This is a genomic window from Massilimicrobiota sp. An142 (assembly GCF_002160725.1).
In the GTDB taxonomy this organism is placed as follows: domain Bacteria; phylum Bacillota_I; class Bacilli_A; order Erysipelotrichales; family Coprobacillaceae; genus Allocoprobacillus; species Allocoprobacillus merdigallinarum.
The window spans coordinates 1-57671 of the sequence record NZ_NFLD01000009.1; the positions used below are offsets into that span (position 1 = coordinate 1).

The window sequence follows — 57671 nt, forward strand, 5'->3', positions numbered from 1 at the left end:
CACATATTTCAATTTTACATATAAACCTAAACGTCATCAACTACGTATTAATAAAGTTGATAGAAAGGAGAAGGTATATTTTAATGACTGATAAATGAGTCAATTATAATATACCAGGACATTATAGTGAGTGAAAAATTAATGGAAACAAACTTTATCATATATAAAAGTGAAGATGGTAATGTGAATGTTGATGTTATACTAAAAGATGATACTATTTGGCTTACTCAAAAGGGAATGGCAGAGTTATTTGATTGTTCTAGTGATAACATCGGATTACATTTAAAAAATATTTATTTAGATGAAGAATTACTAAAAGAAGCAACTACCGAGAAATTCTCGGTAGTTCGAAAAGAGGGAAATAGACAAGTAAAAAGATTGTTAGAGTTTTATAATTTAGATGCTATTATTGCTGTTGGATATCGTGTGAATTCAAAAAAAGCTACACAGTTTAGAATGTGGGCAACTAAGACTTTAAAAGAGTACATGATAAAAGGGTTTGTAATAGATAAAGAAAAAATGAAAAATGGACCAAAGTTTGGTAAAGATTATTTTGATGAATTACTAGAAATAATTAAAGAAATTCGTTTGAGTGAAAGAAGACAGTATCAAAAAATAACAGATATATTTGAATCTACTAGCGCAGATTATAATGCAAAATCAGAGGAGGCATATACATTTTTCAAAATCGTACAAAATAAATTACACTATGCCATTACAGGTAAAACAGCTGCAGAACTCATTTATGAAAGAGTAGATGCTAATGTTTTACATATGGGCTTAACAAATTGGAAGAACTCTCCTGATGGAAAAATTTACAAATATGATATAGGAATTGAAAAAAATTATCTTAATGAAGAAGAAATGAAAGGTTTAGAACGATTAACAATATCATTTCTAGATTATGCAGAAGATATGGCCTATGAACATAAAGTCATGACAATGAAGGATTGGATTGAAGTCACTGATGACTTGTTGAAGTTTAGAAAAAAACAGGTATTAGTTGATTCAGGAAGAATATCTCATAAACAAGCTATTTCTAAAGCAAACGAAGAGTATGAAAAATATCGAATAAAACAAGATCAAGAATATGTTTCTTCTATGGATGAACTGTATAAAAAATATTTAGAAGAAAAATAGAGAATCAAAAATTGTAATATTAAATCTCATATGATATATTTTATCTAGATATGGGGTTCTGATCGTTTGAGGTTAGATGTGTAGAAAGATGCGAGCCCATATCTTTTTTTATGTAAATAAAAAGCCATGATTTTCATCATGACTTTGTTTTATAGTTTGCTTAATTATTTACAAGCTTCTTCGATTGCTACAGCAACAGCAACAGTTGCTCCAACCATTGGGTTGTTACCCATACCAATTAATCCCATCATTTCTACGTGAGCAGGAACTGAAGAAGAACCAGCAAATTGAGCATCACTGTGCATACGTCCCATAGTATCAGTCATACCATAAGAAGCAGGACCAGCAGCCATATTATCAGGATGTAATGTACGTCCTGTTCCTCCACCAGAAGCTACTGAGAAATATTTTTTACCTTGTTCAACACATTCTTTTTTATAAGTACCAGCTACTGGATGTTGGAAACGAGTAGGGTTAGTAGAGTTACCAGTAATAGAAACGTCTACACCTTCTTTGTGCATAATTGCAACACCTTCACGAACATCGTCAGCACCATAGCAGTTTACTTTTGCTCTTGGCCCATCAGAATAAGCTGTTCTTGAAATTTCTTTCACTTCTCCAGTGAAATAATCAAATTGAGTTTCTACATAAGTGAAACCATTGATTCTTGAAATGATTTTAGCAGCATCTTTTCCTAAACCGTTTAAGATAACTCTTAATGGTTTATTTCTAACTTTATTTGCTTTTTCAGCAATTTTGATAGCTCCTTCAGCAGCAGCAAATGATTCATGTCCAGCTAAGAAAGCGAAACATTCAGTTTTTTCATCTAATAACATAGATCCTAAGTTACCATGACCTAAACCAACTTTACGATCATCAGCAACTGATCCTGGAATACAGAATGATTGTAAACCAACACCGATTGTTTTAGCAGCGTCAACAGCTTTTGTATCCCCATTTTTGATTGCCATTGCAGCACCTACTGTATAAGCCCAGCAAGCATTTTCAAAACAAATTGGTTGAGTTGATTTTACGATGTTATAAACATCAATACCTTTTTCATCACAAATTGCTTTAGCTTCTTCAATTGATTTAATATCATATTTAGCTAATGCAGCGTTAATCTGATCGATTCTACGTTCATAATTTTCAAATAATGCCATTTTCGTACCTCCATTATTCCTTTCTTGGGTCGATGTATTTTGCAGCACTATCGAATCTACCATAAGTACCAGTAGCTTCTTTAACTGCTTCATTAGCATCTTTTCCAGATTTAATCATATCCATCATTCTTCCAAGATTAATGAATTCATAACCGATGATTTCATTATTTTCATCTAAAGCAAGTCTGTTAATGTAACCTTCAGTTAATTCAAGATATCTAGGTCCTTTTAATTTTGTAGAATAAGCAGTACCAAGCATACTTCTTAATCCTTTACCTAAATCTTCAAGACCTGAACCGATAGTAAGTCCTCCTTCAGAGAAAGCAGATTGGCTACGTCCATAAACGATTTGTAAGAATAATTCTCTCATTGCTGTATTGATAGCATCACATACTAAGTCAGTATTTAAACCTTCTAATAAAGTTTTACCAACTAATGCTTCACTAGCCATAGCAGCAGAGTGAGTCATACCAGAGCATCCAAGTGTTTCGATTAATGCTTCTTCGATAATTCCTTCTTTAACGTTTAAAGTTAATTTACATGCACCTTGTTGAGGAGCACACCAACCAACACCGTGTGTTAATCCAGAAATATCTTTGATTTCTCTTGAATATACCCATTTTCCTTCTTCAGGAATTGGAGCACATCCATGACTTGCACCGCATTTAACAGTGCACATTTCTTCTACTTCTTTTGTATAAATCATTTTTTTACTCCTTTCATCTTCAAAATGATTAGCCAGACAAATCAGAAAATTGTGCTTCTTTTTCTGATTGCGGTGAAGGAATTTCACCTACTGTGATTATAAGTCAAATAGCCTTTAAAGTCAATGTAGACCGTACTTTCAATGTGAAAAAAATGTCTAAATAGCCCGAATGAATAAATTTGCTTATTGCAAATAAAAATGAGCTATAGTATAATGGGTTTGCTAGTAGTAAATAAAAAAAGAATAGCATGTTACTATTCTTTTAAATCTCTCATTTTTTCAATAATTCTGATTGAAGATTGAATGCTTTCCATTAAAATTTCACGTTCTTTATGGGAAAGACTTCTCATAAAATGAATGACCTTTGCTTCATCTTTTCCCTGAATTAATAAATCCATATTTTCATGATTTTGTAAATTCAAAAGGTGATTCAAATCAATATCTAAAATCTGACAAATTTCAACTAAAATATCTAAACGTGGAAAGTTTGTATCTGTAACATATGCTGAAAAAGCACCAGGTGAAATATTAAGCATTTTAGCAATATCTTTTTGTGTCATATTCTTTTCTTCCAATTTCGCAGCTAAAACTTTACCAATTTTTAACATATACCTCACCTCATTTTTTTACATTATAGCGAAGAGTTATAAAAATCTGTAAAATATTCATTAATAATAGATTTATATTTGATAACTATTTAAACTATTGATATAATAAAGTGACAAATAGATAAAAAAGTAACTATATAAGATAAGGAGATGCCTATATGTATATAGATGATTTTTTTCATTCTCTCACTTTATTACAGCCCACATATCAATTTATTAATGAAGATTTTTTTCGAGATAAAAAATATATTCAAATTCTTTCAAATGATCAAATGCCTTTAGATATTCATATCAAAACTCCAGCTCAGAATTATTTGATTTATAGTGATCTTCATGATTTGAAACATCTTTATGCTTATGAATTGGATTCTCTTTATCATTATATAAATGAAATTTCACAATTTAAAATCACAATACCTTCTACACAGGCCATCTATTTAGAAGCGGGTATTTTAGAAGCTATTTATTTATATGATCATCTTTTTAAAACTTCTTTTAAACATTATTCAAGCTTATTATTACCATTATTTCATCTCTATCATATTTTAATAGGTCATCCATATAAAAATAAGGAAGCATACCCTCATACATATGCATTGCCATTCCTTCATCAATTATATGTCACAAGATTTTATTATTTTATTATTCAATATTGTTATTTTCGTTTTCAATGTCAACAGTCTCATTCTTTAACGCATCCTTATCATTTCGAATTACTGGTGGAAAACAAACTGTCACAGTATTTACAATTATCACCTATTCATCATATTGCTGATCTAACATATTTAAACAATCAACAGCTTGATGATTATATAGGTCAAATGCTAAATGCTTCTTAGGAAGCATTTTTTTAGAAAAAAATAAAAATTTGTGCAATAATATGTTCAACAATATCATTAGTATAGTGAAAGGGGGAAAAATTAAAATGAATCAAAAAGAAATTGATTATCTTATTCTTCAGATTCCCCAAATGGATAATGCTTTTGATGAATTATATGAAAAAACCAAGACAAGTGTTTTTGCTTATATCATGAGCATTATTAAAAATTACGATGATAGTCGTGACATTTTTCAGGAAGTTTATGTGAAACTTTATTTAGCAGCTAAAAATTATCAATCACAGAAAAAACCATTAGCATGGATTTATACAATTGCTAGAAATGAATGTTATCTTTATTTAAGAAGACAAAATTTAACACAGGAATATCAGGATTATCTTTATTGTCCACCAGAAACGGACATGCATACAAAAATGATTTTAGAACAGTTATTTGAAAGTTTAAATGATCAGGAAAGAGAAGTGATTATTATGCATGCACTGTGGGGATTAAAGCATCATGAAATTGCGGGCTTATTAGATATTCCTCTAGCAACATCTTTATCCAGCTATCATCGAGGTATGAAAAAAATGAAAAAGATAGGAGCGAAGAGTTATGAATGAAATCAAAGAAGCTTTTACAAAGATTACACCAGATCGCTTAGATGATATTAAAGAAGAATTAAAAACGAGAGATGAAAATATCGTGATCGAAACAAAGAAGAAGAAAAAACGTTATCTTTTGACTCTACCTATTGTGGCAGTCTGTGCAGCGATGGTTTTCATGTTATGGCCTGCGACTCACTCCATTCAGACGGTTGTTGGTTTAGATGTCAATCCAAGTGTTGAATTGAATTTAGATGATGATTATAAAATTGTCGAAGTGAAAACGAACAACGAAGATGGGAAAAAAATTGTCGGCAATATGGATTTAAAAGGTAGCGATATTGAAGTTGGTGTGAATGCGTTGATTGGTGCTATGTTAAAGGAAGGATATATAGACGAACTTAAAAATTCATTACTGATATCAGTAACAGGGGAAAATGAACAAGAAAATGAAAAACTAAGACAACAGCTTTCATTAAATATTGATGAATTATTAAAAGCAAGTGATATTAATGGCTCTATTGTATCACAGACAATTAATGATCAAAATGTTGAAAATCTGGCGAAACAATATCAGATTTCAGTGGGAAAAGCTGAAATTATTCAACAGCTTGTTTCAAAGAATCCACTATATACATTTGATTCTTTAAAGAACTTATCTATTCATGAATTGAATCTGTTATTACAAAGCAATCAGGTTGAACAAGTTTCAATTACAGGTCATGCCAGTGAAAGTGGATATATAGGAAAAGACAAGGCTCAAAGTATTGCTTTTAATGATGCTCAAGTATCTCAACCAACAGTTCAAAAAGTAGAAATGGATTATGATGATGGTGTGATGGTTTATGAAGTTGAATTTTATAAAGATCAGGTTGAATATGATTACGAAATTAATGCTTTGAATGGTGAAATTATAAAAAGTGAAAAAGATGGTGAGAGAACTTCTCAATCAGCTTCATCATCAAATCAGTCTTCAAACCAAAATTCATCAAACAGTTCTCAGACATCAACTCAGCAGATATCACAGGATCAGGCAAAATCAATTGCTAAAAAACATGCTGGTGTTCAATCAGTATCACAAGAAAAAATTCATAAAGATTATGATGATGGTGTTTACAAATTTGAATATGAATTTGTAAGTGGTGATTATAAGTATGAATACGAAATTAATGCTATGACAAGTACTGTGATGAAACATGAAAAAGAATATGTTGGAACAGTCAAATTAACACAAAATGAAGCCAAACAAAAAGCTTTCAGTCATGCCAATGTTTCTTCATCAAATGCCTATGATGTAGAAGTAGAATTAGACCATCAATATTATGAAGTTTCCTTTAAATCAGGACAATATGAATATGAATATAAGATCAATGCATCAGATGGCTCTATTGTGGCGCATGAAAAAGATTATGATGATTAGAAGAAGTTTTATGACTTCTTCTTTTTTCTTAATAAATTCTTAAAACTTTCACATTTTTTATGTAATATAATGATGAAAGGGGTGGGATTATGAATATTTTGGTTGTAGATGATGAAAAAGAAATTGCCGATTTAGTAGAATTGTATTTAAAAAATGAAGGCTTTCAAGTTTTTAAATTTTATAATGGTTGTGATGCTTTACGTTGTGTGGAAACACAGGATATTGATTTGGCTGTTTTAGATATCATGTTACCAGATATAGATGGCTTAAAAATTTGTTCCAAAATCAGAGAAACAAAGATTTTTCCTATTATTATGCTGACAGCTAAAGAAACTGAAATTGATAAAATAACAGGATTGACAATGGGTGCTGATGATTATGTCACAAAACCATTTCGTCCTTTAGAGCTTATGGCACGTATTAAAGCTCAGTTAAGACGCTATACAATGATGTCACCTAAAAAAGATGAATCCGTTTTGACCATTGGTGCTTTAACAATTGATAAAGATAACCATCGTTGTTTTCTAGATAATCAATTATTGTCTTTAACACCAACTGAATTTTCTATATTATGGTTATTATGTTCAAATCAGGGAAAAGTAGTCAGTGTTGATCAGATTTTTCATGATTTATGGGGAGAAAAATACTATACCAACTCAAGTAGCTCTATTATGGTTCATATTCGTCATTTAAGAGAGAAAATGAATGACTCAGCAGAAAATCCACGTTATATCCAAACGGTATGGGGAGTAGGTTATAAAATTGAATAAGGATTATACGAGAAAGTTTCAACAGGAAATTCTCAAAATACATATACTCATTACAGCCTGTTGCTTTGTTTTTATATTATTTATTTATTTTTATATGGATTATGTTTATAATGGAGCATTTATTAATTTCTTACAGGAATATTTCGGATGGGATTTTGCACACTTTGCCTTGAGAAATCAAAAAACAATTATCTTTATGATTATTATGCTGGTCATTTTATTGAATTCTATCATTGTTGAAATTTATGCTATTCAAAAAATATCACGAGTCTTTTCACAAATTAAGATTCTTTTTCAAAAAGACAATCAGAGAATTGTTTTAGATGATTCATTATATGAATTAGAAAATGACTTAAATGAACTCAAACGAGAAAGTATTGAAAATGAAAAGAAGGCAATTGATGAAGTTCAGCATAAAGTTGATATGATTGCCTATTTGGCTCATGATATTAAAACACCTTTAGCTTCAGTTATTGGTTATCTCTGTTTACTTGATGAAACACCACATTTACCAGAAGATTTACGTCATCAATATACACATATTACTTTAGAAAAAGCATATCGTTTAGAAAGACTAATTAATGAGTTTTTTGATATTGCTAAACTGAATCAGACTTATACACCTTTACATAAAGAAAAGATTCATTTGTTGTATCTTTTAGAACAAATGAAAGAAGAATTTTATCCATTAATTTCACAAAAACAACAACATATTGAAATTGATATAAATGAAGATTTATTAATCAATGTGGATGCTCAAAAAATGGCAAGAGTTTTTAATAATATTTTAAAAAATGCCTTTCATTACAGTTATGAAAAAACAACCATTTTTATTAAAGCTTATCAAGATGAGAGTTATACACATATTCTTTTTGAAAATGAAGGAGAGACAATTCCACCAGATAAAATTCAAAATATCTTTAAACAGTTCTATCGTTTAGATGAATCACGTAACTCATCAACAGGAGGATCGGGACTTGGTTTATCAATTGCTAAAACAATTGTGGAACAGCATCAGGGATTTATTAAGGCCACAAGTGCTAAGCATCATACTGTCTTTGATGTGATGCTACCTCTTCATGAACTTTAGAAAATCTTAATAATTCATTAAAAATTTTAATTGTTTTGTCCTCTATAATACAGTTATGGAGGATTTTTTATGAGAAAAAAAGTATTAGTATGTATTGCGGTATTAGTCATACCAGTTATCATTTTATTAGTCGATCATTTTTTATTAAAGGAAGATATACACTTATCTTATGGTTATGATACCTCATCTTCATGGCATGAAATTGTAGAACATCAAAGTGAGTATCCATCATCATTAATTGATTTAGCTTTAAGAAATAAAGAAACCATTCCATTTGTCGCTAATTATCCCACCAAACACACACAAGATATGGTGATGAATATTCAAAATGATTTAAAAGATAATCAAATGCCATTGTTACTACAATGGGATGAACGTTGGGGATATCGTTATTATGGTGATCAGATGATGGCTATTAATGGTTGTGGACCAACGTGTTTATCAATGGTTGTCAGTTATTTGACACAAAATGGAAGATACCATCCTTATTATATGGCACAATATAGTGAACAAAATGGTTATTACAGTCAAGATGGAACATCATGGTCTTTTATGATCAGGGGAGCACAGGCTTGTGGTGTTGATGCTAAACAGCTTTCTTTGGATGAAGATTTGATAAAAGAAGAATTAATGCAGGGACATCCTATCATTTGCAGTGTGTCTAAAGGAATCTTTACAATGACAGGACATTTTATTGTTTTGTCTGAATATAAAAATGGGAAAATTCGTGTGTTAGATCCTAATAGTCAAAAAAAGAGTCATTATTATTCTTTTGATGAATTTTCTAATCAAATCAGAAATTTATGGGTTTACAGTAGGAATAGTTTTTGACTATTCTCTTTTTGTATTATAAAATAGACAAAAAATGGAGGTGCAAAAGTATGAAAATTTCAGAAATATTAAAAAAGAAAGCGACTATTTCTTTTGAAGTTTTTCCGCCTAAAAATAAAGAAGGAGATATTTCTTCTATTTATTATACAATTGAGGAGTTATCTCAATTAAATCCTGATTTTATCAGTGTGACTTATGGTGCAGGAGGATCAACGAAAGGAAAAACAGTAGAGATTGCTTCAACAATTAAAAATCAATATAACATTGAAGCAGTTGCTCATTTAACATGTATATCTTCAACAGAATCAGAAATTTTAGATATCTGTCAACAGTTAAAAGACAATCATATTGAAAATATATTATCTTTACGTGGTGATTATCCTCAGGATGGTTTACAACATGAATTATCTTTTCATTATGCAAAAGAATTAAATACTTTTATTTCACAACATTTTCCTGGTGACTTTTGTTTGTCTGGAGCCTGTTATCCTGAAGTGCATCAGGAAGCCAGTTGTCTGGAAGATGATTTAAAAGCTTTAAAAGAAAAGGTAGATGCTGGAGCACAGTATTTAATTACTCAAATCTTTTTTGACAATCATTATTATTATCGTTTAGTCAAGGAAGCAAGAAAAAGAGGTATCAATGTACCTATTTTAGCTGGAATTATGCCTGTGACACATTCTAAATCATTACTGAGAACGGCAAAACTTTGTGGCTGTTCGATTCCATATGAATTATCAACGATGATTGAATCTTATTATCATTATCCTGAAGCTATGAAAGAAATTGGAATCAACTATGCGACTCATCAGATTATTGATCTGATTACAAATGGCGTGGATGGAATTCATATTTATACAATGAATAAACCAGAAATCGCTAAAGCAATCTTCCAAAGTATTCCAACTGTTTTAAAAGAGTTGAATCATGAATAAAAAAATCATTAGACACTATCTCAATGCGCAAACAATCATGGATGAACAGACTGAAAAATGCATAGATGTATGTATTGAGGAAGTCAAGCAATATGCTCAATTCAAAGCTGTTTACCAGCAGTTTCATCTTTCTCATCAGCCACTTATGATCAAAGAGATTCATTTTCCATTAGAATCACAGGATTTAGAATTTTATTTCAAAGATTGCCAGGAATGCATTGTGATAGCCTGTACATTAGGGCTTTCTATTGATCGTCAGATGAAATATTATGAACATATGGATATGGCAAAAGCAGTTGTGTTTGATGCTGTGAGTAATGCTTATTTAGAAGAGTGCTGTGATCAATATGAACAGTCACTCCATTTACCTCATCATACTTTTCGTTTTGCGCCTGGTTATGGAGATATCCCATTGGATTGGAATCAGATTTTTGCTTCCATTTTGCAGATCAATAAAAAGCTAGGTGTCAGTTTAAATCCATCTGGTTTATTAATTCCCATGAAATCAATGATTGGACTTATTGGAATAGGCAAGGATGTAAAAAAAACATGTTTATCATGTATTCGCAAAGATGATTGTGAGTTGAGGAAAGGGGGACAACGATGTTACGTGAAAGATTAAAAAAAGATTTATTGATTTTTGATGGAGCTATGGGGTCAATGCTCCAACAACATGGATTGAAAGTAGGAGAAATTCCCGAGGTTTATAATATAGAACATCCAGATATTATTGTAGATATTCATAAACAATATTTGAAAGCTGGAGCCAATTTTATCACAACGAATACTTTTGGATGTAATCCTATCAAGATGAAAGAGAGTGGATATTGTTATTGTGATTTATTAAAGGCAGCCATCCAAAATGCCAAACAGGCTAGAGATGAAGTCAATCCTGATGCATATATTGCCTTGGATATTGGGCCCATTGGCCAGTTGTTAGAGCCTTCTGGAACATTAACATTTGATGAAGCCTATGAAATCATCGCTTCACAAATCCTCATCGCAAAAGATGATGTTGATGTTGTTTTATTAGAAACAATGACGGATTTATATGAAGTCAAAGCAGGTATTCTAGCTGTCAAAGAAAATAGTGATTTACCTGTATTTGTGACAATGACTTTTGAAAGTAATCAGCGTACGTTGACGGGAACAGATCCTTTGACTTTTGTGAATGTTGTAGAAGGATTAAAAGTCGATGCGTTAGGTGTCAATTGCTCATTAGGTCCTGTTGAACTTCAGCCGATAGTCCATACAATATTAAAATATGCTTCTGTTCCTGTCATTGTCCAACCCAATGCGGGATTGCCATGTCTGCATCATGGTGAGACTTGTTATCCAATGAGCAGTGAAGAATTTGTTGAGGCTATGCAATCTTACATCCAGCAAGGTGTCAATATTGTTGGAGGATGTTGTGGCACAACACCAGAGTTTATCGCTGGTTTAAAACAGCAATTACCTGCTCATAGCTATCCTCGTCAAAGAAAAGCTTATACGGCTGTTTCCAGTGCACATCAAACAGTTATTTTTGATGGTGATGTCATTGTTTGTGGCGAAAGATTGAATCCAACAGGAAAGAAAAAATTAAAAGCTGCTCTTCAAGAAGAACGCTATGAAGAATATGTCAAAGAAGCTATTCAACAACAAATGGCAGGGGCTCAGGTTTTAGATGTCAATGTAGGATTACCTGGTATTGATGAAACAAAAGTCATGGTGAATATCATAAAGATGTTGCAGGAAGTTGTGAATTTACCTTTACAGATTGATTCATCATCACCGGAAGTCATTGAAAAAGCTTGTCGTTATTACAATGGAAAACCATTGATTAATTCAGTTAATGGAAAAGAAGAAGTCATGGAGGCTATTTTTCCAATTGTAGAAAAATATGGTGGTGTTGTTATAGGACTGACATTAAAAGATGGCATTCCTTTATATGCTCAAGAACGCTATGAATTAGCCAAAGCTATCATTGAAAAAGCAAAAACGTATCATATTGATAAAAAGGATATCATCATAGATTGTTTAACATTAACAGCATCGGCTCAACAAAAAGAAGTTCAAGAAACCCTCAAAGCACTCACAATGGTTAAAAATGAGTTATCAGTTTATACAACATTAGGTGTATCCAATGTATCTTTTGGTTTACCGAATCGTCCTTTATTGAACCGTACCTTTTTAACTTTAGCTTTACAGGCGGGATTAGATTTGCCTATTATCAATCCATTAGATCAACAATTAATGGATACCATTGATGCTTATCGTGTTTTGACTTATCAAGATCAGGATGCAGCACAGTATATTCAACATCAATCCAACCAAGTAGAACAGTCTGCTGTTAAAACATCATCAGCCTTATCTTTGTTTGATATTATTGTTCATGGATTCAAAGATGAAGTCAAAGCCAAAACTGAGGAATTATTACAGACACAAAATGCTATGGAGATTATTAATCAGACGATTATACCTGCTTTAAATCAGGTGGGAAAAGATTATGAAACAAATCGTATTTTTTTACCTCAGCTGATACAATCAGCTGAAACAACAAAATTAGCTTTTGAAGTTGTCAAAGCAACATTTTCAAAACAAGAGTCTTCAAAAGCAACCGTTTTAATGTGTACTGTAGAAGGAGATATCCACGATATAGGAAAAAATATTGTCAAAGTCATTTTAGAAAGTTATGGTTATGAAGTCATTGATTTAGGAAAAGATGTGAAAATGGAAAGGGTTGTAGAAGCCTATCAGCAATATCATCCTCAGGCTATTGGATTAAGTGCTCTTATGACAACAACAGTTGTTAATATGCAAAAGACGATTCAGGCTTTAAAAGCAGTGAACTGTCAATGTCCAATCTGGGTTGGTGGAGCTGTATTGACAAGTGAAATCGCTAGGGAAATTGGAGCTGATTATTATTGCGAAGATGCGATGGCATCAGTTCATTTATTACAGGATATTTTATAGGAGGCATTATATGGCATTAAAAGTGAAAATGAATACAATGGACTTGGATGATCTAGATACAGATATTCCATTGTTTGCGACAATTGAAGATGAGGAAAATGATCTTCAGGTTGATGAAAATACAACAATGAAAATTCAAATTAAAGTCAAAGAAGAACAGTAAATGGCTACTGTTCTTCTTTTTCTAATAATTCTAACCAACGTATACTCTTTGTTTCAATTTCATTTTCTAATGCATTGCGTTGATTGGAAAGTTTTTGAATATCATGAAAGTCTGTAACTTGATTTAATTGTTCATCTAACTGTTGAAGTTTTTGTTCAAGTGCAGGAATATCAGCTTCTAAGCTTTCTAATTCCTTTTTTTCAAGATAAGTCAGTCTGACTTTACGTTCTCTCATGGGTTTTTTAGTACTGGATTTGGGTTTATTTGAAGATGTTTGATTTGAAGTGATGATATAATCACTATAACCTCCATTATGAACTTGGATTTGTTGATGCGAAAATACAAATAGCGTGTCACAAAGACGATCTAGAAAATAGCGATCATGTGAAACTGTGATAATAATTCCCTGAAAGCTATCTAAATAGTCTTCTAAAATCTGTAAAGTTGTAATATCTAAATCATTTGTAGGTTCATCCAATAATAAAACATTAGGAGCACCCATCAAAACTTTTAAAAGATATAAACGTCTTTTTTCGCCACCAGACAGTCTACCTATAGGGGTATATTGAAGTTCTTTATCAAAAAGAAACTTTTCACACATCTGTTTCGCTGAAAATTCACCTTGACGGGTTTTCAAATAACGTGCTTCTTCTTGAATATAGTCAATGACTCTTTGATTGTCATCCATATCTTCGTGACCCTGTTTAAAATATCCTATACGAATGGTTTCACCGTATTCTACTTCACCACTTGTGGGTTGAATTTGTCCAGCAATAATATGAAGTAAAGTCGATTTACCAGAACCATTGATACCGACAATTCCTACACGTTCATTTCTTTGAAAGAGATAATCAAAAGGTTGAAATAAAAGATGATCAAAACGATGAGAAATACCATGTAGTTCAATTGTTTTTTGTCCTAATCTTGAAGCAGTATCAATCATTTCCAGATTTTGTGTGACAGGTAAGTCAGCTTGCTGACTTAAAGCTTCATATCTTTGTAAACGTCCTTTGTTTTTGGTTGTACGGGCCTGGACACCAGCACGAACCCATTCTAATTCTTTTTTAAGAAACTGTTTTCTTTTGTGTTGAGCATTTTGTAGACTCTCTTCACGCTTAGCTTTTTGTTCGAGATAAAGTGAATAATTGGCTTCATAAGTATATAATTGACCATGTTCCAATTCAAGCATACGATGTGTGATACGTTCTAAAAAATAACGATCATGTGTAATCATGACAAGAGCTCTATTGAATTTTGTGAGATATTTTTCAAGATATTCAATCATTTCATGATCTAAATGATTGGTTGGTTCGTCTAACAATAATAAATCACAAGGCTTGATCAGTGCAATAGCCAAAGCGACACGTTTTTTTTGACCACCAGATAACTGATTGATTGGCTGTGAGTGATTGATAATTTGAAAACGATTTAAGATAGATTTGATTTCATATTCTGCCACATCATGACCCACATCTTCATAGACCTGTTCTAAAACGGTATTTTGAGGTTGGAAAGATGGGATTTGAGGTAAATAATTGATACGAATATCTTTCTTTTTGATAATTTCTCCCTTATAATCTTCTTGACCAGCTAATATTTTTAAAAGCGTAGATTTTCCAGTTCCATTTAAACCAATAAGACCAATTTTATCACGTTCATGAATGGAAAAGGAAATATCTTTTGCGATACATTTTAAATTGTTATATTTACTTAGATGTGATACACTCATTAACATATTGAATTTCTCCTTTATTGTTCTATTGTACCATGACTTTTTGTTTTGTAAATACATGTAAGGGAAGTGATAGATTGAAAAGATTATTACTCGTTTTCATTGTTTTTATGATTCTGTTAACGCCAGTGGGCGCACGAGCTGGTGGTGGCAGCAGTAGTGGCGGTGGTGGTGGAGGCAGCAGCCATACGTCGTCGCATCGTTCTAGACGTTCAAGTGGAAATGGATCACCCATAGCAGGTGTGATAGGGATAGGAGCCTGTATGGGAATGATTGTCTACTGGAAAAGAAAAAAAGCCAGACACATGCATCAAGAAATTAAAGATGATTTATCTTTCGCTTATCAGCAGGATGATTTCTGGAATGAAAAAGTCTTAAAGAAGAAAGTTAAAGAAAAATATTTGATTATACAAGAAGCCTGGTCTAAGCAGGATTTAGAAACATTGAAAAAGCATTTAAGTGAATCATTATATGAACAATGGAAACTCAAAATAGAGTGGCAACAATATCAACAACAATATAATCAATTAGATCATATTCAATTATTGAAAGTCATACTGGTTGATTTACATGATGCAATTGATAATCAGCAGGACTTCTTTTGGGTTTATATAGAAGGCAAGATGAATGATTTAATGATAGAAAAACAAGAAGTGATTGCATCGAATCATGAGTGCTTTGTAGAATATTGGAAATTTGTGCGCCATGGAAATGACTTTTTATTAGATGAAATTAAACAACAGGATGAGGTTGAATCATGATCAGGGGTCTTTTTCGATGTCTGTTATGGATATTGCAGAAAGTCGGTCATCTCATTGGTTGTATCATCGGCTTTGTTTTTGGCTGGATTCCACGTTTAAAAAAGCATATGAGTGGTGAAGAATTTGAAGAATATGTCTATGAAATACTTAAACGTATTGGATATAAACATATACGATTGACGCAAAAGAGTGGTGATTATGGGGTTGATATTTTAGCAACCTATAAAGGCATTCACTATGCTTTTCAATGTAAATATTATAGTAAACCAGTTGGAGTGAGTGCCGTTCAACAGGCTTATAGTGGTTGTGAATATTATGACTATGATGAAGCTGTTGTTGTTACAAATCAGACTTTTACACGACAGGCCCATGCTCTGGCAATGCGTAATGGCGTCATTTTATGGGATGGTGAAAAACTCAATCAGATGCGTCGTTTAGCCAATCGACATGCATTATTTTATCGTTTTCATCACCAAAAAATGCCACATCCATATGAAGATGTTTTACAAGTTATTTTGGAAGCTGGGTATGCTTCAACAGATTTGCTTTATCAGCATTTAAATATGAATATATCACGTATTGATTATATTTTGGATGATTTAGAGTTTTATGATATTGTTTCGAGTGAAGATGATTATGGAATCAGGGAAGTGTATATATCTTCTTTAGAAGAAGGATTAAAATTACTGGAAAGAAGTCATATTTAAAATAAACTATGTTATAATAAAGAAAATATGGAGGGATAAAATGTATAAAGAAGTTTCAAAACAGTTGATGTCTTTTATTCAACAAAGTCCAACAGCATTTCATGCAGTGGATACAATGAAAAAGATTTTAAATCAAAATGGTTATCAGGAATTATCAGAAAGCCAGAAATGGACAATACAATTAGGTGGAAAATATTATGTAACACGTAATCAGTCAAGTTTGATTGCTTTTCATGTTGGTCAACATTTAGAAAATTATAATTTTCATATTGTGGCTTCACATAGTGATTCACCAACTTTTAAGTTAAAAGAAAATGCTGAAGTGGAAATCAAAAATCATTATGTATCTTTAAATACAGAAGGATATGGTGGGATGATTTGTGCTTCATGGCTTGATAGACCTTTATCAATTGCAGGTCGTGTTATGGTTAAAGACAACAATACATATCAGACACGTTTACTATGTTTTGATCAGGATCTCGTATTGATTCCAAATGTCGCCATTCATATGAATCGCAGTGTGAATGATGGTTATGCCTATAATAAACAAATTGATATGTTACCATTGATTGGAGGACAGGCATATCAATCTGGTGATTTGAAAAAAATGATAGCCAAAGAATTGCAGGTGGATGTTGAAGATATTTATGGCAGTGATTTATATTTATATAATCGTATGCAACCTACAATCTGGGGAGCGCATGATGAATTTATTTCATCACCGAGATTGGATGATTTACAGTGTGCCTATACATCTTTACAAGGTTTCTTAAAAGGGCATCATTCGCAAACAATTCAAGTCTTTGCCTGCTTCGATAATGAAGAAGTAGGTTCATCTACAAAACAAGGAGCAGCATCTACATTTTTATATGATACTTTATACCGTATTCATCATCATTTATTTCAAGATGATGAAGATTTCTATCGTGCAGTCGCTTCTAGTTTTATGTTGAGTGGGGATAATGCCCATGCGGTTCATCCTAATCACCCAGAAAAAACAGATCAGCAAAATGGTGTTTATATGAACCAGGGGATTGTGGTGAAATCACATGCTGGACAAAAGTATACAAGCGATGCTTTGAGTATAGCTGTATTGAAAGATTTATGTGAAAAAGCTGGCGTTCCACTTCAATTCTTTGCGAATAGATCGGATATGTTAGGTGGAAGCACACTAGGAAATATTGCCATGTCTCAGGTGTCAATGAATTGTGTAGATATTGGCTTAGCCCAGCTTGCCATGCATTCATCTTATGAAACAGCAGGAATCAAAGATTCATATGATATGATTAAAGTTATGGAGGAATTTTATAATAGCCATATTCAAGTCGTTAAGGATGGATATGTCATTGTAGACAAGGAGGGATAAAATGTTAAGTCGTTTATGGAAGTTTGTGATATATTCGATTTTTTCACTTTTTCTTGTAACATGTTTGTCTTCTATATTATCATTAGAAAAACAACAGAAAATCTTGCATATGCCTTTTGATAAAACTAACGAAAATAAAAAAAGTTCATAACGAACTTTTAAGAATTTTGATTGATTATCATGATAGAAATTTGATGAAGATATACGTATATTGTATCGTTTTAAGAATCCTACTTTTTGTAGGATTTTTTATTTGATGTCTATTTTTTGAATGATAATGAGCGAGATTGGAATGAAGATACAAATATAAATAATAATACAACAAATATCAATGATATCAAAAGAAATAGTTGTGTGTGAGAATAGGTGAAATATGATTTGGTCGGCTAGGAAAAAATAAATATATGAAAGAAAAAGAAAGACTATCAGTTGAAAAAATCTTTTAAGAAAATGTTTCATAGAAATCCCTCCTTATAAGTTTATCATAACAGAAGGGAACGAAAAAAGATATGAATTTCTCCATATCTTTAATAATAACATACAACAGGTATGTTGACGCTTAATTGACTATACAATGATGCAGCTACATCAAGTGGAAGATTGATACAACCATGTGAACCATATGTTTTATAACGATCGCCACCAAAGGCAGATTGCCATGTTGCATCATGTAAACCAATACCACCATTAAATGCCATCCAATAAGCAACAGGTGTTTCATATTCTGGTTTACCATCTTCTTGAATTTCACCGATTAATGTACGATTACGTTGCATAAAATAAATGTAATAAGTACCACCAGGTGTTCTCTTGTCTGGATCACTTGGTAATCCAGAAACAATGTCTGATTGTAAAACAACATTCCCATTTTTTACAAACCACATATGTTGACCTGTTAAATCAATTTCTACAAAAGTATGGCCTATTCCTCCATTGCTGTAAGATGCCTGTACACCTGTCACAACTGGAGTTCTTGTTTCTTTTTTATGTGCTTTAATATCAGCAAGTAACCCAGTCACTTCTTTACTTTGATTTAATTTATAACCATAATTACCACCAGAAACCGTTCTTGTGCCATTAGCACCAGTAAATGTTTTAGCTTTTCCGATAATATTGATTTGAGGTGCTAAAGTTTCTTTGACAAATTTTGTAGCTTGTTTCTGAAACTCTTCTTCATCGTAATAATAATTTCCTTTTTCATCAATAGATAACCATTGAATTAAATCATTTCCATCTAAAACAACTTGACCAGATGTTGTTTGATAAGTAATTTTAGCATCACAATATTCCTTAGCTAGTTTTTGTAAATTTGTAATTGTTTCATCTTGTGATGTCAATTGTGGTTCTTTATAAATATGTTGCTCTTTTAAGTTAATAGAATCCTGACGTGTTTGAAAAGCTTTTTCTACAGCATTAATCAATTGATCATTTTGAATTGTTGTCCCAAAAACTTCTGGTGTAATCACAAACTCGTCATCTTTATATTCTACCTTGGCATCGACTGGAGCAATTTGTTTATCTTTGACATGCTGTAAAGAATTAACAGCTTCTTCTAATTGCTTTTGATCTGTGATCAATAAATCATTTAATTGAATCTCTGTAGATTGAAAGAAATGTGTAAACCATAGAAAATAATTTTGTTGATCTAATGTCTTTTGAATACTGTTGTTTTGATTAAAAGAAATTCCACTATCAGTTTGTTTTAAAGTTTCTTTTTCTCCATCAACAAATGTCAATGATAAAGTTTGATTTGTTAAAGCTTTTTCAAGTGTTGAACTTGCATCCTCATACGTGAAACCTGAAACATCAATATCGTTAATTGTCGTATGACTCATAAAACGATTATGATAATAGAAACATCCAAAAAGATAAACAACAATAATCAAAGCACCTAAGATAAGTGCTGCTTTTAATACATGATCTTTTTTTATGCGAATCTTTTTTCTTGGCTCTCTTTCTTGTGTTTTCGTTTCCTCCATATATATACCCCTTATATTTATAGCTTCATTTAGAAGTATAGGTACTTTTCAGATAAAAGTCAAGTTATCCGACATTTTATGTAATTGAAATCAGTATTTTTTATGAATGATGTTGATTGATTTTTCATCTAAGAAAAGATATGAGAAAAAATCGTCATCATTATGATGACACAAATGAAAATATTTGACATTATTGACACTTGTTTGAAAATAAGTTTTTTAACATATGCAATCGTATCAAGGATGGTTATAAATCATAGGGATTGTTTCGATTTCGACAATATATTTATAGAAGATAAAATGATAACATAGAATAGAAAATGATATGAAAGAAGCCAATTTGAATATTTGAAAGTCTATGATCAATGAAATATACAAAAAAGAATCATGGAAATGTTGCATATGATTTGAAAAATTTGTATTTTTGGGTATACTGAAAGCGGAAGGTGATAAATATGGTTAATATGCAAAAAGTTGCAGTGATTGGATGTGGGTTTGTAGGAGCTACATCTGCATTTAGTTTGATTCAGACGGGTTTATTTTCAGAAATGGTATTAATAGATGCAAATGCCAAAAAAGCTGAAGGAGAAGCGATGGATTTAAGTCATGGGAGTGCTTATTTAACACCTATGAATATCTATGCCGGAACTTATGATGATATTGTAGATGCAGGAATTATTGTCATTACAGCAGGTGCGAATCAAAAACCTGATGAAACAAGATTAGACTTAGTTAAGAAAAATGTTCAAATTTTTAAGAGCATTATTCCAGAAATTAAAAAAAGAAATTGTGAAGGTATTTTATTGATTGTTTCTAATCCTGTTGATATTTTGACAGAAGTTGCTTTGAAATTATCAGGATTCCCATCAAATCGAGTTATTGGCTCAGGAACTGTTCTTGATACAGCAAGATTAAAATATGTTTTAGGTAAACATTTACAGGTTGATCCTCGTGATATTCATGCTTATATTATTGGAGAACATGGTGACAGTGAATTGGTTGTATGGTCTGGTGCGCAGGTTGCTGGTATTCATATTAATCATTTCTGTGAATTACGTGGTCACTTTAATCATGAAGAAGCCATGGAAAGATTGGCTCAGGAAGTTCGTGATAGTGCTTATGAAATCATTGAAAGAAAAGGAGCAACTTACTATGGTGTAGCAGTTGCGGTAAAACGTATTGCGACAGCGATTGTAAAAGATGAACATGCTGTATTACCTGTTTCTAGCTTGATGCAGGGAGAATTTGGTTTGAATGATTTATGTTTAAGTATTCCAACTGTTATTGGACAAAATGGTGTTGAAAAAGTTGTTGATATTTATTTGAATAATGATGAAAATGATAAATTACAATCAAGTGCCAGAGCTTTAAAAGAAGTATTGGATGATTTGGATTTATAAGAAGAAAGCATTTATAGAGTGAAGTCTATAAATGCTTTTTTGATATTTTCATAGCAGCGATTTCGTTGGCTTTTTGTAAAGCGTGAAACCAGGAATAGCCTAGCATACGATAAGCCATGACACTACCTATATGACTATCACCAGCCCCGTTGGTATTATAAACGCTCACTGGAATGGCAGGAATATGAAAGTTTTCCTGTTGATTATAGAAATAACATCCATCTTTTCCAAGGGTAACGATTACAGGTTGATGTGTTTGCTGATATAAATATTGGCAGGCTTGTTCAAGCGTAGTTTGTTGTGTATATGTCAGGATTTCCTGCTTGTTTAAATGAATGATGGGATGGAGTGAAAGAATGTTTTGAAAAGATTGTTTGGGTATGTCCATCAAACGTGGACCAGGTGCAAAATAGATGCTTAGATGATCATGATTTTTTAAAAAATGATAAATCACTTCATGAGTATCTTCTTCGATTTCTAATCCACAAAGATAGACACATTGATATTGTTTCATATCCAATTGTTGAAACCATTCTTTTTGATAAAAATATTCAGCACCATGCTCACAAAGAAAAGTTCTTTCGCCCTGTTGATCTATAATACAATAACAACATCCATTCTTTTGACTGGTTTCAATAAGTATAGGAATCTGATTTTTTTGAAAATGGGTTTTCACAAATTCTCCATAGATACCTTTACCAATAGGTGAAAAGAGGGTATAAGGAAGTTTGGTCTGTCTGAAAATAGAGGCCACATTCCAGGCACAGCCACCCATGGCCATGTTTTGACTGATTATATTTTCATCACCACTTAGTTGAGGGAGCTGTTTAACATAAATATGAACATCACAAACACTTGAACCAATAATTAATGCTGATTTCATGATAAGTATCCTTTCTTTTTGATTTTTTATAATGACATTATATCAGATAAGTCTATGTTTAGAAATGTTTTAGTGCTATAATGAAACAATAATGGGAGGGGTTATATGGATGATACAAATATGATGAGTGAGGGGTCTATTGCTAAAAAGATTATTTATTTTGCGATTCCTTTGTTTTTAGGTAATTTATTTCAACAATTATATAATACTGCTGATTCTTTGATTGTTGGAAATTTTTTAGGATCAAGTGCTCTTGCTGCTGTAGCGTCTTCAGGTAACTTGATTTTTTTACTGGTTGGTTTCTTTAATGGGATTTCTGTGGGAGCTGGCGTTGTGATTGCACGTTTTTTTGGGGCTCATGATCATAGACGTGTGCATTTATCTATTCATACAACTGTTGCTTTAGGAATTGTATGTGGCATTGTTTTAACGATTTTAGGTGTTGTATTTGCACCTAAGATTTTAATTTTGATGGGAACACCCCAGGATGTTTTACCCAATTCTATTATTTACTTTAGAGTCTATTTTATGGGGTCATTGGCTTTTGTGCTTTACAATGCTTTTACAGGAATCTTACAGGCTTTAGGTGATAGTAAACATCCATTATATTACTTGATTATATCTTCAGTTATTAATGTTGTTTTAGATGTTGTTTTTATTACTGTCTTTGATATGGGAGTAGGAGGGGCCGCTTTAGCTACGATTATTTCACAAATTGTCAGTGCTGTTTTATGCTTTGTGCATTTAATCAAATTACCTGCATATCCATTAAAAGTCCAACAAATTCGATTTGATTTACCAATGCTGAAACTGGTTATTCAAAATGGATTGCCTGCAGGAATTCAAAATTCAATTATAGCTTTAGCCAATGTTGTTGTCCAAAGCTATATCAATAGTTTTGGACAGATGGCTGTGGCAGGATGTGGGGCTTATTCAAAAATTGAGGGCTTTGGATTTTTACCTATTACATGTTTTGCCTTAGCAATGACAACTTTTGTTTCACAGAATATTGGAGCAAAGAAATATGATCGTGTCAAAAAAGGAACGCGTTTTGGTATTATCTGTTCATTGGTCTTGGCGCAAATTATAGGGATGATCATTTTTATAGGAGCCCCATTTTTGATTGGCTTATTTGATTCAACTCAAGATGTTATAAGCTATGGAACAATGCAAGCTAGAACCGTGACTTTATTTTATTTCTTATTAGCTTTTTCACACTGTATTGCAGGTATTTTAAGAGGAGCAGGAAAATCAATGATTCCCATGATTGTGATGATGATTTTTTGGTGTGTCGTGCGTGTTTTATACATCAGTATTGCTTTGCATCTGGTTCATGATATTCATCTTGTTTTTTGGGCATATCCAATCACTTGGGCATGCAGTTCTATTGTTTTTTTATGGTTTTATCTGTTTTCTTCGTGGTTACCACGATTGGAAAAAGACAGTTTATGAAAATTTGTTAAAATATGGAAAAATAGTGATAAGTGGCGAAAATAAGCCACTTTTTTTGTGCAAAAAATCAAAAAATAAAGCATGTTTTTTCTATACATAAGGGTATAAATAGTATATAATAGTGGTATGAAGTGTTAAAATATGTATAGAAATGTATAAAAGTGGGTGATTTTGAAGTGTTCATTGGGGAATATAGACATAATATTGATACAAAAGGACGATTAAGCATTCCTGCCAAAATGCGTCTTGAATGTGGTGAAAAAGTCTATGTGACTCGTGGGAATGAAGGCTGCCTGGCTATTTATACAGTTGAAGGCTGGGAAAACTATTATCAATCACTCATGACACTTCCTAAAAGAAAAGCCGAAGTGAGAACTTTTATACGTTTGGTGACTTCAAGAGCGACAGATTGTGAATTTGATAAATTGGGTCGTATCAATATTCCACTTGTTTTAAGAAAAGAAGGAAATCTGCAAAAAGAATGTGTCATCGTCGGAGCGGGTGATCATATTGAATTATGGAATAGTGAAACATGGGATCATTTCTATGATGACAATATGGATCATTTCGATGAGATTTCAGAAAATATAGATGATTTAGATTAGGAGGATGTTATGTTTCATCATGTCAGTGTTTTATTAAAGGAAACAATTGATGGTTTAAATATAAAAGAAGATGGCATTTATGTAGATTGTACACTGGGTGGTGGTGGACATAGTCAGGAAATTTTAAAACGTTTAACAACGGGTCATCTCTATTGTTTTGATCAAGATCAACATGCGATAGAAGCAGCCAGACAGCGTCTAGCTCAAATTTCTGATCATTTTACAATTATTTATTCTAATTTTAAAAATTTGAAAGCTGAGCTTGCAAAACGTGGCGTAGAACATGTGGATGGAATTGTGTTTGATTTAGGTGTTTCTTCACCTCAGTTTGATGATGGTGAACGTGGCTTTAGTTACAATTACGATGCCAAACTGGATATGCGTATGGATCAGAATCAAAAATTAACTGCATACGATATCGTCAATTCTTATAGTTATCAGGATATTGTCACAATTCTGTATAAATTTTCTGAAGAAAAATTTGCCAAACAAATTGCCAGAGCGATTGAACGTCATCGTGAAATCAAGCCTATTGAAACAACATTTGAACTGGTGGATATTATTAAAGAAGCGATTCCAGCTCCGGCCAGAAGAAAAGGTGGACATCCAGCGAAGCGTACATTTCAGGCTTTACGTATTGCGGTTAATGATGAATTAAATGTTTTTGATATCGCTTTAAATGATGCTTTAAAAATATTGAATGTTCATGGCCGTATTGCAGTCATTACATTTCATTCTTTGGAAGATAAGATATGTAAATATACTTTTCAGGAAGTGACAAAACAACCAGAACTTCCTAGGGGAATGCCAATTGTTCCTGAATATTTGAAACCAAAGTTTCAAAAAATCACAAAAAAACCAATTGTGGCGAGTGATGAAGAATTATTAGAGAATCATCGCTCTCATTCAGCAAAATTAAGAATTATAGAAAGGATATATGAGGATGAAGAATAAGAGAAAAGAAACAAGATTTTTAAGATTTTCAAAACGTTTATTAGTGATGAGTTTTATTGTTTTTGTTGTAGGGATTGTTGCATTAAATTCTTATGAATCAACAATTAATGTAGCATGTAATCAGTTGGAAAAGGATATTAAGACAATTGAATCAGATATTGATGGATTAGATATGAAAAAATTAGAGTTAGCTTCTTTTTCTCGTATTGAATCTGTTGCTGAAGCGAAGGGATATACATATAAACAAAATACTGCCACAGCTGCTGTTGTAGGAGTTCCTGAAGAATAATGGCTTTGAAGAAAAATAATAATCAAAGTGCTAAAATTATATATTGTATTATTATTGCAGTCATTGTTTGTATGGTACTTAATGTCATTTACTTGGGAGCTACTGGGAAACATTTGATCAGTGGAAATGATATTGAAGGTTATGCTAAAGATCGTGGTGAAAGTAAAACAGAGATTTTGCCTGCTAAACGTGGGACAATCTATTCAAGTGATAATGAAGTTATTGCCAGTGACATGAAAACATATAAGCTTTATGCGATTTTATCTAAGACACATTTAACGCTTGATAAACAGCCAGATTATGTTGTTGATAAAGAAAAAACTGCCAAAGAATTATCACCTATTATTGGAATGGATGAAGAAGATATTTTAAACCGATTGAGTAAAGATACTTATCAGGTAGAGTTTGGAAGTTATGGAAACAATCTGTCATCTCTTGTAAAAGATCAGATTGATGCCCTTAATTTACCTGGTTTAGAATTTGAAGAAATCACAACACGAAATTATCGTTATGGTGATTTTGCATCCTATGAAGTTGGATATGCACAAGCAGTTACAGAAGAAATTAAAGGAAAGACAGTTCAGAATATAGTTGGACAAATGGGGATTGAGAAGGCATTTGATGAAGAATTGTCTGGAGAAGATGGAGAAAGAACTTATTTAGCTGACAATAATAATAATGTCTTGCCAAATGGAATTTTGAGTGAGACTGCACCTGTTGCGGGAAATGATGTTTATTTAACGATTGATAGTGATGTGCAGACGGAATTAGATATGCAGATGGAGAAAATGGTAAAAGAATTAAAGCCAGAAAAAGCAACCTGTGGTATTATGGATGCAAAAACTGGAAAGTTATTGGCTATTTCTAACTATCCATCATTTGATCCAAATGAACGTGATATTGATAATTATGTTGATTTATTTTTTAATGAACCTGTTGAACCTGGTTCAGTCTTTAAATCATTTGTTTATGGAAATGCGATTAATGATCATAAATTGGATGTGAATGATACTTATCAATCAGGAAAGTATTACTATAAAGTCAATGGAAAAACAGTTGCGATACTCAAGGACCATAATAAAGGAGAAGGTTGGGGAACAATCAGTTATAAACAAGGATTTTATTATTCAAGTAATACGGGAATCTGTCACATTTTAAGTGAAAAAACAGATAAAGAATCCTTGCTTCAGGATTATGAAGATTTAGGTTTCTTTAAAGAAAGTAACATAGATGGTTTAGAATCTGCCGCAGGTTTTGCTGGATATAAACGTGAAGGAGAAAGAACGTTAGAGTATTTGACAACCGGATATGGACAAGGATCAACATTTACAGGTTTGCAGTTAATACGTGCCTATAGTGCATTTGCGAATGATGGAAAAATGGTAGAACCTTACATTGTGGAAAAAGTTGTCAACAGTGATACAAAAGAAGCTCTATATCAGGCAAAAACACAGTACTCTAAACAAATATATTCTACTGATACTGTCAAACAGGTCAGAGATTTATTGAAAGGTGTTATTAATATAGAAGGAAGTACAGGATATAATTATCGTATGGATGATGTGAATTTGATTGGGAAAACTGGAACAGGACAGGTAGCATCCAAATCAGGTGGTTATCGTAGTGGTTTCTATACAAACAGTTTTGTCGGTATGGCTCCATATGATGATCCACAGGTCATTATAGTGATGTGGTATCAGGGAAGTTCTGCAAGTACTGTAGAATCTGCCAAAGTTGTTCAGGCTGGTATTCGTGCGGCTTTAAATAAATTAAATGAACAACCATCACAAGTTGTAGAAACATCTACATTTGTTTTAGATAATTATACAAATCAAAGTGTTGATTATGCAAAAGACGTTTTATCTAATCATCAATTATCTTCACTTGTTGTAGGAGATGGAAATGTCATTGTTGATCAATATCCAAAAGCACAGACTGAAGTGTCTTCCAAATCAAGGGTATTCTTACAAACCAATGGAACCAATATTACCATGCCATCTATGACAGGATGGTCGCGTAAAGAGGCGGAAGCTTTTGGTACCATGGCTAATGTAGAAATAGAATTCAAAGGTGTAGGTTCGATTTATGAACAAAGTGTATCGAAAGGTACGAAGCTAAAAGCTAATCAAAAAATTACAGTGACGGCAAAATAGGGGCTGAATTCAGTCCCTATTTTCATATTTTCAATATCATAAACATACAATATGTTGGTGATGTGACATGGTTTTTTCTAAAATGATACAGAAGATCAAATGGGTCAATATGGTCATGACCATTATTATTGTTTGTATTGTGATTCGTCTTGGCTATAGTCAGTTTATTGCTTATCAGGAATTGAGTTTAAAAGCAACAGAATCATGGCAACGTAGTTTTCCATTGGAAGCATCACGTGGAAAAATATATGACAGTCAGCATGTGACTTTGGTTGATAATCTCACAACATCTTCGTTGATTGTTGTTCCAAGTCAAATCAAAGATCCTATCCATACTGCCTATCAACTCGCTCAAATTCTAGAATGTGATGAAAAGACATTATTGGATAAAATACAAAAGAAAGTTTCAGTAGAAAGAATTCAGCCAGAAGGGCGACAACTAGATGAAAATAAAGCGTATAGTATTGATCGTTTAAAATTACCAGGGGTCTATCTTGTTCAAGATACTTTGCGTTATTATCCATTTCAAAATTATTTAGCTCAAACTTTAGGATTTGTAGGTATTGATAATCAAGGATTAGTTGGTCTAGAGCTCCAATATGATGATTATCTTTCTGGAGTCAATGGAAGCATTCATTATTATATGAATGCCAAAGGACAAAATTTAAACATTTATCCCGCTGATTATGTTTATCCAACTTCTGGTATGGATATTGAATTAACGATTGATACACGTGTTCAGGATGTCGTAGAAAGAGAATTAAACAATGCTTATGCGACTTATGATCCAGATTCTATTTTGTGTTTAGCAATGGATCCTCGTAATGGTAAAATTCTAGCAATCTGCAGTAAGCCTGATTTTGATCCTAATGATTATCAAAATGCCGATAGTGAAATTTATAATCGTAATTTACCAATTTGGAAATCTTATGAGCCAGGATCAACATTCAAAATTATTACTTTTAGTAGTGCTTTAAATGAGAATCTTTTTGATATGGACAAAGATACTTATTATGATAAAGGTTATGAAATTGTAGGCGGTGTTCGTATTAAATCATGGAAAAAAGGAGGACATGGTTTACAGACCTTTAGAGAAGTTTTACAAAATTCTTCCAATCCTGGATTTGTTGAAATTGGGCGTAGACTTGGTAAAGAACGTCTTTATCAGTATATTCAAGATTTTGGATTAACACAAAAAACAGGTGTCGATATGATGGGGGAATCTAGTGGAATTATGTTTGATTATGATAAGTTTAATGAAGTTGAACAGGCAACTGTGGCTTTTGGACAAGGCATTTCTGTGACACCAATCCAGCTTGTCAGGGCTGTTTGTGCTTGTGTAAATGGTGGAAAACTCTATCAGCCTTATATTGTCAATAAAATCTATAATTCCAAAACGCATGAAGTTGTCAGTGAAAAACAACCCAAAATGTTAAAACAGGTCATTCGTGAAGATACGTCAGCTAAAGTCAGAGATGCTTTGGAAGGTGTTGTGACGGATGGAGGAGGAAAGAATGCTTATATAGATGGGTATCGTATTGGGGGAAAAACAGGAACCGCTCAACGTGCTATCAATGGAACATATGCAGGTAATGGCTATATTCTTTCTTTTTTAGGTGTTGCGCCCATTGATGATCCCCAGATTGTGCTTTATTTAGCCATGGATAATCCTAAAAAATGTGTTCAGTATGGTGGAACAACAGCAGCTCCTATTGCCAGAAAAATTTTTATGGATGTTTTACCGGCACTGAGAGTTCAAAAAGTGACACAACAACGAGAAAAAGCTTATGTCTGGACGGATACGAGAACTTTTGATGTACAAAATTATATTGGTAAGAAAAAATCAGAAGTGAAAAATGATCAATATGGTTTTGAATTTTTAGGTGAAGGTGATTATGTCATTGATCAATTGCCTCGTGTTGGAGAACAGATAGAAGAAGGTCAGAAAGTAAAAATTATGCTGGGTAATCAACAAGAGATCCGTTAATCAGTGAAAATGCATGTGATTATAGCTTACACTCTGGTCATAATATGATATAATAAAAAATTGATTGGAGGAATCATGATGCTTATACAGGAAAAAGAAATCAGACGTATTGTGCAAAATGAAAAGGAATATCGTTATGGTCGTTTTATGGATATGAAAGAATATTTAGAAAGAATGACGATCTCCTATGATGAAAATAATCACTGTTATAGAATCAATGCAAGAATTTCAATGTCAAATGATAAATTGATTGTATCTATGAAAATCTCACAGGATGGGGAGATTATTCAATCTCATTGTAGTTGTCCTTTAAAAGGACAATGTCGTCATATTGCAGGAATTTTGTTCTTTTTAAAGAAATTAGAAGTGACATCTTTCCCTTATTTTTATGAAAAAGATGATCATTGGAATAAGCAACAGCAACTCTTAAAAATAGAAAAACAACGACAAGAACGCATCCTGCATAAAAAACAGCAGGAATCATTAGATTTGATTCATTTATATAAAGATCAGTTATTAAGAGAATCTTTTGTTCCATTTATTTCACAACAATATCAGCTTAAAGTCTTTGTTCAACAAAAAAAGAATCAATTGTGGATTGCTTTTAAAGTTTTAACATCGACTCAAAGCTATATGATTAAAAATATTGATTCCTTTTTAAAAGCCATTGAACATCATGAACATTTACAATACAGCAAGAATTTTGAATTCATTCATAGTAGGGAAGCTTTTGATGAAGACTCTAGAGAAATCATTGATTTTATGAAAAAAAGCTTTTTAAAAAATCAGTTTATTCAACAGGGTGTTATCAAAGTATTAATGATACAGGATGATATAGATGAATTTTATAATATCATGAGTGCTTTGCCTTCTTCTTATTGTGATATTGCTTTTGACAAGAAGAATTATACGATTCCTTTAGATATTTCCTTAAAAGAAGACAGCTATGTTTTAGATTTAGCTGATTATAATGAATTTGAAGATGTGATGATATCCTCACAATATTTATACAGTTTTCATAATGATACTTTATATCGCTATATGTTCCATGCGCCTATCCAAGCTATCACATTTATCAAAAAGTGGATGGAAACCAAAGGCGGTTTCTATATTCCTCAAAATGCTTTAATGGATTTTTATAAATATGTTTTATATGATTTAAGTGATGATATTGATTTAAAGACACATCTTTTTGATGCCTATCATCAAGAAGATATGATTAATCTTTATGCTGATATGACGCGTGATGATCAGATTTGTGTTCAATTAGAATATATTTATGATGATCATATCTGTTATGGTTTTGATGAAGATAATACGCATAAATCAAAGAAAGCAGATTTAATAGAAGATTATTTGCGTCCTTATATTGAAGATATTGATGATCATATGATTTATCTTCAATATGATCATGATTTTACTTATCAGTTTTTAAAAGAAAGCTTGCCATATCTTTCGCATTATTGTCAGATTTTTGTCAGTGATGCCTTAAATAGTTTTTCTCAGGTTACACCAGTAGATATACAGGTGGGTGTACATCTGCGTCAAGGCTTATTGTCTATTGATATTCATAGTATTCATGTCCAAAAAGAAGAACTTATAGATTTATTAAAAGCTTATAAGAAAAAAAGAAAATTCTATAAGTTAAAAAATGGTCAGATTCTTTCGTTAGAAAATCAGGAACTTCAGGATTTGGATCATCTGACACATTCTTTATCACTGAATATGAAAGATATTGCGGGAGGGGAGATTCAAATTCCAACTTATCGTCTGTTTGAAATTGATCAGATGATGAATCAGGAATCTTCTTTACATTATCAAAGAAGTGCTGAATTAAAGAAATGGACGGAAGACTTTAAACAAAGAGAATATGATTTTGATATTCCTCAACATTATCAAAGTATTTTAAGACATTATCAAAAGCTTGGTTATCAGTGGTTAAGACTAATGGAACATTATGGTTTTGGTGGTATTCTGGCTGACGATATGGGGCTTGGAAAAACATTACAGATGATTACTTATTTTGATAGTTTAAAAGGACAAGGAACACATATGGTTATTGCGCCTGCAAGTCTGATTTTTAACTGGCAGGATGAATTTCAAAAATTCTCTCAAAATCTAAAGGTTTTATGTGTTTATGGTCATAGAGAAGCCAGAGAAAAGCTTTTAGAACATAAAGAAGATTATGATGTTGTGATCACATCTTATGATTATTTGAGAAGAGATATTGAATTGTATGAAACATATCAGTTCCATACAGTTGTGATTGATGAAGCTCAAAATATCAAGAATCCTAAAACACGAAATGCCATTTGTGTAAAGCGTTTAAAGGCCAAACAGCGCTTTGCCTTAACCGGAACACCAATTGAGAATTCATTAGCTGAATTATGGTCAATCTTTGACTTTTTAATGCCTTATTATCTCTATCATTATCACTACTTTTTAGAACAGTTTGAACGCCCTATTGTAAAAGAACATGATGAACAAAAACAGGAACGTCTCAAACAGATGATTACACCATTTGTTTTAAGAAGAAATAAAAAAGATGTTTTAACAGAATTACCAGAAAAAATTGAACAGATGATCTATATGCGTTTTAATGAAGAAGAAGAGAAACTTTATCTGGCTAATCTTGTCCAAGTTAATAAATCTTTACAGGAAAAACTTCAAGTTCAACAGTTAGGACGTATTGATATTCTAGCAATGTTGACACGTTTAAGACAATTATGCCAAGATTCACGTTTATTATATCAGGATATACAAGAGCCTTCTTCAAAGTTAAAAGGATGTATGGAACTGATTCATTCTTTAAAAGATAATCATAAGAAAATATTATTATTTTCTTCATTTACTTCATTATTACATTTGATTGAAGAACAATGTCAAAAAGAACATATATCTTATTATCTTTTAGATGGTTCGACTTCAAAAGAAAAACGTAAACAAATGGTTGATGCTTTCCAAAATGATCAAACAACACTATTCCTTATTTCTTTAAAAGCAGGGGGGTCAGGTTTGAATTTAACAAGTGCTCAGGCTGTCATTCATTATGACCCATGGTGGAATATGTCAGCAAAAAATCAGGCAACAGATCGTGCACATCGTATTGGTCAGTTAGAAAATGTTCAGGTATTCTCATTGATTATGAAAAATACAATTGAAGAAAAGATAATGGAATTACAAAAACAAAAGAAAAACTTAGCAGATACTTTTGTTGAAGGAAATGAAGGAATGATTAGTACCATGAGTTTAGATGATATGAAATCGTTATTTGAGATCTCGTCATGAGATCTTTTTTTGTGCAAAAAATGCCTGTTTTTGGGTAAAAAACATGTAGAAATATGTCGAATTTTGTAGAAAAATATACAATATTTAGGCAAATGTGCATTTTATTTATTACAGACATAGGCGTTCTATAAACTTCTCTTGTGTTTTGATATAAAAATGCATTTTATATATCTATATGGGGAGGGATGAAAACATGAAGATCATCTATGATGAAAATGAACAAATGAATCATCATGAATTAAAACTTGTTTATCATCCCAAAAACAAAAAATTAGCGCAGCTTTTATTAAAACAATTTACTGAAAATTTAGGTGAAGTTGAACTCTATGATGAATATCATAATAAATATTATGTCCCCCTTTTAGCTATATACTATTTTGAAATGGTAGACCAAAAGTTTTATGCCTATACTGAAAAAGATGTCTATCGTATTTATTGTGTGAAAATGGAACGCTTAAAACAGCGGGTACAGGATTATGGCTTTTATCAGATTAATGTGCGGACACTTGTGAATATCAGACATGTGAAAACTTATAAAATTCAAAGAGGGAGTCGGCGTAGAATTATTCTCGATAACGATGATATTTTAATTTCTAGTCGGCATTATAAGCCGGAGTTTGATCGTTTAGAACATGATCTTAAACATGGAGAAATTGAAATATAAAAAGAACGAAAGAAAAATCTTTCGTTCATGATGCATCACATATAAATAAGGATGTAAGAAGCCAGGTTCATTTAGGCTAAGTCACAATCTTATTTATATCTTCTATATATTGATGCGGTTGCTGATGAGAAAAATCCCTTTCTTTTTTATTTTATAAGTTCATTTTCATACATCAATATACAGGTGTTCTTTAAAGACAAATTTATTATAACGAATAAACAAATAAAAAACGAATTGAAAAGCATAAAAACCATGAAAAGAATAATAAATTTACAGATTCGTCAAAAAAAGAATGTAAAAAAAATTACAGTTTTATCAAACTGTAAGATTTCCTGTTATTATTTATCTAAATCTTTAATTCCATAAAATTCATTTTTCTTTTCCACATTTTCACAAATATAATCTAATGACGCTTTATAAAAACGTGAGAAACGAATAAGTTTAGGAACAGAAGGTGTTCTTTGATCAGATTCATATTGAGAAACAATTGGTTTAGACATTTTTAATGCTTCCGCCACTTGCTTTTGTGATAATCCCGCTTCTTTTCTTAATGCTTTTAATCTTTGACCAATACTCATGTTTTCACCACCTTAAAGCTATTATACACCATGAAGATTTGCTTTAGGTAAATTCGTCATAATTTCAACTCTTTTGTCATTCGACAATTCTCGACAAATTTCTACAAATTGGCATAAAAATGACCAAAAATGGGAGAAAAGTGGACTGATTTCTCATTGCAAATTGACTACAATAAAATTATCAAGATAATTAAAGAAGGGGAGATGAAACAATGAACATTGCTGTATGTGATGATCAGCTGGATTATTTAAACTTGATTAAGAAAAAGCTTATTGAATGTTTTCATGAACCAGAAATGGAATTAAATGTTTATACTTTTTCTACAATTCAAGAGATGCTGTATAGTACAAAATTTCGTTGTTATGAATTTGCATTCATTGAAATGAAAGTCGAAAATGATCGTGGTATTGAAGCAGCTTATCGATTAAGAGAACTGAATCGTGCCTGTCAGGTTGTCTTTATTAGTGATCAATATTATCACATTCATGAAGCATTTGCGGTAAAGGCAAGGGAATATTTACTAAAACCCATTAATACAAAGCAATTTCAAAGTGTTTTTGATTATTTAATGGATTGGTATTTACATCAAAATGTCAAATTTGTCATACCTATTAGAGAATTAGGACGTAAACGTATTTTTGATGTTGATGAAATCAAGTATTTTGAAACTTATTATAATGATTTAGAAATTGTAACGGTGGATGATCAGCATTTCATGACACATGTTAAAAATCGTTATAAGTTACGTCCAGTATTAAAGTCGCGATGGTTTATGCAAGTGAATCAAAGTGTTTTAGTGAATATGAAATGTATTGATTTTTTAACAGATCGTAATGTTATTTTAAAATCAAGGGAAGTCTTTCCGACAAGTCGTAAAACATTGATACAAAATCATCTTTTATTTGAGAAATTTTTAAAGGAAAAAGAAGAAAAAGAAAAATTAAAGAATGGGGAGAAATAAATGAGAATTGCGGTGATAGATGATGAAACATTTTACATACAAGATGTTTATTCAAAAATAGAAAATTTTAAACAGTCATTTCATGATATAGATATTGAGGTTGATACATTTACTCAAGGAAAGGAATTTTTAGATAGTTTTGAGGAACATCCATATGATTTGATTTATTTAGATATTGAATTAAATGATATCAATGGTGTTCATTTAGCTCATATGATTCATGAGAAAAAAGCTTCAACAATGATTATTTTTATGACAAGTCATATGAGTTATATACATCAGTCTTATGTTGTTAATGCTTTTCAATATCTGACAAAACCATTAAAAGATCCACTTTTTACATATGAGTTGAAAAGAGCTATCAAACATTATCAATATATGCAAAAAGCTTTTGTATTTCCAACTTCACAAGGACGTATTATTTTTAATCTATCAGAAATTATATATTTAGAAACAGCTTATAAAAATTATAAGATTCATACAACACGTGGGGTATATTATGGTTCTTTAAAAGCTGTCAATAGTATTAGAAAAGCCTTATTAGATTATACGTTTGTTAAAATTCAAAGAAGTTTTATTGTGAATATGGAACATATTGTCAAAGTTGATAACATATTATTATATATGTCAGATGAAAGCATGCTGATGGTTTCAAAGAAACGCTATAAAGAGTTTAAAAGAAGATTCTATCAATTTCTAGCTGATAAAAAATAAGACCATTTTTGAGTCTTATTTTTTATTTTTGTAAGACAACTCTTAAAATAACTTGATCATGCTCCACTTCATATTTGGCTTCACCATGATAGCGTTCTGCCATTTCTTTAATACTGCTAACACCAAATCCATGAGCAATTTTATCTTTTTTACTTGTTTTATGAAAAGTTGGATGACTTCCTTCTGGAATAGAATTTTCAATATAAAGAATCACATGTGTCTGTTTACTTTGAAGTTTTAATGAAATATGTTTTTCACCTTCTATGTTCTCACAGGCTTCTTTGGCATTATCTAATGCTAAACTGATAATTAAAGCTAAATCACCAGGAACAATACTTCCTAAATGCAATATTTTAGAAATATTTTCATCATATTGAATACCCTTTTCTTTAATACTTTGAATATGAGCATTCAATGCACCATCAATCGCTGCAATACCAGTATGTGTTAATGCCTGATATGCTTCAACATGTGTTTTTAAGTTCTGTTCAATATAATCCTTTGCTTCTTCATATTCTTCTTTTTCCAAATGTGATTGTAAAATAATTAAGATGTTATTGAGATTATGATTAATCTTTCTAATCTCTTTTTGTTGTTGTTCTCTTTGTTGGTTAAATTCTTTTTCTTTCTCCAAGTTCTGTATAATAGATTCTTGTAAATGCTTATCTTTTTCATATTTCGTTTGCATTCTATCAAAACATATTAATGCAATAATACTGATCACGACAGTGAAGATATAAGTACGGGCAATTGTTGGAGTACGAAATAATACATTGTTATTTAATATAAAAGTTAAACTAAAATATGTAAATACTAAAATAGATAATTTTTTAAATCTTTTTATATTGATGTTTTTATTAATTTTAAATATGAAGAGAAGCATGGTATAAGTAAAGTATCTAGAAATAGATTGACTTAATAAAATATAAGGTGTTGAGTAATTGATATATTTTATTAGCAAGTTATTGTCAAAAATAAATGAAAAGAATATTAAAAATAATAATTCCAGTAGATGTTTTAATAAGAAATAACAGATTAATTTTGTAACAAAACTGAATGTTGTAATACGATAGAATTTAAGTGTAATAAAAAATAGGAATATTAATAAAATATCAATAAAAACAATATCCAAAGATTTTTTCATGAATAAAGAGCAAACTATTAGAAATAGATAAACATATCGATTTATTTTCTTCAATTTTGTGTTGTAAATATCTGGATATATATTCTTTAGATAAAAATCTAATAATAATATATCTAAAATGGCAATAAAAACTTTATATAATAGATTAAATACAATTGTCATAAATTACATCTCCTTATCTATAAAATTAAAATATTTTTCTTTGAATTCTTTGCGAATTCGTTTTGTTAATGGAAGAATATCATCATTGGTCATTGTGATGTAGTCAAAACAAAATGATTTGACATGTTTAAAATTAATGATGATACTTCGGTTGAGTTGGAAGAAATGATATTCTAGTAATTGTTGTTTAGATTTCGTTATAGTTTTAAGATTACCAAAATAATGATGTTTGGTTGTTTTTAATTTGTATTTACCATAACTTGTTTCTAGATAGAGAATTTGATCAGTTTTAATATAAACCTTTCCTTCAGTTGTCGAAAATAATACTGTACGATTTAAACGCTTATAAAGCTGATTTGCATGATGAAGTTCTCTTTGGAATAATTTCTGATCAATAGGCTTATCAATGAAGAGATCAGCTCCAATCCACATAGATTCAGGTAAATAATAGTGATAAGCTGTAATGAAAATGAAAATACAATTTGCTTTGATATCTTTAATCATTTTAGCCAATTCAATCCCGTTTTGAGATTCATCTAGCTCGATATCTAGAAAAACAAGATCATAAGGTTCGATACTAAATGCATCAAGTAATTCATTGCCATTTGTGTATCCATCTATGATGGTGGGCTTTGTGTCATGAAACTCATAATTTTTAATCCTTTCCATAATATTTTGTACATAAAATAATTCGTCGTCACATATTGCGATACGCATAATTTCTACCTCCTTTTTGACAACTATCTACATTATATGACAAAGATTTTTATATCAGAAAAAATACCTAAAGTGTGCATTTTTATAGTTAAAATATGCACAAATTTTATATATAGAATAACTTTTTTGAGTATTTTGGTAGACTATTGTCGAAAGGAGGTGAGGGTTATGTCAATTCAAAAAAAGGTTATGGCATTAGGTTTAAGTTTCCTTGTTTTAGGAGGAACAATGACTTCAGCCTTGGCTTATGTGTATGAACAAGGAACAAGATATCAAACGGTGACACACAAAAATATTCCTGCTTGGGGAGGAGCTCATAGAGATACAACGTATGGGAGCAAAAAAACAACAACAAGCCAAATTGGTACATTTAAAAAGACACATGGAGATGCTGCTTTAGGGAACTATGCTGAATTAATAAATTCAGCAGGCACACCAAAATCAAATATGGTTGGAATACCATTAAACTATGCAATTTTGGTAAATGAGCATGGTTGTAGTAAAGGTGGTGTTTATTTTACTTGTGTGACATCTCATGGTTTAGAACCAAGTAATACTTGTGATGTAACATTAAAATTTAGTGCGGATGACCTATTGTAAGCGAAAAAAAGGACCTAGTTGATTAATTTCGACTAGGCTTTTTTTGTTATGATGACTTCTTTGATACGACGATCTTGAATCTTGGTAATCTGGAAAGTTATGTTATCTATGTGAATTGTTTTCGTTGTACCATCTTTTGGGATAGAACGAAGATGACTGTATATGTAACCACCAATGGTATTGTAGTCTTCATCTTCTGGAAATTGAATACCTGTTGCTTCAACAAGATCTTCAATATTTGTATTTCCATTGACACGCCATTGTGTTTCATTGATTTTTTGAATATCTGGGCGTTCACGTGAGTCATGTTCATCATAGATATTTCCAAAGATTTCTTCAACTAAATCTTCTAATGTAATGATTCCACTGATACCTCCAAATTCGTCAATAGCGATAGCAAAATGAATATTTTTATTTTGCATATCTGCAAATAAATCATCAGCTCTCATGGAATCTGGAATAAAGTATGGTTTTGTAAGAATCTTTTCAAATGGTTTCTTTTTTGTTTGGAGATTCAACAAATAATCTCTGACATGTAAGACACCGATAATGTTGTTTTCATCGTTTTGATAAACAGGATAACGTGATAATCCAGTATTTTGAATGATTTTAATAATCTCTTCTTGCGAGGCATCTGCTGAAATATAAACAATATCAACAGAAGGTGTCATAATTTCAGAGATATCTGTATCATTAAAATCAAATATATTTTGTAGCCATTCACTTTCATCTTCATCTAAAACGCCACGTTTTTCACCGAGTTCGATCATTGTCAAGATTTCTTCTTCGGTGATGCTATCTTCTTCAGCTTCTGTTTTTAAGTGTAATAGTTTTAAAACGGCATTGGTTGAAAAAGATAAGAATTTGACAACGGGGTTCATAATTTTTGCAATCATTAAAACTGTGCCACATGAGATTTTAGATACTTCATATGGTTTTTGCATGGCAATTCTTTTAGGAACCAATTCACCTAGAATTAAAGTAAAATAAGATAAAATAATTGTAATAACAATGACTGATAGTGTATCAAGGACATTTAATGGGATACTTGTGATTCCTAAATCCTGTGATACCCATTGAACAAGATACTCTGAGAAGTTATCAGCCGCAAAGGCACTTCCTAAAAATCCAGCTAACGTAATTCCAATTTGAATTGTTGATAAGAATCCAGAAGGTTCTTGTAGAAGAATTAATAAGCGTTTAGCTGTTTTTTCACCATTTTCAGCTTTTTTCTCTAACTGTGTTTTGTTTAATGATAGTACAGCAATTTCTGTTGCTGCAAAGAATGCATTCAATAAAATTAAAATAATCTGCAATAATAATTGCGAGGGTATAGAGTCCATAACTTCACTCTCCTTTTATTTTTTGGCTCTATATGTTTGTGATACAAAAAAAAGACAACTACCACAACACTGCAATAAAAGTCTCGTTATTTCATATATAAAACCGGCTAATAAACTTAGCGTGATGTCGATTATATAACATCATGAAATGATGCTAACTACTCCCTTTTATGTGTTCTATTTTATCATATTGCACGTAACTGTCAATATTGTTATGATAAGAGTATGTAAAAAAGAGGTGAAGCATATATGAAACTTGAATTACTGGAATACGTTCATGAACATTTGCCTAGAGGCTTTACGCCTTATTATATTTATGCCATTATGGTTGATTCAATAGAAGTAGGGCGTTTAACTTTTAGAGAAGGAACCATGCAACAACACTATTTTGATGGTCATATTGGTTATCATATTGATGAAGCTTATCGTGGTCATCATTATGCTTATCAGGCTTGTTTGCTTTTACAAAAACAATTACAGTTTCATCAGGTGATTTTAACTTGTGATCCTCATAATCAGGCTTCTTTACGTACCATTCAAAAATTAGGCGCAAGATATATAGAAACAAAGGTTATTCCTGCAAAACAGCGTCGTTTTTTTGCGAGTGATGAAAAGGAAAAAATGGTTTTTATTTGGGAAATATAATGTGTTTGTTTTATAATAATGGAAAAGGAGGTATAACATGAAGTTTGTACATATTGGGGATTTACATTTAGGGAAAGTCATACATCAATATTCTTTATTAGATATTCAACGTGAATTGTTATTTGAATTATTAACATATATGGATGAACAGGATATCCGTTTATTAGTTATTGCAGGTGATGTTTATGATCGTTTGATACCAAGTCAGGAGGCAGTGAATTTATTAGATGATTTTTTAAGTCAGGCTTTATTAACTTATCATATTCAGGTTTTAATGATCAGTGGAAATCATGATAGTAGGGATCGTTTACATTTTGCAAGTTCTATTTTATCTAAAAATGGTTTACATATTGAAACATATTTAAAAGAGAATATGGCTTTTGTAGAGTATGGAAAGACAAGGTTTTATTTATTGCCTTTTGTCAAGCCATCACAGGTGAAAATGTTATATCCTGATCAGGACATGCATGATTATCAAAGTGCATTATCTTTTTATCTTTCCAAGCAAAGTCTTGACTATGATTATCAAAATATACTGGTCACACATCAATTTGTTGGACACTCTAGTGTCACAAGTGAATCAGAAGTTCCATTAAGTGTAGGAGGCAGTGAAATCATTGATGCTTCTTTATTTGATGATTTTGATTATGTCGCTTTAGGACATCTTCATGCACCTCAAAAGGTGAAACGTGAAACGATGCGTTATAGTGGATCTTTGATGTGTTATTCTTTTGATGAAGTGAATCAAAAAAAATCTATTGTGATTGTGGATACAGATGATTTGTCTATCACAACCCATGAATTACATCCATGTCAGACTTTAAAAAAATATCAAGGCACATTTGCACAGTTTATGCAAAATGATTTTATTGAGAAAAAAGATGATTTTTTAGCTTTTGAATTATTAGATGAAACTATTGTTCCTCATGCGATTGAACAACTTCGTGTTTTATATCCTCATCTTTTACAGATCACTTATCAATATTTAATGAAACATAATCAGACAAGTTCATTTCAACCGATACAATCTATTCAACAGATGGATACTTTGTCATTATTTGAACAATTTTATCAAGATGTCAAAAGTCAAAAATTAAATGATTTACAAAAAGATGTTGTCAAAACATTATTGGAAAAGGCAGGTGAAGAGAGTGAGAATTATTAAATTAACAATGAATGCTTTTATGACTTATAAAGATTTCACTGTTGTTGATTTTGAAAATATGTTAGATCATGGCTTATATTTAATTAGTGGACCAACAGGTTCAGGAAAGACAACTCTCTTTGATGCGATTACGTTTGCTTTGTATGGAGAAGCCAGTGGTTCACATCGTCATGTTTCTTATTTTCGCAGTGACTTTGCGGATACAAAAGATGAAACGTATGTAGAATTGACTTTTGAATTACATCAGCATATCTATACAATCAAGCGTTCACCGACTTATTATCGTGAAGGCTATAAAACACCTAAAAATGCCAATGCTTATTTAGATGATGGAGAACACATGATTGAAGGAGTTAAAGAAGTCAATGCCAAAATTAAGGAATTATTGGGTGTTGATGTTCATCAGTTTAAACAGATTGTCATGATTGCACAAGGTGAGTTTACGAAACTGATTTATGCCAGCAGTGAAGAAAGAGAACGTGTTTTACGTCATGTTTTTCATAGTGAATCACTGGTTGTTTTTGAAAATCTATTGAAAGAACAGGTAAAAACTTACAAAGATCAGTTTTTATTATCATCACAAGCTTTATCATCACGTTTTTCCATGTTGCAGCTAGATTCTGCATTTATGGAGATGCATCAACAGGAGTTCCACCCTTCCTATATTCAGGAAGCCACTTTGGAAAATGAAAAGCTTCATGATCAGTTACAACACTATCAGACATCTTATCAAAATGCGAAGACAAGCTATGATCAGTTTGCGAATCTTTATTATCAAAAACAACAACAAAATCTTCAATTATCAGAATTACAGCAAATCACACAACAATATCAGACTTTACAAAATCAAGAAAAGATGATGGCTTCATTGAAACATGATTTAGATCAAGTGACAGCCATCAAAGATCATCAATCTTTATTAGACCAGTATCAACAAATCAAACTGTCATATAAACAGGCCTTGAATCAAAAACAAAAAGTTCATAAACAGTTAGAAACTTCTCAAAAACAGTTTGAACAGCTTGAAAGAGAATATCAGCAATTAGAAAAAGAGAAACAACAAAAAGATCAGCTTTTATTAGATATTGATAATACCAAACAATCTTTAGAAAAATATCAACAATATCATCAGCTTCTCCAACAATATCAAAACCAATACAAACAATATCAATCTATGCAAAATGATTATCAAAATTTACAGTCACGCTATGAAAAGTTAGACAATCGCATTCAACGTGATCAGGAAAATGTCAATCGTTTACCGCGTTTAGAATTGGAATTAGAACAAAATGAGAAAAATGTCAAAGATATTAATAAAAAAAGAGTCATGATTCATGAACTCAGTCAGTTTTATGATGAATGGAAATCTTTAGAAGATCATCACTATGATTTGTCAGTGAATTATCAAAAGAAGCATCAAAAATATGAAGATATATTAGTCAAATATCGCCATGAAGATGAACTTTTCCGTCGTCAACAGGCAGGCATTTTAGCATCTCATTTAAAAGAAAATGAACCTTGTCCAGTCTGTGGATCAACGCATCATCCTCATTTGGCTCAACTGGAAACATCGGTTTTATCTTCTCATGAATTAGAGAATTTATCTCAACAGGTAGAAGTGCTTAATCAACAACAACAGGAAGCATATCAGGAAGTTTTCCAACAAAATGAATTTGTTCAACAAATGAAAACACGTATTGAGATGTTAAAAAAACAGTTGGATATTCAAGAAGAATTATCAAAAGAAGTTTTTATTCGTTTATTATCTGATATTGTACAGGTTATTGATGAACAGGAAAAAACATATCAGACAAAATATAATGATGTGATTTATTTAAAGAAGATTCAAAAAAATCTAAAACAGGATCATCTTTTACTTCAACAACAGAATCAATATCTACAGGATATGCAAAATCAGATCATTGATAAAGAAAAACAGTTATCTTTATTACATCAACAATATACACAGCTTCAAGAAGAATATCATTTGTCTAATGAACAAGATATCTCTGTTTTATTGAAACAGCAACAAATACAATTTCAACAGCTAGACCAGCATATTCATGATATTGAAAATCAATATCATCAATGCCAAAAAGATATTTCTGTTTATACGCATCAGCTTGAAACATTCTCTAGTCAAATAGATGATTTAGAATCAAAGCAACAAGCATATACACAGCGTTATCAGGCATTTATTGATCAATACTTTGATAGTGAAGAACAGTTTTTAGATTATCAAAAGCGTCAACAGTCTATTTTTAATCAGGAAAAAGATTATCAGAATTATATCATTCAAAAAGAAGCGTTAGGGAAACAAAAACAGCTTTTAGAAGAGAAAACCAAAGATTATCACATGACTGATTTGTCTTTAGAAAAACAACAGTTAGATGCATTGGCACAAAAACGTGATGAAACTTATACACAATATCATGAGACTTTACATGTTTATAAGCAAAATCAAGAAACATTAGATCAGTTAGATAAGGATTATCATAAAAATCAGGATATTTTTGAAAAGTATACACTTTATCAGGATTTATATGATTATACATCAGGAAAGAATCCTTTACGTATGTCTTTTGAAAGATATGTTTTATCAGCTTATTTTGAACAGATTCTCGAATTTGCGAATATTGAGCTATTAAAAATGACACAGGGACGATTTGCCTTGTATCGTAAAAAAGATGTCAAAGGTGTTAAACAACAAGGATTGGATTTAAGTGTTCTGGATTATGAAACGGGAATGATGCGAGATATTCAGTCTTTATCAGGTGGAGAATCTTTTAAAGCAGCTTTATCACTGGCTTTAGGTCTATCATCCATGATCCAAAATTATGCTGGAGGCATTGAATTAAATACGCTATTTATTGATGAAGGTTTTGGGACTTTAGATCATGAATCTATTGATCAGGCTTTATCAGTTTTAATGGATTTAAAGAATGATCATAAGACAATTGGTATTATTTCTCATGTTGATGAATTGAAAGAAAGAATTGATACTCAGATTATTGTAGAAAAAGGACAACAGGGCAGTTCATTACATATTGAAAGGGGGTAAGCCAAATGGAAATGATTTATAAATATCATCGTATGACAGCCAAGGTTTCAGGTTTTGGAATCACTGAATATCGTTTTGAAAAGTTGCATGAGATCATTGATGGCTATGCAAGTGAAGGATGGCGTTATGCAGGGTGGATTCCAGTTTTACAAAGAGGCAATGGTTACATAGAAGAAATAGATTTGGTTTTTGAAAAAGAAAAAGTCGAGTCCTAATTGCTTTTTAGTCAAATTCTTGTATAATAGTAAGGTAAATATTAGAGAAGGGGTATAGAAAAAATGGCAAATAAAGTAAAAAATGATGCGATTACATCAAGAGATGAAGACTTTGCGAAATGGTATACAGATGTTTGTCGTAAAGCCGAATTAATGGATTATTCAAGTGTCAAAGGGTTTATTATCTATCGCCCATATGGTTATGCATTATGGGAAATGATTCAAGCCTATATGGACAAAAAATTTAAAGAAACGGGACATGAAAATGTTTATATGCCGATGTTAATCCCTGAATCATTATTAAAAAAAGAAGCTGATCATGTTGAAGGATTTGCGCCTGAATGTGCAGTTGTCACACGTGGTGGATTAGATGAATTGGAAGAACATTTATTGATTCGTCCTACATCTGAAACATTATTTTGTGAACATTATGCAAAGATTGTCAATTCTTATCGTGATTTACCAAAATTATATAATCAATGGTGCTCTGTTGTGCGTTGGGAGAAAACAACAAGACCATTTTTAAGAGGTTCAGAATTTTTATGGCAGGAAGGACATACGATTCATGCAACAGCAAAAGAAGCAAAAGAAGAAACTATGCGTATGTTGGATATCTATGAAACAACTGCCAGAGAATTATTGGCTATTCCAATGGTAACAGGTAGAAAAACAGAAAGAGAAAAATTTGCAGGAGCAGAAGAAACATATACAATTGAAGCTTTAATGCATGATGGAAAAGCATTGCAGTCTGGAACATCGCATTATTTTGGTGATGGTTTTGCGAAAGCTTTTGATATGAAATTCTTAGACAAAGATAATCAGCTTAAATATGTTTATCAGACTTCATGGGGTGTTTCAACACGTTTACTTGGAGCGATTATTATGGTTCATGGTGATGATAATGGGTTAGTATTACCGCCAAGAGTCGCACCAACACAAGTGATGATTATTCCAATTCAACAACAAAAAGAAGGAATCTTAGATAAAGCTTATGAACTTCAGGCTCAATTACAGGCTAAAGGTATCCGTGTGAAAGTGGATGCGAGTGACAAATCACCAGGATGGAAGTTCTCAGAAGCTGAAATGCGTGGTATTCCATTACGTTTAGAAGTTGGTCCAAGAGATTTACAGAATGGTCAATGTGTTGTTGCTAAACGTGTAAATGGTGAAAAATTAACTTTAGCTCTTGATGAGACATTACCAGAAAAATTAGCTCATTTACTAGATGAAGTTCATGAAGAAATGTATCAGAAAGCTTTAAAATTTAGAGATGAACATATCACTGATGTCACAACTTATGAAGAATTTAAAGACGTTTTAAATACCAAAGGTGGTTACGTTAAAATGCCTTGGTGTGGTGATGAAGCATGTGAAGTGAAGATCAAAGAAGACACTGCTGCAACATCTCGTTGTATTGATACAGATGCCCACGCTGATGGGGTTTGTCCAATTTGTGGTAAGAAAGCAAAACATATTGTTTATTTTGCAAGAGCATATTAAAACTATGGAAAAAAGAAATGAACCTCATGATTTGAATTTCCAAATCATGAAGTTCACTTCTAATCACCATAGTTTTTTTATTCCTTGATTTTGACTTTTAATAAATGGATGAGAGCTGGAGCCTGATTATAGGCAATGATAGCCCCAGCAATATCTTGAGAAGATGTCATGATGCCTTCAATCTGACATGAAGATAAATCAATATGAGAAAGTGAAGCATGGAGAAATTCACATTGTCGTAAATCGCATTCATCAAAGCTTGTTTTTGTCATTTTGACTTCTACAAAACTGGCATTTTGTAGATAACAATGTTGAAACTGAACTGTTTTATTATGCATGAATGCAAAATTCGCAAATGAGCATAGACATTCTTGAAAAATAACCTGATCAAAGATGGATTCAGAAAAGTCAGTACCCATCAATTTACAGTTTTCAAAACAGACATGTCTAAAAAGTGTATGATTCAACTTGATGTTAGATAAGTCACAATGAATAAAAGTGACATTGACAAAATAACTGTTTTCAAAAGAAACATCTTGAAAATCAATATGTTCAAACTGACAATGTTGAAAGTCTTTATGTTTGAAATGACTATCAAAAATAGCTTCATCCTGATAATGTTGATCTATGATTGTGTCTTGAGCTAAATCTGTTTTGAAACAATGCTTATCCATAATGAACTCCTTTTCTGATATTTTTCATTATCATAACATAGAATGATAGAAAATGAAATCATACAGAGTTGTTCCTTTTCAAGATACATTTCTTCTTTTTTAGATGTGTTTGTGATAAAATAGGATAAAAATGAGGTGTAAGTATGCAAAAGAAGATTGCTTTAATTAATGATATGACAGGATTTGGAAGATGTGCGATTGCGGCTATGGCGCCTATTGTATCCGCTATGAAGATACAGGCTGTTCCTATTCCTACCGCTATTTTATCAACCCATACCCAATTTCCCGTTTATTATTTTGATGATTATACATCAAGGATGAAAGATTATATCCAGACTTATAAAGATCTGCATTTAGAATTTGATGCCATTGCGACAGGTTTTTTAGGTTCTGAAGAACAGGTTGATATTGTGATTGATTTTATACAGACTTTTAAAAGAAAAGAAACGTTTATTCTTGTGGATCCTGTGATGGGAGATCATGGAAAATTGTATAAGACATATACACCTGCCATGTGTCAGAAGATGAAAGAACTGATTCAATATGCGGATTTAATGACACCGAATTTAACTGAACTTGTCACTTTAGTTGATCGCCCTTACCCTGAGTCTTTGCCTTCATTTGATGAACTCAAAGAGATGTGTGAACAGTTATCAAGACAAGGACCATCTCATATTGTTGTGACAGGTATACCGTTTAATGATAAACAGATTTTAAATTTTATTTATAATAAACATGAAGATTATCAGATTGTAATGGTGGATCGCATTGGTAAAGATCGTTGTGGAACAGGAGATGTTATTGCGGCTGTCATAGCAGGAAGCTATTTGAATGGATTGAGTTTTTATGAAAGTGTCAAAAAAGCAACAGCCTTTGCTTCAAAATGTATTCGCTTTTGTGAACAGACACATGTCCCTCATCATTATGGCTTGAGCTTTGAAGAATATTTATATGAGTTAGGAGAAGATTTATGATTTTATATACAATACACGGCAATGGTTATCAGGATATCAGTGAATTAGCTTCATTAGAAGATGTCACAGTTTATGTTAATTTAACCAATCGTTGTCCTTGTGCCTGTACATTTTGTTTAAGACAGACAAAGGAAATGGAAGAAGGACATAGTTTATGGCTTAAAGAGGAACCGACTGTTGAAGATGTGATTAAAGAGTTTCAAAAATATGATTTAGATGATTTCCATGAAGTTGTTTTCTGTGGTTTTGGTGAACCCTTAGAAAGAGTAGAAGATGTGATACAGATTGCAGGGATTTTAAAGCATTTTCGAAGAGATTTACCTATTCGTGTTAATACCAATGGTTTAGCTTGTTTGATTCATCAAAGAGATGTAACACCTGAATTCAAGGGAAGAATTGATACAGTTTCGATCAGTTTAAATGCTCCTGATGCTAAGGAATATGATGCATTAACACGCAGTCGTTTTGGGATAGAGTCTTTTCAGGCTATGCTTGATTTTGCAAAGTCTTGCCTAGAGTATGTTCCATTTGTTGTGATGAGTGTTGTAGATATTATTGGTGAAGAGAAAATAAAAAAATGTCAGGCAATTTGTGATGATTTAGGCGTGACTTTACGTGTCCGTCCTTTTGAAGAATAGGAGAGTGAAAATATGTTATATATGACAAGAGAAGAACGTCAGATTCAATTAGAGAAAATGGTTAATACAAGAGATTTAGGTGGTTATGAAACACAGGGTGGAATGTATAGTCGTGCTCATAAGTATATTAGAGCGGCTGCACCTACTTATGCAACTTCAAAAGACATTCAGACTTTAAAGGATTATGGTGTTAAGGTTGTGATTGATTTAAGAAGTGATTTTGAAAAAGAGTGTCAGCCTAATCCATTTCAAAATGAAAAAGATATTGATTATTATGAAGTGAATTTATTTGATTCTACTAAAGCCGCTATTGTTCCTGAAGAAGTGAAAACTTATAAAGACTTAGGTGGTGTCTATATTTATATGTTAGAAGGGATGAAACATAAATTTAAAGAATTGTTTGATATCTTTGTGAAATATCCTTATGAAGGTGTTATGTTTCATTGTTCTGCTGGTAAAGATCGTACAGGTGTCACTGCAGCTTTATTGTTGGATCTGATTGGCTGTCATGAATATGATATTGTCAAAGATTATAGTGAATCTTATGAAAATAATATAGATATTAATGCGTCTTTGGCACAAATGATGGATAATGAAGAAGCGAAACAATATTTAAGATCTTCACCTCGATATATGATGGAGTTATTGGATTATTTAAGAGAACATTATGGTAGTGCTAAAGAGTATTTATTGGAAATTGGGTTAAAAAATGAAGAAATTGAACAATTAATTGAGAATTTTACAATTTAAAAAAGAAAAATGCCCTCTAAAATGCGTATATAAGTATTAGGAGGGATTTTTTATGGAAAAACATTTAACTTTAAAACAGAAGGATCATGTCGCAAGGAAAATTTATAAAACTTATCAAAGAGCCCAGTTAGATATCCTGTATTTGAATCAGCATTATAATTATTATCCACAGGTTGATATGTTTAAAGTGAAAGACACATCATCTTCATATCATAATGGTGATGAGAAAATGATTAAGCAATTAGAGCGTAAGCAGAAATTAGAAAGTTTTGTTGGGATTATTCATCAGATACATAATCATTTATCAAAAGACACTTATGAATTTATTGAACATGAGTATATTAATTATTATCAGGCTTCATGGTGGATGAGCTTTTATTCACGTGCCAGTTATTATCGTATGAAACATAGGGCTTTGGATGAATTTATAGAGTGTATTCAGATATTTTGGAGTGAAGAGGAAATTTTATCTTTGCTGGAGTCATAGTTTGAAAAAGAGTAGAAAAATAGATATTTATTTTATACAATAGAAATAAGAAATTAAACATAGACATGGTTTATGGAATGGATATAAGGAGATTTGATTGATGAATGTAGAAATTATGAATGTTGGAACAGAATTATTATTGGGTGAAATTGTGAATACCAATGCCACACTTTTACAAAAGGTATGCAAAGATTTAGGATTTAATGTGTATTATCAAAGTGTTGTGGGTGATAATCCTCAAAGATTATATGATTGTTTAAAGATTGCTTTTGAACGTGGGGCTGACTGTGTCATCACAACAGGAGGACTCGGACCTACGACAGACGATTTGACTAAAGAACTGTCAGCTAAGTATTTAGGCTTGGAAATGGTTTATAATGAAGAAGAAGCACGAAAAGTAGATATCAAATGTCGCTATTGTACAGGTGTTGACCAGGTTCCTGACAATAATTTTAAGCAGGCTTATTATCCTCGAGACGCTTATATTTTAGAAAATGATATGGGAACAGCTAATGGCTGTGCCATGTCTGATGGACAACGTATGATCATTAATTTACCTGGTCCACCTAAAGAACTGCAATATGTTGTTGAACACTCTTTGATTCCTTATCTTACCAAATGGAAACAGGATACGATTTATACTTATGAATATTTAACAATGTTTATTGGTGAAAGTAAGATTGATGAAATGTTGAGAGATTTGATTGAAGGTCAAAAAGATGTTTCTATAGCCTTATATGCTGGAGAAGAAACAGTACGTATTCGTTTGGCTGTTAAAGCATCTTCTCAAGAGGTGGCTGATGCTTTGATGAAAGATGTGAAGATGGAAATAGAACATCGTATGGCTGAATATATCATTCAAGAAAAAGATTTAAAAGCAGCTGTACTCAAAAAACAGCCCAAAATTTCTTTGACATATCATGGTGACTTTCGTTTTTATGATGAATGGTTGAAACCATTGATGCATGAGTCTGCCAATATTCATATCATGGTTGATACAAGACAGGAATCTCTTGGAGAAGTTGTTTGTGTATCTATAAATGATGATTATTTTGAAATTCCAACATTTGTGAAAGCTGAATATTCTTATGCGAAAGTAGAGGCTAGATTTGTAGCAAAACTCTACCAATATATAGTGAGACATAATCAGTAAAAATATGGTATTTTTGAAAACTATTCCTATGTTTGTATAGTGAAAGTGTTTACATTTTAATAAAATTGAAAAAATATTGATAAAATCAACATAATTTTAAATTTTTAGTTGCATGAAAACAAACTTTATATATAATAGGAGTTGTCCAAAGGGACAATGTGTATATCATATCATAATATTCCTCGATATACATGGAAAGCAAAGTATTCATATAATTTACTCAAAATGATCCCTGTTAGAGGCAGCAGTCTAACAGCCAAATAGTGAACAGCAGCGCTATGGATCGATATAAGAAAAGAGCGATATTTCAGGGTGTATCGCTCTTTTCTTATGTCATTCATTTTGAAAAACTGGTAAAAGTTCAATGAATTTGGATGTGGCAGGAGTCAATGTCTTGCGTGAAAGATAAGCATATCCAATGCTGCGTTTAGGTAAAGCGTGCGTGAGATTCACTTCATAAATCTGGTGACTATCCAGTTCATGTTGTGAGAATTCTTTAATCACACAAGCTTTTCCTAAATGATTTTTAGCAGCTTCTAAAAGAAGATTATGAGAACCCAGTTCAATGCTAGGGTTTAATAAGAAACCTTGCATAGCAAAATAGTCATCAACAAACTGTCTGGAATTTGAATTTTTCTCTAACATGATGAGAGGTTCATTCACAAGTTCATCCATTGTATATGAATGAGAGTCTTGATGTGAACTGACAAAAATATCATGAATTTGTAAACATTCACGAATGGTAATGGCTTCATCATAAAGAGGCATATTAATAAATCCCAAATCAATATCTCCTGTTTTTAATAAGTCTATGATTTCCAGACTGGTACGATTGACCATCTTGATTTTGACATGAGGATAATGCTGGTGAAAAAGAACAAGATAAGGCATGATATAGTTTTCGCTTAATGTGTCACCGGCACCTATAAGCAGTTCTCCCTGATTTAATTCATGGAAATGGGCAATTTGATTTTCAGCACTGGTAATTAAGGATAAGGCTTCAGAAATCTTCTGATGGAGGATTTGTCCTTCTTTGGTTAAAATAACCCCTTTAGATTGACGAATAAATAGCTGCGTATGTAATTCTTTTTCTAAAAGACGAATGGCCTGACTGACAGCAGATTGTGAAATAAAGAGATTTCTGGCAGCGAGAGAAAAAGAAAGCGTTGAGGCTGCCTCATTAAAGATTTTATATTGTTCTAGTTTAATGTTCATATTAGCTCTCCTTATACCAATGTTTTTAAATATTAATTTTACTAATGTTTTGTTTTATTTTATAATAGAAGTGTTGATACGTCAATTATGATAAATTTTGATTGTATATAGGAGTCATATTTTATATAATATTGATGTAAAAAGAAAGGATGAAGTTTTATGGCTGGTGTGGTTGTAGTAGGAAGCATGTGGGGAGATGAAGGTAAAGGAAAAGTTACTGATTATCTTGCCCAAAAAGCTGATGTTGTTGTACGTTATGCAGGAGGAAACAATGCAGGACATACAATTGTGTATGATGGAAAGAAATTTGCATTGAAATTAATACCTTCTGGAATTTTTAGTGGACATGAAGTTATGATGGGAAATGGGATGGTTGTTAATCCTAAAGCCTTTTTGGAAGAAGTCAAATATTTAAATGATGCGGGTATTGATACAAGTAAGATTCGTGTCAGTGATCGTTGTCATGTGATTTTACCTTATCATCTTGAAATTGATGCGATTCAGGAAGCAAGAAAAGGAGATCATAGCATTGGGACAACAAAACGTGGTATTGGACCATGTTATATTGATAAGTATAGTCGTATTGGTATTCGTATGGGTGAGTTTGTTGATGAAGACTTATTTTTAGAAAGATTGAAAGAAACTTTCCCAATGAAAGTGATGGAATATCCTGAATTAGAAGGACAATTCACTGTTGAAAGTATTTTTGAAGAATATAAAGAATATGCCAAAGTGATCAAACCACTTGTTTGTGATACAGGAATGTTATTAGATCAATATTTACGTGAAGATCGTAAAGTGTTATTTGAAGGTGCACAAGGCGCTATGTTGGATATTGATTATGGAACTTATCCATATGTAACAAGTTCTCATCCAGGCGCTAATGGAGTAAGTGAAGGGACTGGTATTGGGCCTTTATATATTAAAGAAGCGATTGGGATTATCAAATCATATACAACACGTGTAGGAGCTGGACCTTTCCCAACAGAATTACATGATGAAGTTGGAGATTTTATTCGTGAAAGAGGACATGAATATGGAACAGTGACACAACGTGCAAGACGTACAGGATGGTTTGATGCAGTGGTTGTTAATCAATCACGTAGAATGTCTAGTTTAACAGGAATTGCTTTAATGTTATTGGATGTTTTAAGTGGATTAGATACCATTAAAATCTGTAAAGCTTATAAATATAAAGGTGAAGTGATTCATGGTTTACCTTCTACAATTAAAGGTATTGAAGAAGTGGAACCTATTTATGAAGAAATGCCTGGATGGAAAGAAGATATTACACATGTGAAATCTTTTGAAGAATTACCAGTCAATTGTCAAAATTATATCAGACGTATTGAAGAGTTAATTCATTGTCCAATTGTCATGTTCTCAGTAGGACCAGATAGAGAACAGACAGTTGTTTTAAAAGATATTCAATTTTAAGGAGGGAAATGAGTGAAGAGAGAATTAGTCATTGTTTTAGACTTTGGTGGTCAGTATAATCAGTTAGTGGCTAGACGTGTTCGAGAATGTAATGTTTATTGTGAAATTTATTCATATAAAACAGATCTTGAAAAGATTAAAGAAATGAATCCTAAGGGAATTATTTTAACAGGTGGACCTAACAGCTGTTATGAAGCAGATTCACCTACATATTCAAAAGAATTATTTGAACTGGGTATTCCTGTTTTAGGATTATGTTATGGGGCACAATTAATGCAACATGTTTTAGGTGGTAAGGTAGAACGTGCTGATGTGAGAGAATATGGAAAATCTCATTTAATTGTGAGTAAAGAAAATTCAGCTTTATTTACAGATGTGCCTAAAGAATCAACTTGCTGGATGAGTCATTTTGATTATATTTCTGAGATTGCTGATGGATTTGAAATTTCATCTTATACAAAAGATTGTCCAGTAGCTTCATGTGAAAATGAAGCAAAGAAATTGTATGCTATTCAATTCCATCCTGAAGTTTTACACACAGAATATGGTAAAACAATTTTATCTAACTTTGTCTTGAATGTTTGTGGGTGTTCAGGAGATTGGCGTATGGATTCATTTGTTGAAGAACAAATCAAAGCGATTAGAGAAAAAGTTGGAGATGGAAAAGTTTTATGTGCCTTATCTGGTGGAGTGGATTCATCAGTAGCAGCAGTTCTTCTTTCTAAAGCGATTGGAAATCAATTGACTTGTGTATTTGTTGATCATGGATTACTTCGTAAAAACGAAGGTGATGAAGTGGAAGCTGTTTTTGGACCTGAAGGGCCATATGAATTAAACTTCATTAGAGTGAATGCGCAAGAAAGATATTATGAAAAATTAAAAGGTGTGACTGAACCTGAAGCCAAAAGAAAAATTATTGGTGAGGAGTTCATTCGTGTCTTTGAAGAGGAAGCAAAAAAGATTGGTGCAGTTGATTTCTTAGTTCAAGGAACAATCTATCCAGATGTTGTTGAAAGTGGATTAGGTGGAGAATCTGCGGTGATCAAGTCACATCATAACGTAGGTGGACTTCCTGATTATGTAGATTTTAGAGAAATCATTGAACCATTAAGAGATTTATTTAAAGATGAAGTTCGTAAAGTGGGGTTGGAATTAGGTATTCCTGAATATTTAGTATTCAGACAACCATTCCCAGGACCAGGACTTGGTATTCGTATTATTGGTGAAGTGACTGCTGAAAAAGTCAGAATTGTACAAGATGCAGATGCTATTTATCGTGAAGAAATTGCTAATGTTGGATTAGATCGTACAATTGGTCAATACTTTGCAGCACTGACAAATATGCGTTCTGTTGGTGTCATGGGTGATGAAAGAACTTATGATTATGCGATTGCTTTACGTGCTGTTAATACAATTGACTTTATGACTGCAGAAGCAGCACAAATTCCTTATGAAGTCTTAAATAAAGTGATGTCAAGAATCATTAATGAGGTTCGTGGTGTCAATAGAGTATTCTATGATATTACATCGAAGCCTCCTGGGACAATAGAATTTGAATAACTAGAATAGTGCCTGGTGGCTTGCAGGTAGAATATGTAAGAAAAATGCCTTTATAGACGTTTTTTTCGTGAAAATAATTCGAGAACAAAAAAACTAAGAGAATATTTTTAGAGGGTCAAATTTCATCATTTTTTTTGATGAATTTGGCCCTTTTTTGTCGTTTTATGAATTTATAGATGAAAACCATATAGTAGTTCCTAGTGGCATAGCCTTTGCCTTGTTGTGATATGTCTCGGAGGTGTTGGAGTAATAACATGAAGGGATTTCACACTAAAAAATGTTAAAAATACCTATATTTAATGTTAAATGGATTTTCAAACGACAATAACATAGATTAAAAACTATAGCATACCCCATACATTTAAAACGCTAAAAAATTAGATGTTAAATTTTTTTGAACTTGTATAATTTTTATTGACAATTTTAAATTTTACTTGTATAATTAAATTGCACAAAAGATGTGATGAAATAGGTTATATATTTAGGAGGAATATTATGGTGAACAAGGAGTTTAGTAACGTTATAAGGCAACTACGTAGTAACAATGGATTTACTATGCAAGAATTAGCAGATCAATTAGGAGTGACGAAAGGTGCAGTTAGCATGTGGGAAAATAAAGGAGTTGTGCCAAGAGATGACATTTTGATGGAAATATCCCAAAAATATAATATATCAATTGATAAATTACTTGGCAATCGCATTGATGCAACACGTGCTGAGAATAAAAAACTTTCATATATTCAACGTAATTTGGAACAACTTGATGATAAACAACTTCATAAGGCTGAACAAATGTTAAAGGTTGTTTTTGAAGATATATTTAATGATGATGAGGAGGAAGATGATGACTTGTAATGAAGTGGATAAACCTAATTTTAAGAAGGTATTGGAAAAAGCTAATGATATTTTAGTTTCTTCATATATGATAAATACTTTTCCATTTTCAGTTACGAAAGTAATAAAAGAGAAAACAAACATTGTTTGTAGGAGTTATTTAAAAGCAGGTATGTATGGAGTAGATATCAATGCATTTGGATCTAAAGATGCTATTTATCAGGTCTATAATGGTAAAGGTATTATCTTTTATAATGAGAAAATTCCTTGGAAGGAAAGACAACGTTTTAGTCTTAATCATGAACTTGGACATTATATAATGCAGCATGATTTAGATAATAAAGAAATGTATGATGTTTATGAGGTGGAAGCAAATTTCTTTGCTGCACAAATGCTAATGCCTGAGCAAGTAATAAATGAATTGCTAAAAAGAGGTAAAACAATTAATGAAAAAAATTTAGTGTCATGGTTTAATGTGTCCAAAGCTGCAGCTAGAAAGAGACTAGAAACTCTTCGTAAAATCGATTTTAATAATCGAACTTACGAAGAGAATATGGTTGATCAAAGTATATTGTTAAAATTTCAAACATTTATTGATTCAATTGCACCAAGAAAAGCTGATTATTACGATCCTTATTTTGAAGAAGAATTGCAACGAGAAAGAGACTCATGGATTTAATGAATGTTTTGATTTAGAGGAGGTGGTGTATATGAATGAAAAAAACACATTATTAGTTATTGGTAGTAACTAGATAATGTGCTTTATGACTCAAATATGTTATTTACATATATGATTAAGCAAGAAGATAATAACATATTTAAGTCTTTTATTCAATATATGATGAGATTATTGTCTGAGAATGAAGAGTATTTATAATTAAATATCGTTTTAAATATATAGTATTCAGAGGATAGTCACTTTATAAATTAAAAAGTTAGGAGGCTTAAAATGAAAAAAGCATTAGTTGTTGGATTAAATAATTATCCAGGATGTGAATTAGAATGGTGTGATAATGATGCCATTGCAATAAAAGAATTAATTGAATCAAATGGAGATGGTTCTCCAAATTTTGATGTGATTTCAATTATTAATAGTTGTTCTCAAGCTGATTTGAATATAGCGATTCAAAAGTTATTTGCAGATGATGCTGATATTGCTCTTCTGTATTTTTCCGGACATGGATATGGAGAGGGTGGTGGATATCTTTGTACAACTGACTTTTCTGAAGCTAATTATGGTGTAAGAATGACAGATGTTCTTATGTATGCGAATAATTCAAAATGTAAAAATAAAGTAATTATTTTAGATTGCTGTTTTGCAGCTAAAATGGGAGAATCTTTATTATTGAATAATAGTTCCGTTTTAGGTGCTGGAGTAACAATAATTGCTGCAAGTCAACCGTGGCAGACATCATCTGAGAATGGCAGTATACAACATGGGGTATTTACTGATTTGCTTATTCAGGCTTTAAAGGGTGGTGCTGCTGATATAAGTGGTAATATTACTCCAGCGAGTTTATATTCGTTTGTGGATCAATCCTTAGGAGCTTGGCAACAGCGTCCAGTTTTTAAAACAAATATATCCCAGTTTTTGCCAATCAGAACAGTAAATGCAAAGGTTCCAAGATGCATTCTTAGAAAATTATCATTATATTTTGAAAATGCAACTGATGAGTTTAAATTAGATCCATCATTTGAGTATACGAATACACCAAGTAT

Annotated in this window: 53 protein-coding genes (1 of these 53 running past the window's edge); 41 read left to right on the top strand and 12 right to left on the bottom strand. The window is 31.8% G+C overall.

Annotated elements, in window-relative coordinates; translation table 11 throughout:
• Window positions 1–126 precede the first annotated feature (126 nt).
• Complete coding sequence (locus B5E87_RS05530) at window positions 127–1140, top strand: virulence RhuM family protein (RefSeq protein ID WP_206399240.1); 1014 nt, start codon at window positions 127–129, stop codon at window positions 1138–1140.
• A 164-nt stretch (window positions 1141–1304) separates the two neighbouring features.
• On the opposite strand, the gene B5E87_RS05535 is transcribed toward B5E87_RS05530, so the two are convergent.
• The 3 genes from B5E87_RS05535 to B5E87_RS05545 all read right to left on the bottom strand — a co-directional run bounded on the left by B5E87_RS05535 (window position 1305) and on the right by B5E87_RS05545 (window position 3617).
• The gene (locus B5E87_RS05535; protein ID WP_087243931.1) at window positions 1305–2303 is read right to left on the bottom strand and encodes a GGGtGRT protein; all 999 of its coding nucleotides are present in this window, start codon (window positions 2301–2303) and stop codon (window positions 1305–1307) included.
• Between the two features lie 13 nt (window positions 2304–2316).
• Window positions 2317–3009, bottom strand: a complete 693-nt coding sequence (locus B5E87_RS05540) for an iron-sulfur cluster assembly scaffold protein (protein ID WP_087243932.1) — start codon at window positions 3007–3009, stop codon at window positions 2317–2319.
• 254 nt (window positions 3010–3263) lie between these two features.
• Window positions 3264–3617: a helix-turn-helix domain-containing protein gene (locus B5E87_RS05545; RefSeq protein WP_087243933.1), complete on the bottom strand. Its 354-nt coding sequence runs from the start codon at window positions 3615–3617 to the stop codon at window positions 3264–3266.
• 158 nt (window positions 3618–3775) lie between these two features.
• Here B5E87_RS05545 and B5E87_RS05550 point away from each other — a divergent pair, with 158 nt between their 5' ends.
• From B5E87_RS05550 to B5E87_RS14995, 10 genes are all read left to right on the top strand, one after another.
• Complete coding sequence (locus tag B5E87_RS05550) at window positions 3776–4456, top strand: hypothetical protein (RefSeq protein ID WP_087243934.1); 681 nt, start codon at window positions 3776–3778, stop codon at window positions 4454–4456.
• A gap of 86 nt (window positions 4457–4542) precedes the next feature.
• Window positions 4543–5058, top strand: coding sequence for an RNA polymerase sigma factor (locus tag B5E87_RS05555; RefSeq protein ID WP_158093998.1), 516 nt, complete (start codon window positions 4543–4545; stop codon window positions 5056–5058).
• Window positions 5051–6460 (top strand): anti-sigma-I factor RsgI family protein, encoded by a 1410-nt coding sequence (locus B5E87_RS05560; protein ID WP_087243936.1) that lies wholly within the window; start codon window positions 5051–5053, stop codon window positions 6458–6460. Before B5E87_RS05555 ends, B5E87_RS05560 begins: the two co-directional genes overlap by 8 nt.
• 89 nt (window positions 6461–6549) lie before the next feature.
• Window positions 6550–7230: a VanR-ABDEGLN family response regulator transcription factor gene (gene vanR / locus B5E87_RS05565; RefSeq protein WP_087243937.1), complete on the top strand. Its 681-nt coding sequence runs from the start codon at window positions 6550–6552 to the stop codon at window positions 7228–7230.
• Entirely contained in the window at window positions 7223–8320 is a 1098-nt protein-coding gene (locus B5E87_RS05570) for a sensor histidine kinase (protein ID WP_087243938.1), read from the top strand. Before vanR ends, B5E87_RS05570 begins: the two co-directional genes overlap by 8 nt.
• 69 nt (window positions 8321–8389) lie before the next feature.
• Complete coding sequence (locus B5E87_RS05575) at window positions 8390–9151, top strand: C39 family peptidase (RefSeq protein ID WP_087243939.1); 762 nt, start codon at window positions 8390–8392, stop codon at window positions 9149–9151.
• Between the two features lie 50 nt (window positions 9152–9201).
• Complete coding sequence (gene metF, locus B5E87_RS05580) at window positions 9202–10086, top strand: methylenetetrahydrofolate reductase [NAD(P)H] (RefSeq protein ID WP_087243940.1); 885 nt, start codon at window positions 9202–9204, stop codon at window positions 10084–10086.
• Window positions 10079–10708, top strand: a complete 630-nt coding sequence (locus B5E87_RS05585) for a vitamin B12 dependent-methionine synthase activation domain-containing protein (protein ID WP_087243941.1) — start codon at window positions 10079–10081, stop codon at window positions 10706–10708. The genes metF and B5E87_RS05585 overlap by 8 nt, the downstream gene beginning before the upstream one ends.
• Window positions 10690–13041: a homocysteine S-methyltransferase family protein gene (locus B5E87_RS05590; protein WP_087243942.1), complete on the top strand. Its 2352-nt coding sequence runs from the start codon at window positions 10690–10692 to the stop codon at window positions 13039–13041. The genes B5E87_RS05585 and B5E87_RS05590 overlap by 19 nt, the downstream gene beginning before the upstream one ends.
• Before the next feature lie 10 nt (window positions 13042–13051).
• A complete protein-coding gene (locus tag B5E87_RS14995) occupies window positions 13052–13204 on the top strand; it encodes a hypothetical protein (RefSeq protein ID WP_158093997.1) in 153 nt (50 codons plus the stop codon).
• A 4-nt stretch (window positions 13205–13208) separates the two neighbouring features.
• Here B5E87_RS14995 and B5E87_RS05595 read toward each other — a convergent pair whose 3' ends face one another.
• On the bottom strand, window positions 13209–14939 hold the full coding sequence (locus B5E87_RS05595) for an ABC-F family ATP-binding cassette domain-containing protein (protein WP_087243943.1): 1731 nt from the start codon (window positions 14937–14939) through the stop codon (window positions 13209–13211).
• Window positions 14940–15013: 74 nt separating this feature from the next.
• Here B5E87_RS05595 and B5E87_RS05600 point away from each other — a divergent pair, with 74 nt between their 5' ends.
• Genes B5E87_RS05600 through B5E87_RS05610 form a run of 3 tightly spaced genes read left to right on the top strand, consistent with a single transcriptional unit; the run spans window position 15014 to window position 17770 of the window.
• Complete coding sequence (locus tag B5E87_RS05600) at window positions 15014–15697, top strand: TIM44-like domain-containing protein (protein ID WP_158093996.1); 684 nt, start codon at window positions 15014–15016, stop codon at window positions 15695–15697.
• Window positions 15694–16404, top strand: a complete 711-nt coding sequence (locus B5E87_RS05605) for a restriction endonuclease (RefSeq protein WP_087243945.1) — start codon at window positions 15694–15696, stop codon at window positions 16402–16404. Before B5E87_RS05600 ends, B5E87_RS05605 begins: the two co-directional genes overlap by 4 nt.
• 40 nt (window positions 16405–16444) lie before the next feature.
• Window positions 16445–17770, top strand: coding sequence for a M18 family aminopeptidase (locus B5E87_RS05610; protein WP_087243946.1), 1326 nt, complete (start codon window positions 16445–16447; stop codon window positions 17768–17770).
• 527 nt (window positions 17771–18297) lie between these two features.
• On the opposite strand, the gene B5E87_RS05615 is transcribed toward B5E87_RS05610, so the two are convergent.
• Complete coding sequence (locus B5E87_RS05615) at window positions 18298–19749, bottom strand: L,D-transpeptidase family protein (RefSeq protein ID WP_087243947.1); 1452 nt, start codon at window positions 19747–19749, stop codon at window positions 18298–18300.
• A 455-nt stretch (window positions 19750–20204) separates the two neighbouring features.
• Here B5E87_RS05615 and B5E87_RS05620 point away from each other — a divergent pair, with 455 nt between their 5' ends.
• Window positions 20205–21149 carry an L-lactate dehydrogenase gene (locus B5E87_RS05620; protein WP_087243948.1) on the top strand — a complete coding sequence of 315 codons (945 nt, stop codon included), beginning with the start codon at window positions 20205–20207 and terminating at the stop codon, window positions 21147–21149.
• Window positions 21150–21174: 25 nt separating this feature from the next.
• Here B5E87_RS05620 and B5E87_RS05625 read toward each other — a convergent pair whose 3' ends face one another.
• On the bottom strand, window positions 21175–22032 hold the full coding sequence (locus tag B5E87_RS05625) for a PfkB family carbohydrate kinase (protein ID WP_087243949.1): 858 nt from the start codon (window positions 22030–22032) through the stop codon (window positions 21175–21177).
• 105 nt (window positions 22033–22137) lie between these two features.
• Between B5E87_RS05625 and B5E87_RS05630 the strand changes: the two genes are divergently transcribed.
• The 8 genes from B5E87_RS05630 (at window position 22138) to B5E87_RS05665 (ending at window position 33424) form a co-directional block, all read left to right on the top strand.
• Window positions 22138–23484, top strand: a complete 1347-nt coding sequence (locus B5E87_RS05630) for an MATE family efflux transporter (protein ID WP_087243950.1) — start codon at window positions 22138–22140, stop codon at window positions 23482–23484.
• A gap of 161 nt (window positions 23485–23645) precedes the next feature.
• Window positions 23646–24089: a division/cell wall cluster transcriptional repressor MraZ gene (gene mraZ, locus B5E87_RS05635; RefSeq protein ID WP_479684544.1), complete on the top strand. Its 444-nt coding sequence runs from the start codon at window positions 23646–23648 to the stop codon at window positions 24087–24089.
• A gap of 9 nt (window positions 24090–24098) precedes the next feature.
• Window positions 24099–25043, top strand: coding sequence for a 16S rRNA (cytosine(1402)-N(4))-methyltransferase RsmH (rsmH, locus tag B5E87_RS05640; RefSeq protein WP_087243952.1), 945 nt, complete (start codon window positions 24099–24101; stop codon window positions 25041–25043).
• The gene (locus B5E87_RS05645; protein WP_087243953.1) at window positions 25033–25332 is read left to right on the top strand and encodes a hypothetical protein; all 300 of its coding nucleotides are present in this window, start codon (window positions 25033–25035) and stop codon (window positions 25330–25332) included. The genes rsmH and B5E87_RS05645 overlap by 11 nt, the downstream gene beginning before the upstream one ends.
• Window positions 25332–27485, top strand: coding sequence for a penicillin-binding protein (locus tag B5E87_RS05650; RefSeq protein WP_087243954.1), 2154 nt, complete (start codon window positions 25332–25334; stop codon window positions 27483–27485). The genes B5E87_RS05645 and B5E87_RS05650 overlap by 1 nt, the downstream gene beginning before the upstream one ends.
• Before the next feature lie 67 nt (window positions 27486–27552).
• Window positions 27553–29472, top strand: a complete 1920-nt coding sequence (locus tag B5E87_RS05655) for a penicillin-binding transpeptidase domain-containing protein (protein ID WP_087243955.1) — start codon at window positions 27553–27555, stop codon at window positions 29470–29472.
• A gap of 78 nt (window positions 29473–29550) precedes the next feature.
• On the top strand, window positions 29551–32760 hold the full coding sequence (locus B5E87_RS05660) for a DEAD/DEAH box helicase (protein WP_087243956.1): 3210 nt from the start codon (window positions 29551–29553) through the stop codon (window positions 32758–32760).
• A 193-nt stretch (window positions 32761–32953) separates the two neighbouring features.
• Window positions 32954–33424 carry a LytTR family DNA-binding domain-containing protein gene (locus tag B5E87_RS05665; protein WP_087243957.1) on the top strand — a complete coding sequence of 157 codons (471 nt, stop codon included), beginning with the start codon at window positions 32954–32956 and terminating at the stop codon, window positions 33422–33424.
• A 338-nt stretch (window positions 33425–33762) separates the two neighbouring features.
• Here B5E87_RS05665 and B5E87_RS05670 read toward each other — a convergent pair whose 3' ends face one another.
• A complete protein-coding gene (locus tag B5E87_RS05670; RefSeq protein WP_087243958.1) occupies window positions 33763–34002 on the bottom strand; it encodes a helix-turn-helix domain-containing protein in 240 nt (79 codons plus the stop codon).
• Window positions 34003–34214: 212 nt separating this feature from the next.
• Between B5E87_RS05670 and B5E87_RS05675 the strand changes: the two genes are divergently transcribed.
• Both B5E87_RS05675 and B5E87_RS05680 read left to right on the top strand, forming a co-directional pair.
• Window positions 34215–34964 (top strand): LytR/AlgR family response regulator transcription factor, encoded by a 750-nt coding sequence (locus B5E87_RS05675; protein WP_087243959.1) that lies wholly within the window; start codon window positions 34215–34217, stop codon window positions 34962–34964.
• A complete protein-coding gene (locus B5E87_RS05680) occupies window positions 34965–35678 on the top strand; it encodes a LytR/AlgR family response regulator transcription factor (RefSeq protein ID WP_087243960.1) in 714 nt (237 codons plus the stop codon).
• Window positions 35679–35700: 22 nt separating this feature from the next.
• Here B5E87_RS05680 and B5E87_RS05685 read toward each other — a convergent pair whose 3' ends face one another.
• On the bottom strand, window positions 35701–36984 hold the full coding sequence (locus B5E87_RS05685; protein WP_087243961.1) for a sensor histidine kinase: 1284 nt from the start codon (window positions 36982–36984) through the stop codon (window positions 35701–35703).
• Window positions 36985–36987: 3 nt separating this feature from the next.
• Window positions 36988–37701 carry a LytR/AlgR family response regulator transcription factor gene (locus tag B5E87_RS05690; protein ID WP_087243962.1) on the bottom strand — a complete coding sequence of 238 codons (714 nt, stop codon included), beginning with the start codon at window positions 37699–37701 and terminating at the stop codon, window positions 36988–36990.
• Window positions 37702–37869: 168 nt separating this feature from the next.
• On the opposite strand from B5E87_RS05690, the gene B5E87_RS05695 reads away from it, so the two are divergent.
• Window positions 37870–38301, top strand: a complete 432-nt coding sequence (locus B5E87_RS05695) for a hypothetical protein (protein ID WP_087243963.1) — start codon at window positions 37870–37872, stop codon at window positions 38299–38301.
• A 32-nt stretch (window positions 38302–38333) separates the two neighbouring features.
• Here the strand turns inward: B5E87_RS05695 and B5E87_RS05700 are convergent, their stop codons facing one another.
• Window positions 38334–39644 carry a hemolysin family protein gene (locus B5E87_RS05700; RefSeq protein WP_087243964.1) on the bottom strand — a complete coding sequence of 437 codons (1311 nt, stop codon included), beginning with the start codon at window positions 39642–39644 and terminating at the stop codon, window positions 38334–38336.
• Between the two features lie 249 nt (window positions 39645–39893).
• On the opposite strand from B5E87_RS05700, the gene B5E87_RS05705 reads away from it, so the two are divergent.
• From B5E87_RS05705 to proS, 5 genes are all read left to right on the top strand, one after another.
• Window positions 39894–40289: a GNAT family N-acetyltransferase gene (locus B5E87_RS05705; RefSeq protein ID WP_087243965.1), complete on the top strand. Its 396-nt coding sequence runs from the start codon at window positions 39894–39896 to the stop codon at window positions 40287–40289.
• Window positions 40290–40326: 37 nt separating this feature from the next.
• The gene (locus B5E87_RS05710; RefSeq protein ID WP_087243966.1) at window positions 40327–41454 is read left to right on the top strand and encodes an exonuclease SbcCD subunit D; all 1128 of its coding nucleotides are present in this window, start codon (window positions 40327–40329) and stop codon (window positions 41452–41454) included.
• On the top strand, window positions 41441–44515 hold the full coding sequence (locus tag B5E87_RS05715; RefSeq protein ID WP_087243967.1) for an AAA family ATPase: 3075 nt from the start codon (window positions 41441–41443) through the stop codon (window positions 44513–44515). The genes B5E87_RS05710 and B5E87_RS05715 overlap by 14 nt, the downstream gene beginning before the upstream one ends.
• 5 nt (window positions 44516–44520) lie before the next feature.
• The gene (locus B5E87_RS05720; RefSeq protein WP_087243968.1) at window positions 44521–44730 is read left to right on the top strand and encodes a DUF4177 domain-containing protein; all 210 of its coding nucleotides are present in this window, start codon (window positions 44521–44523) and stop codon (window positions 44728–44730) included.
• 63 nt (window positions 44731–44793) lie between these two features.
• Window positions 44794–46230 (top strand): proline--tRNA ligase, encoded by a 1437-nt coding sequence (proS, locus tag B5E87_RS05725; RefSeq protein WP_087243969.1) that lies wholly within the window; start codon window positions 44794–44796, stop codon window positions 46228–46230.
• Between the two features lie 77 nt (window positions 46231–46307).
• Here the strand turns inward: proS and B5E87_RS05730 are convergent, their stop codons facing one another.
• The gene (locus tag B5E87_RS05730) at window positions 46308–46904 is read right to left on the bottom strand and encodes a pentapeptide repeat-containing protein (protein ID WP_087243970.1); all 597 of its coding nucleotides are present in this window, start codon (window positions 46902–46904) and stop codon (window positions 46308–46310) included.
• 143 nt (window positions 46905–47047) lie between these two features.
• Here B5E87_RS05730 and B5E87_RS05735 point away from each other — a divergent pair, with 143 nt between their 5' ends.
• The 5 genes from B5E87_RS05735 (at window position 47048) to B5E87_RS05755 (ending at window position 50906) form a co-directional block, all read left to right on the top strand.
• On the top strand, window positions 47048–47878 hold the full coding sequence (locus tag B5E87_RS05735) for a pyridoxamine kinase (RefSeq protein ID WP_087243971.1): 831 nt from the start codon (window positions 47048–47050) through the stop codon (window positions 47876–47878).
• Window positions 47875–48516 carry a TatD family nuclease-associated radical SAM protein gene (locus B5E87_RS05740; RefSeq protein WP_087243972.1) on the top strand — a complete coding sequence of 214 codons (642 nt, stop codon included), beginning with the start codon at window positions 47875–47877 and terminating at the stop codon, window positions 48514–48516. Before B5E87_RS05735 ends, B5E87_RS05740 begins: the two co-directional genes overlap by 4 nt.
• Window positions 48517–48528: 12 nt before the next feature.
• Window positions 48529–49266 carry a tyrosine-protein phosphatase gene (locus B5E87_RS05745; RefSeq protein ID WP_087243973.1) on the top strand — a complete coding sequence of 246 codons (738 nt, stop codon included), beginning with the start codon at window positions 48529–48531 and terminating at the stop codon, window positions 49264–49266.
• A 52-nt stretch (window positions 49267–49318) separates the two neighbouring features.
• Entirely contained in the window at window positions 49319–49753 is a 435-nt protein-coding gene (locus B5E87_RS05750) for an MG284/MPN403 family protein (RefSeq protein WP_087243974.1), read from the top strand.
• Window positions 49754–49853: 100 nt separating this feature from the next.
• A complete protein-coding gene (locus tag B5E87_RS05755) occupies window positions 49854–50906 on the top strand; it encodes a molybdopterin-binding protein (RefSeq protein WP_087243975.1) in 1053 nt (350 codons plus the stop codon).
• A gap of 333 nt (window positions 50907–51239) precedes the next feature.
• Here B5E87_RS05755 and B5E87_RS05760 read toward each other — a convergent pair whose 3' ends face one another.
• Window positions 51240–52121, bottom strand: coding sequence for a LysR family transcriptional regulator (locus B5E87_RS05760; protein ID WP_087243976.1), 882 nt, complete (start codon window positions 52119–52121; stop codon window positions 51240–51242).
• A 159-nt stretch (window positions 52122–52280) separates the two neighbouring features.
• Here B5E87_RS05760 and B5E87_RS05765 point away from each other — a divergent pair, with 159 nt between their 5' ends.
• The 5 genes from B5E87_RS05765 to B5E87_RS05785 all read left to right on the top strand — a co-directional run.
• Complete coding sequence (locus B5E87_RS05765) at window positions 52281–53558, top strand: adenylosuccinate synthase (protein WP_087243977.1); 1278 nt, start codon at window positions 52281–52283, stop codon at window positions 53556–53558.
• Between the two features lie 12 nt (window positions 53559–53570).
• Window positions 53571–55118, top strand: a complete 1548-nt coding sequence (guaA, locus tag B5E87_RS05770; protein ID WP_087243978.1) for a glutamine-hydrolyzing GMP synthase — start codon at window positions 53571–53573, stop codon at window positions 55116–55118.
• Between the two features lie 495 nt (window positions 55119–55613).
• Entirely contained in the window at window positions 55614–55973 is a 360-nt protein-coding gene (locus B5E87_RS05775) for a helix-turn-helix domain-containing protein (RefSeq protein ID WP_087243979.1), read from the top strand.
• Window positions 55963–56631 (top strand): ImmA/IrrE family metallo-endopeptidase, encoded by a 669-nt coding sequence (locus tag B5E87_RS05780; protein WP_158095561.1) that lies wholly within the window; start codon window positions 55963–55965, stop codon window positions 56629–56631. The genes B5E87_RS05775 and B5E87_RS05780 overlap by 11 nt, the downstream gene beginning before the upstream one ends.
• A gap of 270 nt (window positions 56632–56901) precedes the next feature.
• Window positions 56902–57671, top strand: the 5' portion of a protein-coding gene (locus B5E87_RS05785; protein WP_087243981.1) for a caspase family protein. 199 nt of this gene lie beyond the right edge of the window; the window shows 770 of its 969 coding nt (coding positions 1–770); its start codon is at window positions 56902–56904; the stop codon falls past the right edge of the window.

Bases quoted from the DNA above. Each gene is read 5' to 3' on its own strand.
- B5E87_RS05535 (WP_087243931.1), bottom strand. From the start codon at position 2,303: ATGGCATTATTTGAAAATTATGAACGTAGAATCGATCAGATTAACGCT.
- B5E87_RS05540 (WP_087243932.1), bottom strand. From the start codon at position 3,009: ATGATTTATACAAAAGAAGTAGAAGAAATGTGCACTGTTAAATGCGGT.
- B5E87_RS05545 (WP_087243933.1), bottom strand. From the start codon at position 3,617: ATGTTAAAAATTGGTAAAGTTTTAGCTGCGAAATTGGAAGAAAAGAAT.
- B5E87_RS05550 (WP_087243934.1), top strand. From the start codon at position 3,776: ATGTATATAGATGATTTTTTTCATTCTCTCACTTTATTACAGCCCACA.
- B5E87_RS05555 (WP_158093998.1), top strand. From the start codon at position 4,543: ATGAATCAAAAAGAAATTGATTATCTTATTCTTCAGATTCCCCAAATG.
- B5E87_RS05560 (WP_087243936.1), top strand. From the start codon at position 5,051: ATGAATGAAATCAAAGAAGCTTTTACAAAGATTACACCAGATCGCTTA.
- vanR (WP_087243937.1), top strand. From the start codon at position 6,550: ATGAATATTTTGGTTGTAGATGATGAAAAAGAAATTGCCGATTTAGTA.
- B5E87_RS05575 (WP_087243939.1), top strand. From the start codon at position 8,390: ATGAGAAAAAAAGTATTAGTATGTATTGCGGTATTAGTCATACCAGTT.
- metF (WP_087243940.1), top strand. From the start codon at position 9,202: ATGAAAATTTCAGAAATATTAAAAAAGAAAGCGACTATTTCTTTTGAA.
- B5E87_RS05585 (WP_087243941.1), top strand. From the start codon at position 10,079: ATGAATAAAAAAATCATTAGACACTATCTCAATGCGCAAACAATCATG.
- B5E87_RS05590 (WP_087243942.1), top strand. From the start codon at position 10,690: ATGTTACGTGAAAGATTAAAAAAAGATTTATTGATTTTTGATGGAGCT.
- B5E87_RS14995 (WP_158093997.1), top strand. From the start codon at position 13,052: ATGGCATTAAAAGTGAAAATGAATACAATGGACTTGGATGATCTAGAT.
- B5E87_RS05595 (WP_087243943.1), bottom strand. From the start codon at position 14,939: ATGTTAATGAGTGTATCACATCTAAGTAAATATAACAATTTAAAATGT.
- B5E87_RS05605 (WP_087243945.1), top strand. From the start codon at position 15,694: ATGATCAGGGGTCTTTTTCGATGTCTGTTATGGATATTGCAGAAAGTC.
- B5E87_RS05610 (WP_087243946.1), top strand. From the start codon at position 16,445: ATGTATAAAGAAGTTTCAAAACAGTTGATGTCTTTTATTCAACAAAGT.
- B5E87_RS05615 (WP_087243947.1), bottom strand. From the start codon at position 19,749: ATGGAGGAAACGAAAACACAAGAAAGAGAGCCAAGAAAAAAGATTCGC.
- B5E87_RS05620 (WP_087243948.1), top strand. From the start codon at position 20,205: ATGGTTAATATGCAAAAAGTTGCAGTGATTGGATGTGGGTTTGTAGGA.
- B5E87_RS05625 (WP_087243949.1), bottom strand. From the start codon at position 22,032: ATGAAATCAGCATTAATTATTGGTTCAAGTGTTTGTGATGTTCATATT.
- B5E87_RS05630 (WP_087243950.1), top strand. From the start codon at position 22,138: ATGGATGATACAAATATGATGAGTGAGGGGTCTATTGCTAAAAAGATT.
- rsmH (WP_087243952.1), top strand. From the start codon at position 24,099: ATGTTTCATCATGTCAGTGTTTTATTAAAGGAAACAATTGATGGTTTA.
- B5E87_RS05645 (WP_087243953.1), top strand. From the start codon at position 25,033: ATGAAGAATAAGAGAAAAGAAACAAGATTTTTAAGATTTTCAAAACGT.
- B5E87_RS05650 (WP_087243954.1), top strand. From the start codon at position 25,332: ATGGCTTTGAAGAAAAATAATAATCAAAGTGCTAAAATTATATATTGT.
- B5E87_RS05655 (WP_087243955.1), top strand. From the start codon at position 27,553: ATGGTTTTTTCTAAAATGATACAGAAGATCAAATGGGTCAATATGGTC.
- B5E87_RS05660 (WP_087243956.1), top strand. From the start codon at position 29,551: ATGCTTATACAGGAAAAAGAAATCAGACGTATTGTGCAAAATGAAAAG.
- B5E87_RS05665 (WP_087243957.1), top strand. From the start codon at position 32,954: ATGAAGATCATCTATGATGAAAATGAACAAATGAATCATCATGAATTA.
- B5E87_RS05670 (WP_087243958.1), bottom strand. From the start codon at position 34,002: ATGAGTATTGGTCAAAGATTAAAAGCATTAAGAAAAGAAGCGGGATTA.
- B5E87_RS05675 (WP_087243959.1), top strand. From the start codon at position 34,215: ATGAACATTGCTGTATGTGATGATCAGCTGGATTATTTAAACTTGATT.
- B5E87_RS05680 (WP_087243960.1), top strand. From the start codon at position 34,965: ATGAGAATTGCGGTGATAGATGATGAAACATTTTACATACAAGATGTT.
- B5E87_RS05685 (WP_087243961.1), bottom strand. From the start codon at position 36,984: ATGACAATTGTATTTAATCTATTATATAAAGTTTTTATTGCCATTTTA.
- B5E87_RS05690 (WP_087243962.1), bottom strand. From the start codon at position 37,701: ATGCGTATCGCAATATGTGACGACGAATTATTTTATGTACAAAATATT.
- B5E87_RS05695 (WP_087243963.1), top strand. From the start codon at position 37,870: ATGTCAATTCAAAAAAAGGTTATGGCATTAGGTTTAAGTTTCCTTGTT.
- B5E87_RS05700 (WP_087243964.1), bottom strand. From the start codon at position 39,644: ATGGACTCTATACCCTCGCAATTATTATTGCAGATTATTTTAATTTTA.
- B5E87_RS05705 (WP_087243965.1), top strand. From the start codon at position 39,894: ATGAAACTTGAATTACTGGAATACGTTCATGAACATTTGCCTAGAGGC.
- B5E87_RS05710 (WP_087243966.1), top strand. From the start codon at position 40,327: ATGAAGTTTGTACATATTGGGGATTTACATTTAGGGAAAGTCATACAT.
- B5E87_RS05720 (WP_087243968.1), top strand. From the start codon at position 44,521: ATGGAAATGATTTATAAATATCATCGTATGACAGCCAAGGTTTCAGGT.
- proS (WP_087243969.1), top strand. From the start codon at position 44,794: ATGGCAAATAAAGTAAAAAATGATGCGATTACATCAAGAGATGAAGAC.
- B5E87_RS05730 (WP_087243970.1), bottom strand. From the start codon at position 46,904: ATGGATAAGCATTGTTTCAAAACAGATTTAGCTCAAGACACAATCATA.
- B5E87_RS05735 (WP_087243971.1), top strand. From the start codon at position 47,048: ATGCAAAAGAAGATTGCTTTAATTAATGATATGACAGGATTTGGAAGA.
- B5E87_RS05740 (WP_087243972.1), top strand. From the start codon at position 47,875: ATGATTTTATATACAATACACGGCAATGGTTATCAGGATATCAGTGAA.
- B5E87_RS05745 (WP_087243973.1), top strand. From the start codon at position 48,529: ATGTTATATATGACAAGAGAAGAACGTCAGATTCAATTAGAGAAAATG.
- B5E87_RS05750 (WP_087243974.1), top strand. From the start codon at position 49,319: ATGGAAAAACATTTAACTTTAAAACAGAAGGATCATGTCGCAAGGAAA.
- B5E87_RS05755 (WP_087243975.1), top strand. From the start codon at position 49,854: ATGAATGTAGAAATTATGAATGTTGGAACAGAATTATTATTGGGTGAA.
- B5E87_RS05760 (WP_087243976.1), bottom strand. From the start codon at position 52,121: ATGAACATTAAACTAGAACAATATAAAATCTTTAATGAGGCAGCCTCA.
- B5E87_RS05765 (WP_087243977.1), top strand. From the start codon at position 52,281: ATGGCTGGTGTGGTTGTAGTAGGAAGCATGTGGGGAGATGAAGGTAAA.
- B5E87_RS05775 (WP_087243979.1), top strand. From the start codon at position 55,614: ATGGTGAACAAGGAGTTTAGTAACGTTATAAGGCAACTACGTAGTAAC.
- B5E87_RS05780 (WP_158095561.1), top strand. From the start codon at position 55,963: ATGACTTGTAATGAAGTGGATAAACCTAATTTTAAGAAGGTATTGGAA.